The organism is Pseudomonas sp. AB39(2026) (genome assembly GCF_059831485.1).
In genome coordinates, this window is the sequence record NZ_CP195212.1 from 1,999,488 (window position 1) to 2,051,476 (window position 51,989).

66 protein-coding genes and 1 tRNA gene (1 of these 67 only partly in view) are annotated in these 51,989 nt (G+C 59.9%); 26 read left to right on the plus strand and 41 right to left on the minus strand.

The genetic code is table 11. From position 1 onward, the window contains the following. The 11 genes from ACSAMW_RS08970 to ACSAMW_RS09020 all read right to left on the minus strand — a co-directional run. Positions 1 to 91, minus strand: partial view of a phage head closure protein gene (locus ACSAMW_RS08970; RefSeq protein WP_500593613.1) — the beginning only. Its footprint begins 230 nt before the window's first position; only the first 91 of its 321 coding nucleotides appear in the window; the start codon lies at positions 89 to 91; its stop codon lies off the left edge, out of view. Further along, positions 91 to 390, minus strand: a complete 300-nt coding sequence (locus ACSAMW_RS08975) for a head-tail connector protein (protein WP_500593614.1) — start codon at positions 388 to 390, stop codon at positions 91 to 93. Before ACSAMW_RS08975 ends, ACSAMW_RS08970 begins: the two co-directional genes overlap by 1 nt. Continuing rightward, the gene (locus ACSAMW_RS08980) at positions 390 to 665 is read right to left on the minus strand and encodes a hypothetical protein (RefSeq protein ID WP_500593615.1); all 276 of its coding nucleotides are present in this window, start codon (positions 663 to 665) and stop codon (positions 390 to 392) included. Before ACSAMW_RS08980 ends, ACSAMW_RS08975 begins: the two co-directional genes overlap by 1 nt. Before the next feature lie 132 nt (positions 666 to 797). Continuing rightward, positions 798 to 2,015, minus strand: a complete 1,218-nt coding sequence (locus tag ACSAMW_RS08985) for a phage major capsid protein (protein WP_500593616.1) — start codon at positions 2,013 to 2,015, stop codon at positions 798 to 800. After that, positions 2,012 to 2,656, minus strand: a complete 645-nt coding sequence (locus ACSAMW_RS08990; protein WP_500593617.1) for an HK97 family phage prohead protease — start codon at positions 2,654 to 2,656, stop codon at positions 2,012 to 2,014. The genes ACSAMW_RS08985 and ACSAMW_RS08990 overlap by 4 nt, the downstream gene beginning before the upstream one ends. Further along, on the minus strand, positions 2,640 to 3,857 hold the full coding sequence (locus ACSAMW_RS08995; protein ID WP_500593618.1) for a phage portal protein: 1,218 nt from the start codon (positions 3,855 to 3,857) through the stop codon (positions 2,640 to 2,642). Before ACSAMW_RS08995 ends, ACSAMW_RS08990 begins: the two co-directional genes overlap by 17 nt. Positions 3,858 to 3,859: 2 nt before the next feature. Continuing rightward, positions 3,860 to 5,548 carry a terminase large subunit gene (locus ACSAMW_RS09000; RefSeq protein ID WP_500593619.1) on the minus strand — a complete coding sequence of 563 codons (1,689 nt, stop codon included), beginning with the start codon at positions 5,546 to 5,548 and terminating at the stop codon, positions 3,860 to 3,862. Further along, complete coding sequence (locus ACSAMW_RS09005; RefSeq protein ID WP_500593620.1) at positions 5,545 to 6,060, minus strand: terminase small subunit; 516 nt, start codon at positions 6,058 to 6,060, stop codon at positions 5,545 to 5,547. Before ACSAMW_RS09005 ends, ACSAMW_RS09000 begins: the two co-directional genes overlap by 4 nt. 139 nt (positions 6,061 to 6,199) lie before the next feature. Beyond that, positions 6,200 to 6,538: an HNH endonuclease gene (locus tag ACSAMW_RS09010; RefSeq protein WP_500593621.1), complete on the minus strand. Its 339-nt coding sequence runs from the start codon at positions 6,536 to 6,538 to the stop codon at positions 6,200 to 6,202. Positions 6,539 to 6,592: 54 nt separating this feature from the next. Next, complete coding sequence (locus ACSAMW_RS09015) at positions 6,593 to 6,952, minus strand: hypothetical protein (RefSeq protein ID WP_500593622.1); 360 nt, start codon at positions 6,950 to 6,952, stop codon at positions 6,593 to 6,595. Continuing rightward, a complete protein-coding gene (locus ACSAMW_RS09020) occupies positions 6,949 to 7,275 on the minus strand; it encodes an MFS transporter (RefSeq protein WP_500593623.1) in 327 nt (108 codons plus the stop codon). Before ACSAMW_RS09020 ends, ACSAMW_RS09015 begins: the two co-directional genes overlap by 4 nt. A 152-nt stretch (positions 7,276 to 7,427) precedes the next feature. On the opposite strand from ACSAMW_RS09020, the gene ACSAMW_RS09025 reads away from it, so the two are divergent. Continuing rightward, positions 7,428 to 7,883, plus strand: coding sequence for a hypothetical protein (locus tag ACSAMW_RS09025; RefSeq protein WP_500593624.1), 456 nt, complete (start codon positions 7,428 to 7,430; stop codon positions 7,881 to 7,883). A gap of 105 nt (positions 7,884 to 7,988) precedes the next feature. Here the strand turns inward: ACSAMW_RS09025 and ACSAMW_RS09030 are convergent, their stop codons facing one another. From ACSAMW_RS09030 to ACSAMW_RS09070, 9 genes are read right to left on the minus strand one after another with little or no spacing between them, the layout of a single operon-like run. Next, the gene (locus ACSAMW_RS09030) at positions 7,989 to 8,552 is read right to left on the minus strand and encodes a hypothetical protein (protein ID WP_500593625.1); all 564 of its coding nucleotides are present in this window, start codon (positions 8,550 to 8,552) and stop codon (positions 7,989 to 7,991) included. 7 nt (positions 8,553 to 8,559) lie between these two features. Then, complete coding sequence (locus ACSAMW_RS09035) at positions 8,560 to 8,880, minus strand: hypothetical protein (protein ID WP_500593626.1); 321 nt, start codon at positions 8,878 to 8,880, stop codon at positions 8,560 to 8,562. Continuing rightward, positions 8,877 to 10,169 carry a tyrosine-type recombinase/integrase gene (locus ACSAMW_RS09040; protein WP_500593627.1) on the minus strand — a complete coding sequence of 431 codons (1,293 nt, stop codon included), beginning with the start codon at positions 10,167 to 10,169 and terminating at the stop codon, positions 8,877 to 8,879. Before ACSAMW_RS09040 ends, ACSAMW_RS09035 begins: the two co-directional genes overlap by 4 nt. Beyond that, the gene (locus tag ACSAMW_RS09045; protein WP_500593628.1) at positions 10,166 to 10,642 is read right to left on the minus strand and encodes a VRR-NUC domain-containing protein; all 477 of its coding nucleotides are present in this window, start codon (positions 10,640 to 10,642) and stop codon (positions 10,166 to 10,168) included. The genes ACSAMW_RS09040 and ACSAMW_RS09045 overlap by 4 nt, the downstream gene beginning before the upstream one ends. A gap of 12 nt (positions 10,643 to 10,654) precedes the next feature. Beyond that, positions 10,655 to 11,872, minus strand: coding sequence for a polysaccharide lyase family 7 protein (locus tag ACSAMW_RS09050; protein ID WP_500593629.1), 1,218 nt, complete (start codon positions 11,870 to 11,872; stop codon positions 10,655 to 10,657). Between the two features lie 23 nt (positions 11,873 to 11,895). Then, positions 11,896 to 12,201 carry a nuclease domain-containing protein gene (locus ACSAMW_RS09055; protein WP_500593630.1) on the minus strand — a complete coding sequence of 102 codons (306 nt, stop codon included), beginning with the start codon at positions 12,199 to 12,201 and terminating at the stop codon, positions 11,896 to 11,898. After that, the gene (locus ACSAMW_RS09060) at positions 12,192 to 12,470 is read right to left on the minus strand and encodes a hypothetical protein (protein ID WP_500593631.1); all 279 of its coding nucleotides are present in this window, start codon (positions 12,468 to 12,470) and stop codon (positions 12,192 to 12,194) included. The genes ACSAMW_RS09055 and ACSAMW_RS09060 overlap by 10 nt, the downstream gene beginning before the upstream one ends. Then, on the minus strand, positions 12,470 to 13,264 hold the full coding sequence (locus ACSAMW_RS09065; protein ID WP_500593632.1) for an ATP-binding protein: 795 nt from the start codon (positions 13,262 to 13,264) through the stop codon (positions 12,470 to 12,472). The genes ACSAMW_RS09060 and ACSAMW_RS09065 overlap by 1 nt, the downstream gene beginning before the upstream one ends. Then, on the minus strand, positions 13,254 to 14,045 hold the full coding sequence (locus ACSAMW_RS09070; protein WP_500593633.1) for an LvrA C-terminal domain-related protein: 792 nt from the start codon (positions 14,043 to 14,045) through the stop codon (positions 13,254 to 13,256). Before ACSAMW_RS09070 ends, ACSAMW_RS09065 begins: the two co-directional genes overlap by 11 nt. A gap of 200 nt (positions 14,046 to 14,245) precedes the next feature. On the opposite strand from ACSAMW_RS09070, the gene ACSAMW_RS09075 reads away from it, so the two are divergent. After that, entirely contained in the window at positions 14,246 to 14,431 is a 186-nt protein-coding gene (locus ACSAMW_RS09075; RefSeq protein WP_500594010.1) for a BssS family protein, read from the plus strand. Between the two features lie 242 nt (positions 14,432 to 14,673). On the opposite strand, the gene ACSAMW_RS09080 is transcribed toward ACSAMW_RS09075, so the two are convergent. After that, complete coding sequence (locus ACSAMW_RS09080; RefSeq protein WP_500593634.1) at positions 14,674 to 15,087, minus strand: phage regulatory CII family protein; 414 nt, start codon at positions 15,085 to 15,087, stop codon at positions 14,674 to 14,676. A gap of 71 nt (positions 15,088 to 15,158) precedes the next feature. Further along, positions 15,159 to 15,353, minus strand: coding sequence for a helix-turn-helix domain-containing protein (locus ACSAMW_RS09085; RefSeq protein WP_500593635.1), 195 nt, complete (start codon positions 15,351 to 15,353; stop codon positions 15,159 to 15,161). Between the two features lie 99 nt (positions 15,354 to 15,452). On the opposite strand from ACSAMW_RS09085, the gene ACSAMW_RS09090 reads away from it, so the two are divergent. Beyond that, complete coding sequence (locus tag ACSAMW_RS09090; protein ID WP_500593636.1) at positions 15,453 to 16,184, plus strand: S24 family peptidase; 732 nt, start codon at positions 15,453 to 15,455, stop codon at positions 16,182 to 16,184. A 70-nt stretch (positions 16,185 to 16,254) separates the two neighbouring features. Here ACSAMW_RS09090 and ACSAMW_RS09095 read toward each other — a convergent pair whose 3' ends face one another. Further along, positions 16,255 to 17,082 (minus strand): hypothetical protein, encoded by an 828-nt coding sequence (locus tag ACSAMW_RS09095; protein ID WP_500593637.1) that lies wholly within the window; start codon positions 17,080 to 17,082, stop codon positions 16,255 to 16,257. Between the two features lie 430 nt (positions 17,083 to 17,512). On the opposite strand from ACSAMW_RS09095, the gene ACSAMW_RS09100 reads away from it, so the two are divergent. The 5 genes from ACSAMW_RS09100 to ACSAMW_RS09120 all read left to right on the plus strand — a co-directional run bounded on the left by ACSAMW_RS09100 (position 17,513) and on the right by ACSAMW_RS09120 (position 19,429). Beyond that, positions 17,513 to 17,803: a hypothetical protein gene (locus tag ACSAMW_RS09100; RefSeq protein WP_500593638.1), complete on the plus strand. Its 291-nt coding sequence runs from the start codon at positions 17,513 to 17,515 to the stop codon at positions 17,801 to 17,803. A gap of 195 nt (positions 17,804 to 17,998) precedes the next feature. Further along, the gene (locus ACSAMW_RS09105) at positions 17,999 to 18,334 is read left to right on the plus strand and encodes a hypothetical protein (protein WP_500593639.1); all 336 of its coding nucleotides are present in this window, start codon (positions 17,999 to 18,001) and stop codon (positions 18,332 to 18,334) included. Further along, positions 18,331 to 18,852 (plus strand): hypothetical protein, encoded by a 522-nt coding sequence (locus ACSAMW_RS09110; protein WP_500593640.1) that lies wholly within the window; start codon positions 18,331 to 18,333, stop codon positions 18,850 to 18,852. The genes ACSAMW_RS09105 and ACSAMW_RS09110 overlap by 4 nt, the downstream gene beginning before the upstream one ends. A 13-nt stretch (positions 18,853 to 18,865) precedes the next feature. Further along, on the plus strand, positions 18,866 to 19,177 hold the full coding sequence (locus ACSAMW_RS09115) for a hypothetical protein (RefSeq protein WP_500593641.1): 312 nt from the start codon (positions 18,866 to 18,868) through the stop codon (positions 19,175 to 19,177). Positions 19,178 to 19,246: 69 nt separating this feature from the next. After that, positions 19,247 to 19,429, plus strand: coding sequence for a hypothetical protein (locus tag ACSAMW_RS09120; RefSeq protein ID WP_500593642.1), 183 nt, complete (start codon positions 19,247 to 19,249; stop codon positions 19,427 to 19,429). A 71-nt stretch (positions 19,430 to 19,500) separates the two neighbouring features. On the opposite strand, the gene ACSAMW_RS09125 is transcribed toward ACSAMW_RS09120, so the two are convergent. Beyond that, complete coding sequence (locus ACSAMW_RS09125; protein ID WP_500593643.1) at positions 19,501 to 19,797, minus strand: hypothetical protein; 297 nt, start codon at positions 19,795 to 19,797, stop codon at positions 19,501 to 19,503. 95 nt (positions 19,798 to 19,892) lie between these two features. On the opposite strand from ACSAMW_RS09125, the gene ACSAMW_RS09130 reads away from it, so the two are divergent. From ACSAMW_RS09130 to ACSAMW_RS09150, 5 genes are all read left to right on the plus strand, one after another. Then, entirely contained in the window at positions 19,893 to 20,645 is a 753-nt protein-coding gene (locus ACSAMW_RS09130; protein WP_500593644.1) for a phosphoadenosine phosphosulfate reductase domain-containing protein, read from the plus strand. A gap of 159 nt (positions 20,646 to 20,804) precedes the next feature. Further along, positions 20,805 to 21,518 (plus strand): hypothetical protein, encoded by a 714-nt coding sequence (locus ACSAMW_RS09135; RefSeq protein WP_500593645.1) that lies wholly within the window; start codon positions 20,805 to 20,807, stop codon positions 21,516 to 21,518. After that, complete coding sequence (locus tag ACSAMW_RS09140; protein ID WP_500593646.1) at positions 21,515 to 21,745, plus strand: hypothetical protein; 231 nt, start codon at positions 21,515 to 21,517, stop codon at positions 21,743 to 21,745. The genes ACSAMW_RS09135 and ACSAMW_RS09140 overlap by 4 nt, the downstream gene beginning before the upstream one ends. A gap of 248 nt (positions 21,746 to 21,993) precedes the next feature. Then, on the plus strand, positions 21,994 to 22,170 hold the full coding sequence (locus ACSAMW_RS09145; RefSeq protein ID WP_500593647.1) for a hypothetical protein: 177 nt from the start codon (positions 21,994 to 21,996) through the stop codon (positions 22,168 to 22,170). 368 nt (positions 22,171 to 22,538) lie between these two features. Next, entirely contained in the window at positions 22,539 to 22,787 is a 249-nt protein-coding gene (locus ACSAMW_RS09150) for a hypothetical protein (protein ID WP_500593648.1), read from the plus strand. 39 nt (positions 22,788 to 22,826) lie between these two features. On the opposite strand, the gene ACSAMW_RS09155 is transcribed toward ACSAMW_RS09150, so the two are convergent. From ACSAMW_RS09155 to dapA, 8 genes are all read right to left on the minus strand, one after another. Next, positions 22,827 to 22,997, minus strand: a complete 171-nt coding sequence (locus ACSAMW_RS09155; protein WP_500593649.1) for a hypothetical protein — start codon at positions 22,995 to 22,997, stop codon at positions 22,827 to 22,829. Between the two features lie 11 nt (positions 22,998 to 23,008). Beyond that, entirely contained in the window at positions 23,009 to 23,563 is a 555-nt protein-coding gene (locus ACSAMW_RS09160) for a hypothetical protein (protein WP_500593650.1), read from the minus strand. 135 nt (positions 23,564 to 23,698) lie between these two features. Then, entirely contained in the window at positions 23,699 to 24,676 is a 978-nt protein-coding gene (locus tag ACSAMW_RS09165; protein ID WP_500593651.1) for a tyrosine-type recombinase/integrase, read from the minus strand. Between the two features lie 108 nt (positions 24,677 to 24,784). After that, positions 24,785 to 24,874: transfer RNA gene (locus ACSAMW_RS09170), tRNA-Ser, on the minus strand. Positions 24,875 to 25,070: 196 nt separating this feature from the next. Continuing rightward, positions 25,071 to 25,781, minus strand: a complete 711-nt coding sequence (gene purC, locus ACSAMW_RS09175) for a phosphoribosylaminoimidazolesuccinocarboxamide synthase (RefSeq protein WP_500593652.1) — start codon at positions 25,779 to 25,781, stop codon at positions 25,071 to 25,073. Positions 25,782 to 25,807: 26 nt separating this feature from the next. After that, positions 25,808 to 26,566 carry an MBL fold metallo-hydrolase gene (locus ACSAMW_RS09180; RefSeq protein ID WP_168085972.1) on the minus strand — a complete coding sequence of 253 codons (759 nt, stop codon included), beginning with the start codon at positions 26,564 to 26,566 and terminating at the stop codon, positions 25,808 to 25,810. Beyond that, positions 26,567 to 27,679, minus strand: a complete 1,113-nt coding sequence (gene bamC / locus ACSAMW_RS09185; protein WP_500593653.1) for an NlpB/DapX family lipoprotein — start codon at positions 27,677 to 27,679, stop codon at positions 26,567 to 26,569. A gap of 17 nt (positions 27,680 to 27,696) precedes the next feature. Beyond that, positions 27,697 to 28,575 carry a 4-hydroxy-tetrahydrodipicolinate synthase gene (dapA, locus tag ACSAMW_RS09190; RefSeq protein WP_500593654.1) on the minus strand — a complete coding sequence of 293 codons (879 nt, stop codon included), beginning with the start codon at positions 28,573 to 28,575 and terminating at the stop codon, positions 27,697 to 27,699. A 260-nt stretch (positions 28,576 to 28,835) separates the two neighbouring features. Here dapA and ACSAMW_RS09195 point away from each other — a divergent pair, with 260 nt between their 5' ends. Both ACSAMW_RS09195 and ACSAMW_RS09200 read left to right on the plus strand, forming a co-directional pair. Next, entirely contained in the window at positions 28,836 to 29,396 is a 561-nt protein-coding gene (locus tag ACSAMW_RS09195; protein ID WP_168085969.1) for a glycine cleavage system transcriptional repressor, read from the plus strand. Positions 29,397 to 29,406: 10 nt separating this feature from the next. Further along, a complete protein-coding gene (locus tag ACSAMW_RS09200) occupies positions 29,407 to 29,871 on the plus strand; it encodes a peroxiredoxin (RefSeq protein WP_500593655.1) in 465 nt (154 codons plus the stop codon). A gap of 21 nt (positions 29,872 to 29,892) precedes the next feature. On the opposite strand, the gene ACSAMW_RS09205 is transcribed toward ACSAMW_RS09200, so the two are convergent. Both ACSAMW_RS09205 and ACSAMW_RS09210 read right to left on the minus strand, forming a co-directional pair. After that, positions 29,893 to 30,963 carry an AI-2E family transporter gene (locus ACSAMW_RS09205; RefSeq protein WP_500593656.1) on the minus strand — a complete coding sequence of 357 codons (1,071 nt, stop codon included), beginning with the start codon at positions 30,961 to 30,963 and terminating at the stop codon, positions 29,893 to 29,895. 20 nt (positions 30,964 to 30,983) lie between these two features. Continuing rightward, positions 30,984 to 31,223: a sulfurtransferase TusA family protein gene (locus ACSAMW_RS09210; RefSeq protein WP_500593657.1), complete on the minus strand. Its 240-nt coding sequence runs from the start codon at positions 31,221 to 31,223 to the stop codon at positions 30,984 to 30,986. 185 nt (positions 31,224 to 31,408) lie between these two features. On the opposite strand from ACSAMW_RS09210, the gene ACSAMW_RS09215 reads away from it, so the two are divergent. Continuing rightward, positions 31,409 to 32,842, plus strand: a complete 1,434-nt coding sequence (locus ACSAMW_RS09215; RefSeq protein ID WP_500593658.1) for a M48 family metalloprotease — start codon at positions 31,409 to 31,411, stop codon at positions 32,840 to 32,842. Positions 32,843 to 32,973: 131 nt separating this feature from the next. Further along, positions 32,974 to 33,498: a DUF4174 domain-containing protein gene (locus tag ACSAMW_RS09220; protein WP_500593659.1), complete on the plus strand. Its 525-nt coding sequence runs from the start codon at positions 32,974 to 32,976 to the stop codon at positions 33,496 to 33,498. Here the strand turns inward: ACSAMW_RS09220 and ACSAMW_RS09225 are convergent. Next, on the minus strand, positions 33,495 to 34,679 hold the full coding sequence (locus ACSAMW_RS09225; RefSeq protein ID WP_500593660.1) for an aspartate aminotransferase family protein: 1,185 nt from the start codon (positions 34,677 to 34,679) through the stop codon (positions 33,495 to 33,497). The genes ACSAMW_RS09220 and ACSAMW_RS09225 overlap by 4 nt on opposite strands. 96 nt (positions 34,680 to 34,775) lie before the next feature. Between ACSAMW_RS09225 and ACSAMW_RS09230 the strand changes: the two genes are divergently transcribed. The 3 genes from ACSAMW_RS09230 (at position 34,776) to ACSAMW_RS09240 (ending at position 37,101) form a co-directional block, all read left to right on the plus strand. Next, positions 34,776 to 35,687, plus strand: a complete 912-nt coding sequence (locus ACSAMW_RS09230) for a LysR family transcriptional regulator (RefSeq protein WP_500593661.1) — start codon at positions 34,776 to 34,778, stop codon at positions 35,685 to 35,687. A 98-nt stretch (positions 35,688 to 35,785) separates the two neighbouring features. Further along, on the plus strand, positions 35,786 to 36,325 hold the full coding sequence (locus ACSAMW_RS09235) for a PadR family transcriptional regulator (protein ID WP_500593662.1): 540 nt from the start codon (positions 35,786 to 35,788) through the stop codon (positions 36,323 to 36,325). Between the two features lie 2 nt (positions 36,326 to 36,327). After that, the gene (locus ACSAMW_RS09240) at positions 36,328 to 37,101 is read left to right on the plus strand and encodes a siderophore-interacting protein (protein WP_500593663.1); all 774 of its coding nucleotides are present in this window, start codon (positions 36,328 to 36,330) and stop codon (positions 37,099 to 37,101) included. Here ACSAMW_RS09240 and ACSAMW_RS09245 read toward each other — a convergent pair. Then, positions 37,058 to 37,717, minus strand: coding sequence for a Pr6Pr family membrane protein (locus tag ACSAMW_RS09245; RefSeq protein ID WP_500593664.1), 660 nt, complete (start codon positions 37,715 to 37,717; stop codon positions 37,058 to 37,060). The two genes, ACSAMW_RS09240 and ACSAMW_RS09245, sit on opposite strands and share 44 nt — an antisense overlap. A gap of 391 nt (positions 37,718 to 38,108) precedes the next feature. On the opposite strand from ACSAMW_RS09245, the gene ACSAMW_RS09250 reads away from it, so the two are divergent. Beyond that, positions 38,109 to 40,502: a glucose/quinate/shikimate family membrane-bound PQQ-dependent dehydrogenase gene (locus ACSAMW_RS09250; RefSeq protein ID WP_500593665.1), complete on the plus strand. Its 2,394-nt coding sequence runs from the start codon at positions 38,109 to 38,111 to the stop codon at positions 40,500 to 40,502. A 414-nt stretch (positions 40,503 to 40,916) separates the two neighbouring features. Here ACSAMW_RS09250 and ACSAMW_RS09255 read toward each other — a convergent pair whose 3' ends face one another. From ACSAMW_RS09255 to ACSAMW_RS09270, 4 genes are read right to left on the minus strand one after another with little or no spacing between them, the layout of a single operon-like run. Continuing rightward, on the minus strand, positions 40,917 to 41,342 hold the full coding sequence (locus ACSAMW_RS09255) for a group I truncated hemoglobin (protein WP_500593666.1): 426 nt from the start codon (positions 41,340 to 41,342) through the stop codon (positions 40,917 to 40,919). Then, positions 41,342 to 42,214 (minus strand): DUF3034 family protein, encoded by an 873-nt coding sequence (locus tag ACSAMW_RS09260; protein WP_500593667.1) that lies wholly within the window; start codon positions 42,212 to 42,214, stop codon positions 41,342 to 41,344. Before ACSAMW_RS09260 ends, ACSAMW_RS09255 begins: the two co-directional genes overlap by 1 nt. Next, a complete protein-coding gene (locus ACSAMW_RS09265) occupies positions 42,211 to 44,568 on the minus strand; it encodes a putative bifunctional diguanylate cyclase/phosphodiesterase (RefSeq protein WP_500593668.1) in 2,358 nt (785 codons plus the stop codon). The genes ACSAMW_RS09260 and ACSAMW_RS09265 overlap by 4 nt, the downstream gene beginning before the upstream one ends. Beyond that, complete coding sequence (locus tag ACSAMW_RS09270; protein ID WP_500593669.1) at positions 44,552 to 45,232, minus strand: methylamine utilization protein; 681 nt, start codon at positions 45,230 to 45,232, stop codon at positions 44,552 to 44,554. The genes ACSAMW_RS09265 and ACSAMW_RS09270 overlap by 17 nt, the downstream gene beginning before the upstream one ends. A 222-nt stretch (positions 45,233 to 45,454) precedes the next feature. On the opposite strand from ACSAMW_RS09270, the gene lon reads away from it, so the two are divergent. The 5 genes from lon to nadE all read left to right on the plus strand — a co-directional run bounded on the left by lon (position 45,455) and on the right by nadE (position 51,153). Then, positions 45,455 to 47,893 carry an endopeptidase La gene (gene lon / locus ACSAMW_RS09275; protein ID WP_500593670.1) on the plus strand — a complete coding sequence of 813 codons (2,439 nt, stop codon included), beginning with the start codon at positions 45,455 to 45,457 and terminating at the stop codon, positions 47,891 to 47,893. A gap of 64 nt (positions 47,894 to 47,957) precedes the next feature. Next, on the plus strand, positions 47,958 to 48,362 hold the full coding sequence (locus tag ACSAMW_RS09280; RefSeq protein WP_500593671.1) for a protease inhibitor I42 family protein: 405 nt from the start codon (positions 47,958 to 47,960) through the stop codon (positions 48,360 to 48,362). Positions 48,363 to 48,515: 153 nt separating this feature from the next. After that, the gene (gene cmoA, locus ACSAMW_RS09285; protein WP_500593672.1) at positions 48,516 to 49,259 is read left to right on the plus strand and encodes a carboxy-S-adenosyl-L-methionine synthase CmoA; all 744 of its coding nucleotides are present in this window, start codon (positions 48,516 to 48,518) and stop codon (positions 49,257 to 49,259) included. After that, a complete protein-coding gene (cmoB, locus tag ACSAMW_RS09290) occupies positions 49,256 to 50,218 on the plus strand; it encodes a tRNA 5-methoxyuridine(34)/uridine 5-oxyacetic acid(34) synthase CmoB (RefSeq protein ID WP_500593673.1) in 963 nt (320 codons plus the stop codon). Before cmoA ends, cmoB begins: the two co-directional genes overlap by 4 nt. 95 nt (positions 50,219 to 50,313) lie before the next feature. After that, on the plus strand, positions 50,314 to 51,153 hold the full coding sequence (nadE, locus tag ACSAMW_RS09295; protein ID WP_500593674.1) for an NAD(+) synthase: 840 nt from the start codon (positions 50,314 to 50,316) through the stop codon (positions 51,151 to 51,153). A 6-nt stretch (positions 51,154 to 51,159) separates the two neighbouring features. On the opposite strand, the gene pdxJ is transcribed toward nadE, so the two are convergent. Then, entirely contained in the window at positions 51,160 to 51,912 is a 753-nt protein-coding gene (gene pdxJ / locus ACSAMW_RS09300; protein ID WP_500593675.1) for a pyridoxine 5'-phosphate synthase, read from the minus strand. Positions 51,913 to 51,989: the final 77 nt, after the last annotated feature.

Below are 51,989 nucleotides of genomic sequence, written 5' to 3' on the forward strand. Positions count from 1 at the left end.
CGACCCAGGTTTCATCGAAACCCCCGGTGCGATTTTTTACACGCTCTGGCTTGAGCAGCGTTGGGCGGTGACGTAACGGACCAGCTCTCATCAGAAGCGCTTCCTGTACCAAAGCAGCCGGTCAACGGCCAGTGGTACTTCAACCGGGGCGCCGCCAATGACGACCGCCTCCCGATTCGCATACCAATGCCCAACCAGCAGCAGCACTGCCTGTTTCACGTCGCGGGTCAGGCCCATCTCAGCTGGCACGACTGGCTCAGTCTCAACCAGCACCCGGTCGCAGTGTTGCTCCACATGCGCCAACGCTGCGTCGACGTAGCCCTGGATAAGCTGGTCTTCCTCAACACCGTCAACGCGCAGGTGCAGCTTCACCAGGTCGAGGTCGATCATTACTTGGCCTCTTTGGCAGCCTTTTCAGCGGCTTCCTTTTCAGCAGCTGCTTTGTCAGCTGCCTCTTTATCGGCCTGAGCCTTTTCGGCTTCTGCTTTTGCAGCTGCCTCTTTTTCAGTCTGAGCTTTTTCTGCTGCGGCCTTTTCAGCGGCTGCCTTTTTCTCAGCTGCGCTAGTCTGCTTGTTCTCCTTTGGCGCGGCGCCATCGGTGACTTCAACAGCCAGGCCTTTGCCGATAAGAACGTGGGCATACTCGTCGTCAGCGTCCTCGAACACGACCCCGGCGCGTACACGGTCGCTCTCTGCGCCCAGCTTGGCCGCATTACCTTCAAACCCCCACAGGATGCGAATCTTCATGACGTACCTCATAAAAAAGGGGCCGTCAGGCCCCGAGTTGGAAGGGTTCGATTACTTGGCCGCGAAACGGCCTTTCACGAAGGCATACGCTCGGCGAACGGCCAGGCCCAGACGCTCTTCCACCAGCACCACGCGCCGGTTCCGTACGAAGTCGTCATTGATCATCCCCACCTTCACGGTGTAGGCCATGCGGTCATACAGTCGCGCGCCTTGGGAAAACGAACCGACCAGGAACTCACCGCCAGTTGCAGCAGCGTTTCCAGCGGCAGGTGTGCCTTCGTCCATGCTGTCGGATACCACTACAGGGCGGCCCCACAGGATAGGGGTGACCAGACCTTGCAAGTTGGCGAACAGGTAGCGGTTCTCGGCATCCTTCAGCAACTCGATGTTCATCCAGTCCAGGTCAGTCATCACCACGGCGTCAGCCGAGCGCTGGGACTGTTTGCGCACCTGGTAGATGGAACGGCGCACGGTATCAATCGGAGTGTCCCCGGTTTGGCTAAGCGCTGCGTTGAATGCGCTGGCCTGGGTCATGATCCCGTTGAGGTTATTGTCTGTACCATCACCCTTGAGGATCTGGGCCTCTTCCTTGAGTTTCAGGTCGTAGCGAAGCAATTCCTGGATGTAGCTGTACAGCTGAGGGATGTCGTCCAGGGCCTCATCGGTCACCGGCATCCACACAGCGATCTTGCGGACGTTGTCCGTCTTCTGCTCGAAGGTCACGTCGCTGGAAGGCTTGACTGCGCCTTCAGCCACCATGCCTGCCCCGCGAGTGTGCAGTTTCTCCACGAAGTAGCTGTAGCTCTGGCCACTCACCGGCGTGGTCGGGATTAGATCGCGAATCACCAAGTCCTGGCGCGGGCGATCCTGAATCACCGGGTCCCATTGAGTGGGTACTAGGCCGGCACTGGTCAGCTTAGTTTCGGACATGGAAGCCATGTCAGATTTGGTAATTTCGATTTCGGCTTGGTTTTGGTTCTTTTGCTGCAGCGATTTGTAGGCTTCGTTGCCCTTCACCAGGTCGATGAAGCTTTTCCTTTCGCCGCCCTGGTTACGCAGCTGAATGCCTTTTTCCTCGAGCTTCTGAACCTGCTCGATGACGCGCTCCAGTTCGCCTTTCTGATTTTCGATCTTGGACTTCATTTCCAGCGTCACGGTGTTGCCTTTCTGCAGCTCTTCGGTGACGTGGTCGTATTTTTGCTGAAGGCCCTGGAAGCCATCTTTCAGTTGCTTGTCCAGGGAATCGCGCAGCTCTTTCACTTCGCTCATTGCGAGGCTCCAAAATGGTGGGTGAACAGTGTGGAAAGTTCTTTCAGCTCATCCACGATCACCGTGGCCGCTGTGTCACCGTCGCGGTGCACGGCGGAATAGCCGAGCGAAGCGACCGCAGCCGCTTCCTTTTGGGAAAGGCCCATGCGATCGCGCAGCGCCTTCTCGAAAAGTCTGATGTCCGATTTGACGTCGGTAATAGTTGCTTCCGGGTTCATGCCGAAAGGCACAAGCGAGGCTTCCCAGAGTTCGGCCTGCTTGATGATGCGGATCTGTCGGCCCTCGCGCTCTTCGTACGCCGCCAGCAGCGTGTTGAAGCCAATGGACATGCTGTCTAGCGTGCCCTCCTTCATCAGCTCGTAAGCATCACGCGCATAGCTCACACCCAGGTTCACCTTGCCCTTGAGGTACAACCCGTGGGCGTCCTGGGTGAAGTCTGCCGACCCTACCAACCGGGTCAGGTCATGAAACAGCGCCAGCTTCAGGCGGCCAGCGCGGGTGGTCTTCACCTTCGTGAACGCCCCCGGCAGGATCACGTCATCACCCAGGTCAACGTTGTTGAACACTGCGGCGTAGCCTTCGAAGTTGCCGGCGTCGTCGACGGCCTTGACCTCGAACGGCACTTCAATTTTTGTCAGCATTGGGCTGCATCTCCCACCGGGTAACCCGGTTGTATTCCTCACCAACGAGAGGCGTCTGGTTTTCCTTTTCGCGGACTTCGTTCGTGCTCATCCAGCCCGAACCACCCGAGCCACCGAGCGCGGCCTGGTAGTAGGTAGCCCGCGCTGCACTGTCGGCACGCAGCAGGCCCTCGACCACAAACTCGACGAACCGCTCGGTATCGGCATAAAGCTTGTCGTTGAACTCGTCCTCGATCGCATCGAGGTAGGGCTTTAAGCCGAATGTCACGAACCCGCTGGTTTGCTGCTCGAGGTTCGAACCCATGATTGAGGTCTTGCTGGCCCGGTTGGCCAGGTAGAGCGGAACGCCCCAGATCCCGGCCAAGGCCTCTTCCTGGAACTGCTGCGACTCAATGAACTGGCTGTCCTTTTGGGTAAGGCCCGCCGGGACGATCTTCGGGCCGCCCTGCAGGATGGCCATCTTGCCCAGGTCCTCGGTGTCGGCCTTGCGCACGTCGGGAAACTTCGCCATGACCTGAGCTTGCTGCTCAGCGGTCAGGAAGTTGTCGTAGATGACGTAGCCACCGGTGAAGCCGCCTTTGCGCATGAAGCGTGCCGACCAGTCGTGCGCAGCCTTGGCCAGGCCGATGGTCTCGGCCTGATGCTCGACCGGCGACATGCCGTTGATGCCGTCAGTGCTGAACAGTTTGAAGTGCAGCATGTTTTGGGGCGACACCGGCACACGCTTACCGTCCAGATTGACGTAATAGATCAACTGCCCCTCAAGGGTATCCGGCACAACCTCATCGGGTGATACCAGGTTGAAGCCGATCGCTTCGCCCGAGCTGGAACGCTCGATGATGGCGTAGGCATTTCCGCGCAGGGCCATGTTCACGACCACTGCCTTCAAGAAGTTGAGGCGAGTAATAAACGGGTTTGGCTTACGCATGATGCGGCTGGCGCGATCCTTGTAGGGCACCACCACACGTTTGCCATCCTGGTCGTCGTAAAGCTTGAGCGGCAGCCCGGCGACCGATTCGCTGAGAATCTTCACGCAGGCCCAGACGATGCTGATGTTCATGGCCTTGGTCGGGGTGATCCTCACGCCTGCTTTGGTGGCCTTACCGCCTACGGTCATGTCGACTTCGACGTAGTCACCGGTTTTCGGGTCCTCATAGCCGAACATCCGCCAGGACAGCGGGTTGTACCAATGAGATGCCATAGTCAGCCTACAAGTCCGAAGAAACCGTTGTTCAGGTAGTCATCCATCCCGCCTTTGCTTTCGGGGTTGAGCGACATAAGGGATACCGCGTTGAAGGTGGCCATCAGCGGGTCGATCTTGGCCGAGCCTGACGCCTGCTTTGTGATCAAGATCGAGTTGCCGCGTGGCTCGACACGGGCGTTGCCGCAGCACCAAGCCATCATCGGCTGTCCGCCGTGTACCAGGCCGCCCTCGGCCAGCTTGCGTTCGGTGGTCTTGATCGCACCGCCCAGCTTCCAGCCCTGCGAGATGCCGATGATCTTGTCCTGGGGCACGCCAGCGGCTACCAGCGCATCAAGCACGCCGCCTATACCGGCCGGGTCGACGCCGACCTGATCAAGCAAGCCAGCCTTCTCGACCCTTGCAGCAAGGTCTGCCACCTCTTCCAGGTCATCACCGATCACGTCCACCATGGTCAGGTGGCACTGTTTGGCGAAGTCGTGCAGCCGAGGCGCCTCGCCTTTACGGCGCTCTAGCACCGATGGGTGCGCCCAGGCATGCGTCCATAGCAGCCATTCACGCGTGTTCTTGTCTCGGCCTATGGCCGCGAAACCCAGCAAGTCATCCAGGCCGCCACCGTCGATGCCGATATCGATTACCTCGCAGCGCTCGATCAGGTTGTCCAGCGTCAGGCCGGGCAGCTTGGCCTGGACTTCCCAAAATTCGGCACCAGCCCAGCGATCGGAACGCAGCGCCAATCCGATCTCGACGTTGAGGTGCTTGGCCAGGAAGCCACGGAACGACTCTTCGCCATCGATCTGCGCCTGGGTAAAGCCGCGTTCAATGAACGGTTCGTCGACCGAAAGGCCCAGGTTCGGGTTGGTGATGTAGGCGTTAGCCACATCGCGGTGGCCGCCAGCGTCCAGCAGATGCTTGGGAAATTCGTACAGCACCGGCAAGAACGACTTATCGACGATGCCGCCATCACGAACCTGGCGCGCATACAGCAGCTTCTGCCGGAATACGCCAGCTGGTGGCGCATCAGACTGAGTGGTAGCCCAGATGATGAAACCCTCGGGCCGTGATGCCAAGCCACCGGTGGCTTCGCGCAGCATTGCCTCAGCGTTGGCGCGCTTGCCGAATACCCATAGTTCATCGATGAAGACGCCGATGGCTTTCTTGCCCGATACCGTTTCACTGTCGGCCGCGACGACCTTAAGCGTTGCGCCGGTCTCATGGTGGGTAACCGTGCGTAGATGGTCCTGCACCTTGAGCAGTGCGGACAGCTCTTCATCAGCCTTCACCATGTCCCGGATAGGGATATAGGAGTTGTCAGCAATTTCCTTGGTCGGTGCCAGGATGATGAATTCGCCTGAGGTCCGCCAGTTCAGCACCAGGGCCGTCAGCATGATGCCAGCAGCAATGGTGGACTTGCCGTTTTTCTTGCTGATCAACAGCATGAATTCGCTGATCATCCGGCGGCCGGTGTCCGGGTTGTACGCGCCGAAGATGGCGGCCACGAACTCATTCACCCAGGACCGCACCGTCTCGCACATCAGTGGGCTGCCGGTGGCGTCCACCATACGCAGCGCCCCAAATACTTCGAGGGCTTCCGCCGCCTGGTCGGGGAACAGCGGTTCGAAGGGGATCAGGCTTTGGCGAGCGACTATCCGCTTTTCCCAGTCGGGACACGCAGTCGACCACTCCATCATTTCACCGACTGTAGGGGACCCTTACGGGTACCGAACCGACCGGCCGCCACTTGGGCTGCTTTGTCCTTGGCCTGCTCCTTCTTGCCGCTCTCCCCTTTGCGGGGATGAACGAAGGGCATCAATGCCTTGGCAGCATCCACCCGCAGCTTCGCTTCCTGGCCCATGTCGTTCATGACGGCCAAGAGGAAGTCCTTGGGGTCCCGATGGGACAGAGCCTGGCGCAAGTCGAACGGCTGCGCATCCTCCTCCGCTGCAGGTTCAGGCTGCCCCTCGGCGGGCGTCTGTTCGTCCCCGGACGCTTTAACACCTTTAACAGTTTTAACATCCGCCTTGGCAGGATGCAGCGCGTTCAGCTTGTGCAGCTCGGCGATCACATCGGCATCTTTTGCAAGACGCGAACCGGCCGCAGAGGCAGTCTTTTCGGGGCATCCAGCGGCTATGGCTGCCTCTTTATTGGACGCACCTTCCCTCACCGCCTTCACGAAAGCGCGTTTTTTGGGTGTTAAAGCCATTAACAAAAAATCCTGAGCGGAAAAAAATCTGTACGTGCGGTCGAGGGCGGTCTAGTAACCCGAAAAACCCATTTTTTTGACCCCCCCCTCCAAACGGCCAATTTTCGCACCAAAACCGTGCAAATTCGGTCTAAATCGGTCAAAACGCACGACTTTTTGCCTCTTCGCGCTGTTTCACGCGGTCGTGGCAGGGTTTGCAGAGGGACTGCCAGTTGCTGCGGTCCCAGAAAAGGGACTGATCCCCGTTGTGGGCCTCGATGTGGTCGACGACCGATGCGGCGACGACCAGCCCCTGCCGATCGCAGTAGACGCACAGTGGGTTAGCGTTCAGGTGGACCAGCCGAGCCTTCTGCCATGCGTAGTTGTAGCCGCGCTGGTTGGCCGTGGTCTTGCCCGCACGCCAGGTGGCAGGGGGAGCAATGGCAACACGATCACCCTGGGTGCCGATGCGGTTACCCAGTGTCTTGAGTCGTGCCATCTTCAGCTCCAGCGTGCGCGCCACGAAATGGGCGTGTCGAGTTTTGTGGCGCGGTCAGCGCTTAACCGAACGCCGGTCGATCTTGCCAGGCTCAGGGCCGAACCGGGTGTCACGCAAGCACCCTTCGCAGCTAAGCCGGGAGCAGATCCAGCGCTTGACGCGGGGCCAGTAAGTGACCATGAACATATGGCGCAGTCCTGCTAGGGCCAGGGCAACATGAAGCGTTACCCCGGCAGAGTTTGGCGTAAAGAAGAAACGATCCGACCGGGCCAGGATGGCGTAGCCGCTGATGGCGATGACGGCGTACAGGATCTTGCCGATCACACCATCACGTACTCGGCCGCTCAGCACACACCAGGTCGCCCAAAAGGCGATTAAGCCTGCGGCTAATGCATTCAGGTATTCGAGGTTCATGGGCTAGGCCCTCCGAACTTGGACCTGATAAATGACCAAAGATCGGCAGCTTTGATCGCGCGGGTTATCGCGGCCATCATCGAGCCCCCGAATGTGCCCAGCAGAAAGCCAACTCCGGCGACACTGCGAGGCTCCGAGATACCGAAGTAGTCGCTGACCATTCCGGTAAGGTAATGAGCACACGCCATGCCCGTCAGCAGGAAAAGCAGCCATGCCTTACGGTCGGTCAGATCGTCCTTGTGCCATCGCGTCGCTACCAGAGCGCCGAATAGCCCAGCGATTAGCCAGTCGAACTTGTCGAGCAGCCGGTGAAAGAACTCCATGCGCTCAACTCCAGATCGCATTAGGGCAGCTTGAGGCGCCGGTTCATAAGCCGTTAAATTATCGAACGCGGCAGGTCAGCTGTTAAGAATGGGACGGATCAAATACGCTATTGTATTTTGACAATTGCGCGACAGCCAAAAGGGAAGCAGTGATGGATTGGAAGATGTTTGTAGGTATAGCGGCGGTCGTCATCGCTTTTGTTAACTTGCTATTCAACATTGCAAAGTCTTCTTCCCCAGAAAGGAAGAAGGTGTTTCAAGGGCTGAAGGGTTCCGTCATGGCGCTTGTCATACTGTGGCATCTATTTCAGATTTACCTATTCCTGATGGGACCTGGAACTGCTTCACGAATCGAAATCGGTGTCTTCGCGTTGAGTGTGCTGAACACTATCGCGTACTCCGGCTGGCTTGTAGAACTGCTTGTTGAAGCCAGAAAGGCAGAGCGCGCTAAACGAGAAGCGGATGCTCTCGACGCAGCTGAGAAACTTCGAGGGGAGCTAGAAGCTGCGAAAGACCGTCGCGTATCCAGTGAAATGCAACTTTATGTACAGCAAGAGATGTTGAAATTTGCGAAAGAGCTCACAGGACGAGCAAGTTCGAATTTATAAAAAACCCGACTCGATGGCCGGGTTTTGGAAGCTTGGATGCCGTTGCGTACCAACTCACGCAAGATCGACATGATGGCGCTAAATTATGATCATTTCGCCACTGCGTCAAGCTGCGTCGATAAAGATTTGCTCTCGGTCGAAAATCTCAGTTGCATGGATGACCGCCGCTTCTTCGAGACTTTCCAAGCGCTTGGCAATGCCGGTCTTCCAGCGTCGCCGGGTCGACTCTGGTTTGCCTTCGACATCCCAAGTGTTCATGTCGTAGAACTCGGCCGGCAGTACGATCATGTCGGTCGAGCGCTTGGTGGTTTGAACACCCTTGAGCTTAGGAATTGCCCAAGCAGTGAGCGCCTTGTAGATGAAGAGCTGCGGGGCCGGGGACGTGGTGCGCGACACCAGGCGTCCGATGGCAGCGACCTTGTTGGCCTTGTGCGTCGAATACTTCGCGACCAGGACATCCCATTGTGCTGGGTCCAGCTGGCGATGCAGAAGCGCGTACAGGCAGCAGTCGTAGTCGAACTTGTCGCGCACAGAAAGCGTAGCGCCGGTGCCGCCTTGGCGAAGATCGGCATCAATCAGCTTCTGCCATGACTGCTTGGTGCTGTTGTCAATGTTGTCGGCAGCCAGTACGCGGACCAGCGTGCTCATCACGTCTTTATAGATGCTCATGCCTCACTCAATCCCCTGTGTAGTTCGATCCGCCGGCGCCGCGACGGTTGTTCTGGTGGTATTGCTCGGCCGGGCCACGCATAGGCACGGTCCGCTCCAATTCGTTGATCCGGCGCTGGGCCTGCTGTAGCTTCATGTTCAATTGCAGCACCAGGTCTACCAGCGGTAGCGCCTGGCCGGTAGCTGCATCCACCCAGCCCGAGGCGTGGCAATGGGCACAGGGCATGTCATGGAAAATCCCGTGCACAACAGCCTTCCCTTTGCAGACCGGGCAATGGGCCAGGGGCTTTTGGGGCTGGCGGAAAGCGGGGCCATGGCTCTTTTTCATGCTTTTGAAACCTCGCCTATGGTTGATTCTTCGAGTGCTTCGCAAGGCGCGTCGGCCTTGGGCTGTGGCGAATTACCAGAATCTCCCAATCTAAAACCGGTCAATTCATGGATGCGCTTGAAGCCCTTCGCATCTAGGTAATGGCACCACCGATCCAGTGCCTCGCGCTTGCGGCTCATCACATCGGATTGGATGTACACCTTCACGTTGTGGCCCATGGCGTGGTTGATCAGCAGCTCCCCGATGAGGTGGTCAATGCCGATGTCTGCCCAGCCAGTGCGGGCTACCTTGCGCAGGTCGTGGCTGGTCCATTCACCTTTGCCCAGCCGGGTGAACACGGCACTGGCCTGGCCCTCACTCAGGGGCTTGCCATTGCGGCCGGGGAACAGGTATTGCCCGTCATAGCTGCAGGCCCATTGGTGGTCGCGGTACTGGGTGAGCAGTTGGCGCACCTGATCGGTAATAGGGAGGTGGTGCTCTACCCCGGTCTTAGTGTTTTTGGCTGGGATAAACCACTCCCGCTCGGCCAGACTGATATGCGACCACTGCGCCTGGCGGGTCTCTCCGATGCGCGTGCCATGGCAAAGCATCATCAGTGCGAACATGGCGTCTTGTGGCGCAGTCACAGCCGCTTCACAGAGTTGAGCGATCAGGTCCTGCAACTGCGTGACTCGCAAGCGCGACGGCTTCACGCCTACCTTTGCCTTGGAAAAGTCGCTGAACCTGACATCCTTCATTGGGTTGTCGGCGATCAGTCGAAGCTTGAACGCCTGACGGAACGCCAGGGCCAGCAGCTGGAACGCCGAGCGCACATAGTCGATGCCGATCACCTCTTGCGCAGGCCACATGAGCCTGTCGTCAAGTGCGGCCTTATTGATCGAAGCCAGGGGAAGCGAGCCCAGAAGGGGCTTAAGGTGGCACTTGATCAGCGAGGCGCCGGTTTTTTTGCGCTTGGCAGACAGGCTACGGTCACGGGCCATGCGGTCGGCATACCAATCCAGCAACTCGCCTACCAGCAGCCACTTCGAGAGGTTGGAGCCGGCGCCCGCATCAACCCGAAGGCGTATGCCCGGCAATGCTGCAATCACCTGCTTTGCGCTCAGCTCAGGGAACCCCCCGACAAGGTTCCATTTCCCTCTGAGCACCAGATACCAGGAGGCGCGGGCGCGATTTCGGGTAAAGCGAAGGTACAGGCCCCGGTGCTCAGGGTCGCGAAGGTCGCGGACAGCCCCGGACGCCTGCCGCCGTATTTCCGCATCCGTGATCTTTGTGACTAGCGTCTGCGTCATGTAATGGACCTCTGCTCAGGCATCTCACCCTGAAATATCCCTCTGGCCGTTGGCGGCAACCTCAGGTAATTGCGCAGGCATTCCATCGCGTCAAAGTGGCCATAGCAGACGATGGCCAGATAGCCCTGCTCATCCAGCAGGCGCAGATAGGCCCGTTGACTGGGCGATACAGGCGCAGGGTCAACGGTGGCCTTGAATTCGATGTACAGACCGAAGTACCCGCCGCGGGCGATGGGTAGCGACAGGTCAGGCACGCCAGCGCGCACTCCCTGGGCCTTCAACTTGACGGCTACCAACTTGGAGCGGTGGCCACCGTTCGGAATGTGGTGGAGCAGCTCAGCGGCTGCGGGGTACCGCAGGGCGAACTCCTCCAACAAGGCCGCCTGCTCAAGACCTTCGCGGTCAACAGGCTTGGCGCGCTTGGCACGAAGAGCACGCGGCTTGTAAGGGGAAAGGGTTACGCCCTGGGTCATTTTGCTAGGCCTCTACTTCTTCGAACCGTTGATGCGGTCTTTGCAGTCAGTGATCTGGGTGTAGAGCGGCGCGCGATCCTTGTCTGATGGGATCTTGGCCACCTGCTTGGAATAGGCGTTCATGGCCAGCAGTGCGTCATAGGGCGACATCTTCCCGGCTGCCCAGGCCTCGAAGGCGGATGCGATCTGCTCGGCCAGGGTAGGTTCTACGGGTTTGGCTGGGCCTGGCGGGTTCGTACTGCCTGCCTTGATCGTTTCCTTAGCTGCGGTCACCTGCTTGTAGAAAGCGCTGCGCTCGTCGGTCTTGGGAAACTGGGTATCAGCCTCGACCTTTTTGGCCTGGATGAAGTCGAGCGCATCGCTTGATGCCAAACGGCCGGCTTTGACGTCGACCAGTACCTGGCGGACCTCTTCGGAAAGGTCAGCAATGCTGCGCGCTGGGGCATCATCGGGCGGCACAGGCGTGCTTGCCGGCGGCGTGGTCACCGGATCTTCCGGCTGCACCTCGGGCAGGCCATATTTCGGCGCATTCGCCGCGTCGCCGTCGTACACATGCAACGCGAAGTAGCGCACCCAGCCCCTGCCCTGGCCGCCGACTTTCTCCTGGCTGTACACGCCAGCTTTTGGGTACCAGGTGTCCTTGGCATAGGAATTCATGTCGAACTGGAAGCCTTCCTCCAGCAGGACTTTGGTGGTGACCCGTGCGCGATTGATGAATGCCCGGAACAGCCCGGTGCCAGTCAGCTCGAAGCGATAGATGAAGGCCTCGCCCTGCTTCACCCCCTTGGCGATGAGCACCTTGTCTTCGGCGCCGTCCAGCTTGCGGCGAAGCTGCGCATAGATGTTCCAGGTGCCGTCGCTCTGGCGCGTGCCCTGGCCTTTAAAGCCGGGGTGGTTCGTATCGCCGTGCCATTGGGCAAAGATCAGCTTGCCGCTGCGAGGCCCCTCCATAATCGCGCAGCAACCTGCAATGACGTGCAGCGCGGCGCTGGCGATCTTCCAGTTGGCCTGCTTGATTGCACCAGCCAGCGTCGTGAAGCGAAGCTCACAACGCGGGAAGTCGCTGTTGGGCGTGGACTGGGCACCGCGCACATCCGAAGGGGCGATGAAGTCGATGAAATCAGGCGTGGGCTTGAAGTACGGGTCCACATAGCCCTTGTTCAGCTTCGCGGTGGGAATCACCGTTGCGCCGATTGGGATGGTCAGGTTCCAGCAGGAAAGGTCGATCAATGGCAGGTCCTCTTTGGGTCTCATTAGGCGGCCACGCCCTGGACCCGCAATAGGCCCTCGCGCAACCAGGTGGATTGGGTTTCGGCTACGGCGCGGATCACGTCCCGCCAGTCGATTTGGATATTGCGGCGGCCGTCCAGGGCGTCGTGGCAGTCGCTGCAGGCGAAGCAAGCAATCTGGTCAGGGCCTTTCATGCCCATGCCACGTTGCCCACACGGGACGTGAGCCAGGACGGTGGTTTCTGGGTTGCCGTTGCAGATGCCGTAGATGCGAAGGGTGCATTCACGGCCTCGGGCGCTGTTGCGGAGCTTTTGGGAGATCACGCGCATGGCTGTACCTCCCTTGCACGCTGCTGCTCAGGGGCGAAGTCGCCGCGCAGTGGCATGAGCCACTTCTCCCAGACGATTGCCTTGTCCTCGCTGACAACCCAAACCGGCTCGCCACCATCCTTCTCGTAAACACCTGGGTCCATGGGATTGGTGCGATCCACAGGCCCCACAAAGTGCCGGCTGATCAACTCCACGCAGGTGCCTACCACTGGGGCGTAGGTGTGATTTATGACCAGAGCCAGGTCGCCCGGCTTGAATTCATGGTTCATCAAAACCCCTCCTTACCGCGCTGTGATTCCCAGTCGAACGGCAGCACGATCACCCCGCCCTCGCGCAGGCGGTCGGCCGAGCGCTCGCCCATGGCACTGGGCAGTTCCTTAGCGCCCAAGTTGGAAATCACGATGGTGGGCAGCATCCGTTCGTAGCGGCCGTTGATGATCGAAAACAGGCGGCTCAACTCGAAATCGCTGGGCGCTTCCTTGCTTGCGCCAACTTCGTCCAGCACCAGCAACGTGGGGCGTACCAAGCCATCAAGAATGCTGCCTTCGGTCTGGCTGGAGCTGCCGTCGAACGTGGCGCGGATGGCGTGGAGGATTCCCCCAAGAGTGCGATAGGCAGCGGTATGCCCACTGGTGGCCATGACGGACTGAGCAACGGATATGCCTAGGTGGGTTTTGCCAGTGCCTGGGGTGCCAACCATGACCATGCAGCGGCCAGCGGCCAGGTTCTGCTCAAAGTCGGCAGCGTATTTTTGACACCGTGCCTTCGCCTTGATCTGCCCAGGGTTGGTGGCGGTGTAGGTATCGAACGTGCGGTCCTTGAAGCGCTTCGGAATCAGGGCATCGCCCATTTTCCACGCCAGCTCATGGCGTGAACGCTCAACCGCTTCCGCCCTCTCCTTTTCGGCCTGGGCCTGCTTGCACTGTGGGCATGGCGAACGGAACGTACTGCGCAGCACTCGGGTTTCCGTGCTTGAGTAAGGTCCGTGCTTCTCGCACATGGCCATGCTGGTGACTTGAGGGCTCGCCATGTTGGACAGATGCACAACGTTCTCAGAAGCCATAGCTGCCATCCTCCCGAGCGATCAGGCCGTCCGTGTAATCACGGTTAGCAAATCCGCCGTGCCGGGACTGAGGCATCGGGTGAACGTTGCTGTGCATGGTCAGCTCGTCCTCCCAGCGACGGCCATTCAGCCAGGTTGCGGGGTGAGGAACGAACTGCCCGTTGTCCTTGGTCCAGTCCTTGGAAACGCAGTGCTTGCCCAGTGAATCGATGATCTGGCCGTAGAGGGCCGGTGTAACCTTGAGCTTGGCCCAAGCCTTCTCGGCGTCTTTCTTGCTCGCCTTCCTGGGGTACAGCTTCCAAAACTTGGCGAACAGGTCTTCACTCGCCGGCGCCGATGGCGTGGTAGGGGAATCAGGGATCAGGGATCCGGAATCAAGAGAGAGGGAATCAGCCGGAGCGCTTCCGATTTTCTCGGAAGTCGTACCGATTTTATCGGAAGCAGTACAACCCATTGATGGAGCGGGTATTTCTGAATCGGGCTCGTTCTTGTGCGGGTTCTGATGTTTCTCGAAATTGCAGATCTCGATGTAGCGTTTGCCCGCCACTTCGTAACGTTGAATGAAACCCTCAACTGCCAGCCAGGCCAGGATTGCATTGGTATCCAAGCCATCACGGTACGGGAACAGTTCACCCTTGATCCGCAAGGGCCGGTCCTCCAGACGCCCAGCACGATCAGCGAGCAGCCAAAGCCCTTCGAACATGAGCGTGAACAGAGGATCAGCTACGCCAAGCACCTCATTTTTGAACAGTGCTGGCTTGATGTTTCTTGCTCTAGCCATTACATTTCACCTTGTAGAAGTTGTCGAAAAGGCCGGGGCGGAATCCCGGCTTTTTTGTGCCCAAAATTCAGGCGGTATAGGTGTCCGGCGCATCCGTGGTAGCTTTTAGCTTCCACACAAAAAGGCCTCGGAGGCCGGACATGACAGATGAACTTGCGCTAAACCCTGTATCGGGCTGGGATGTACGAACGGTCGAGGCAATGCAACTGGTGCTGCTTGAGCTGGGATTCATTTCAACTCCCTTCCAGCGCGTGGATGAGGCCCAGAAAAGCCCGATTTACGCGCTGACTCTTCCACAGACGAAACAGCTGATTGACGTACTGCAAAGGTCTGTGGATGCGGTAGAGCGTGCTGGGATAACTTCTCCCCCAGGTCAGCGCCATTAACAGAAAAGGGTGTTTGTCCCTTACTCAAGGGATAAGGCGCTGAGGTCGAATCCGCCGGAAGTACATGACCGGGTTCAAGGAAATTGAAGCCGGAGGACTGCTCGGCATCTTTCACATTGCAGATCAGTCCGCTCTTGAGCATCAGGCCGTAAAAGGCTTCCCGGCTCTCCTTATCTGCCTTGAGCCGGGTTGCGTTCTTGCGTCCGCGGCGGAAGCCTTCTCTCGAAGATCGCGCTTTCATCTCAGGCCACCTTCACTGAAGCTTTCAGTTGATCTAAGGCGGCCTGGGCATGCGCGATCTCTTTCAGGATTCGGGCACGCTCCAGCTGGTCGATACGGCCATCCGTCATGGCCACGTGGGTTTCCACAGTCACCTCGGAAATCTCGAGCGAGACCCTTCCCAACGCCTGGTGTACGTCGATGGCAATCGGCGCCGCCTTTGCCACTAGGTCAAAGCCGAATGACTCGGCCCATGCCTTCAGGGGCTGGAAGTCATTGGTGAACTTCATGATTCGGTGCAGCTCCTGGACATTCATCCGGTGGCTGTCGTAATCAGGGTTGGCCTTCTGCAGCAGCAGAGTGCGGGAAGCGAAGTCAGCACCCTCCGCAACCTTGGCCGAGCCGTGGCGCTCCACCACGTCGTGTATTGCTCTCATCAGATCCAGCATGTAACGAACCTCTGATTTTTACGTGGTGGCGAAATGCCTTGGTTGGCAAAATCCAATTCCTAAGCGACGGATTTCTTTGCGGCTTTTACATCGAGGTCCTTGAAAACCTCAGGGCGAGCAACACGCAGGAACATCATCCGTGCCCTTGGGATGCCGTATTTCCTCCAGTCGCTTACCGATGGAGGACGCACCTCGCACAGCTCAGCTACCCGAAAGGTGCCGCCGAGAGCGTCAATAATTTCACTGGGGTTCATGCCTGATCTCTCCGGCTAATCGCATAGGCAGAGATATTAGGCATACCTTTTATTTAGGTCAATAGGAATACCTTCCATGACGGATGATAGGCTCTCCTAATGAGAGCACTTCAAGAACGCTTAAAACTGGCTATGGCAGGTCCGCCGAAGGTCACTCAGGCCGCGCTGGCTCGGGCGTGTGGGATCAGCGCGCCTTCTGTGCATGACTGGATCTCAGGAAAAACGAAGACGATCGAGGGGCAAAATCTCCTGTTGGCAGCCGAATACCTGAAGGTAACGCCAATGTGGTTGGCCACTGGAAAGGGACCCATGCGCAAGGGTGGGGACAATGCGGGGCTACCTGGTCAAAAGGAGAGCAACGTGGTGTTGATCGAATCACGTCGAAAGTCTAAAGATTCTAGCTTCATAACAATCCCTCAACTAGAGGTAGCTGGATCAATGGGACCAGGCAGAGTGCCGCCTGACCATATTGAAGTGATCCGAGATATTACCGTCCACCTCGATTGGCTGAAGACACAGGGGCTGTCATATTCTCAACTTGAGAATCTAGCGATCATCGACGGTGACGGTGATAGCATGGAAGGGACTTTTCGCAATGGCGACGCTTTACTAGTAGATCGCGGAATAACCGAAATCAAGACAGACGCTGTATACGTTTTTACACTAGATGGCGAACTATTCATTAAGCGACTACAGCGTTTGACTGGCGGGGCTTTACGGATGATTTCGGATAATCCTGTATATCCGGCGATCATGATCGACGGCGATACCCTTGCAAGAGTCCACATCCAGGCCCGCGTACTACTCGTATGGAATGCCCGTAAGTTATAACTCGCCCTAGGCCTGGGCGCTACAGGCCCGGCGAGGTACCGGGCCTTATGCTTGCGAAAACTATCTAACCTCAAAGACTGCCATCATAGCGCTGCCACGCCAATAGTATCTCCTTCATTGCTGACTTCTGTGAATCCGGCAGAACGAAGTCATGATAGTACTGATTTCCTTCATAGCGGATCGTAACCTTTTTGGCTGAAATAACCTTCTCTACCATGCCCATGTTTTCTAGGCTTGAGTCTGACCACTCCCAAACAGTTCCGGCAGCGTTGTCTCTTTCAAAATCCAAATCGCCAAGTTCAAATACATCACTATCAGCCTTGATAGTCACACTCTTGATAAAAAGCCAGCCATCTGAATAATAATTGAATTTCAGCCTCAACGGATAAGCTTTCGTAGATCCTTCTTTCACACCAAAATACAACGACATATAGTTAGCTAGAACAGGAACTGATTTATGTGAAATCCATGTCACACCTCTAATTTCGTCTTTCTTTTTAACTAAGTTCGCATCAAGCCGCGCAAGAAGTGTGCGCTTCCCCTCTAGATCCTTTGCTTCCTGGGCCTGTCTAGCCTTTTCGGCCGCTTCGATTTTTAGGTTAGTGGCAGCCAGGAGAGACTTGGCCTCTTGAGCTTGTGCAGATTCAGGAAACCGGGCCACTAGATTCGATAGGGTTTTCTTCGCATCGGCCAAAGACCCTTCAGCGATTTCGTTTTTTGCCGAGGCGAGCGCTCGAGCTGGGCCATTACGCTCTGAGTCCAGCTCTGTACGCAAGGAACTGACTTCACCTTTGAGCCTGTCCACCTCCAGCTGAAGTTTGACATTGCTTTGCTTGTCGGCCTCACCACACCCCGGAAGCAAGACCGCCAACGCAGTCAAAACAGCGGCTTTCTTCATGAATCCATTCCCTGTGTGATTTTCGTCATCCTACCAAATTGACATTGCTATCCACACAGAGCACCTACGAGCACCCTCGAAAAATTAATTAGGCATGCCTATTGACTGATTACAAAGGAATGCCTAATGTTTGCCTTGCCGAGACGCAGGCCGAACCAATCGGCCCAGCAGAACGACCTGCTCTTTAACAACCCACCGCAACACACACACAACAGACCGCATTGCCTCTACCGGCGACCGGCGATCAGACAGGCCCGAAAGCCTGCCCACGACAGGGAGAACCCTGTACGGCTGATCGAGAGCGAAACGCTCTAACCGTGCGAACGACCCAGTATGCAATGCGCCCCGCCCTAGCCTGGCGGTAATGAGGCGATTTCACTGGCTGGCCTTGGCGACAGGGCCAGACGGGAAATCAACGGAGGGCAAGAACATGCAGTGCGAATGTAAAGAGAAGTACCTCGATGCTGTGAAGGAACACGTCGCGGCAGCTGCGCCTCAAGGTAGTGAGTGCTTCGACATTGACTTGGGCGGCTACGGCATGAGCTTCGGCAACGACGGCATGAAATGGCTGTTCAGGATCGATGTTATAGGCGAGTACAAAGCGCCGAAGAAGGCTGGAGGCATGAAGACGGTAAAGGTGAACACCTTCCTGGCTGCCAACTACTGCCCCTTCTGCGGTGTGAAATGCAAGGCGGATAAGCCTGACGCGGAAGCAGCCTGAACCATCCTCCTGCGCATTCACCGAGTGCGCAGCGGGATGCGGAAGTCTTCTGCACCGCGCAACGCGGCCCCCTGCATCACCCTTCTCCTCGACCGTATCGGACAGGCGCCAGGCTGGCTTTTCCCCAGTTTGGTCACTGGGCTTGGCGCCTGCCCCATACGGTCCAGTACGCACATCACACGTTAAGGATTACCAATGTCTACCTATCTTCTCACCGAACAAAAGCGTGAAGTGTACGAAGCCATGCGTGAGCGCACGGCCATTGCCAGCGCCGAAGCGCTGAAGAAGTGCCGCTTCCGTGTGGAACCCCATGATGGCGGCTGGGCCGTCGTCAGCGTCACCTCGCAGCGCCTGCATGGCCAGTGCAAAGAACACAAGGAAGCCGTTCAGTACGCTGAGCAGCTGGAGCGTGCCGTGGACAAGCGTGAAGCCACTACCTCAGTGGTGAAAGGCTTCGCCGACCGCATGTTTCGTTGGGCCTTGATCATCAGCGTGGCCATGATCGGACTAGCGCTCTGGGGGATGAGATGATCAGTCTCGACCTAAGCCTGGTTCGTGTTAAAGATGCCGATCGTGCCTGGCTGGGCCAGGCCATGGCCGAATTCGAGCAGCGCCAGGGTGTGATGGAGGTTGTGCCGCCCACCACGCGTTGCCCGGACATTGAGACCGCTTTCAACAACCGCACACAGAAAGGCCGGCGCGGTGAGGTGAATAAGCCACGGGAAGTAAGGATCGCCGAGCTGGCGCCGGGGCTCACCAAGTACGAAGCTGCGAGGAAGTTTCACCTTTCGCAGGAAGACCTGCAGATGATGGCCGACACCATGGGCTTTGCCTTCAAGCGCGGCCACTTGACCGATCAGGCCTTCAAGGATGGTGACGCGGCGCTGGTAGAGCAAATCACCAGCATGCGCGATAACGGTCTGAACCGGTCCCAGGTCCAGAAGCATATCGGTATGAGCTATCAGAAATTCCATCGCCTGCTCAGCGAGTACAACATCGACTTCCCTAAAGCCACCAATGGTGGGTCGCTCAAGAGGGTCAGGGCATGAACGGAGGTGGTCCATGGCGATAAGCCCAGCCGAGCGTTCCGCGAAGACCGCAGCAAAGCGCAAGGCGATGCAGGAAGAGGAGCTACGGCTGCGGGTACGCCAAGGCACGAAGCAAGCGCTCGCTGAGCTGATGCAGTGGGCAGGCTTGGAGGAACAGGGCGAGGCGATGACGCTGATGATTCATCGCCTGCATGAGCTGGGGCCTGAACGGGCTGTGCCACTGCTGACGCCGCCGCGCCACGAAATCACTATCTCGCCATCCGTGGAGCGGAAATTGAAGCTCGCTTACCAACGCGAAGCCCTGCGCATCTGCCGCGACGAATAACCCCACCATTTACCAACTTGCCACCACGCCGCCCCGGCACCGGAGGATGAGGCGTGTCTGGAGGAAAGCATGAGCAAGGTCAGGCTTCTGATAAACATCGATTTTATGGGTGATGGCCAGGAACGCGAATCTTTGTGCGTGATCCTGTCGCTCGACAAGGACAACCCCTCGGACGACCACATCGCTCAGTCGATCTACGACGAGGTGACCGAACATCTTTACGACAATCCTCGCTTCGAAACTGATAACTGACCTCACCCATCGCCACCACGCCTAGGCAGGCCCCAAGACCGCATGGCAGAGCTTTAAGTACGACAGCTGTATTAATCATCTCGGCCTGTGCGATCACGGATATGAACCGGCAGGCGCGGGTCATCTGGGTCATACAGATAGCGACCTGTTCCCTTCTGGAAATCAGAAAGGTCTTTGATGACATCCATCATCGAATGTAGCTGCGCTTCGATTTCTTCAATGCGCTCATCACGCTGCTTTGAAAAATAAAGTCGATCAACCTGAAGCGCTTCCATTCGATTAGATGAAGTCTTCAATCGCCACAAGATATCGAGAGCTATAAAAAACGTGCCTATCGCAGCCATATAACCAAACGTAGCAAGTTCCATTTCCATTCCTCTCAAATAGTCGTGCTCGAATCAAACACGATCTCCCTACATAACGCCACCACGCCTAGGCAGGCGGGCGGCTGCCTGGAGTACCAATGAATATCCCACCGGACGTTGAGGCTCTAGCAGCCTCGGGCGCGCTGTTTGTTGCCAACCATTCAGGTGGCAAAGACTCACAGGCCCAGCTCATCAAGCTGCTTGAAGTGATACCTGCCAGCCAGATCGTTGTGGTTCACGCCTCGCTGGGCGCTATGGAATGGCCAGGGGCAATGGAGCTTGCCCGCGATCAGGCGGCAGCGGCTGGCCTGCCCTTCATTGTGGCCAAGGCCGCAAAGACACTGCTGGAGATGGTTGAGCGGCGGTTCGAGTCGCGACCCGAGGTGCCGAGCTGGCCATCAGCATCGCACCGCCAGTGCACTAGTGATCTCAAACGGGGACCGATCCAGCGTGAGGTACGGCGTTATGCCAAAGCCAATGGCTTCAAGGTCATAGTGAACTGCCTGGGCCTCCGGGCGCAGGAGTCGCCAGGGCGTGCCAAGCGCAAGTTCTTCAGCCGTATGGCTATCAGCAACTCAGTACTCACTTGGTACGAGTGGCTGCCAGTTCATGAGATGAGCACGCCAGCAGTGTTTGAAACCATCCAGGCTGCGGGCCAAGCGCCCCACTACGCATACGCGCTGGGCAATGAGCGCCTGAGCTGCGTGTTTTGCATCATGGCCAGCCGTACCGACCTGGCCAACGGTGGACGAGAAGCGCCCGCGCTGCTGGCCGAGTACGACGCCCTTGAAAAGCGCACCGGCTACACGATGCACATGAGCCGAATCCCCTTGGTCGAGCTGGCCGCATAGATCCGGAGCATCCATGACCAATCCCAACCGCCCCACCCCGGCGCGGCGCTCCATGCCCGCGCTTTGCGTTAAGCCCATCTGCGAGTACTGCGGCATCCACCGCGCCCAGGGCAACCACACCAAATGCAGCAAGCGGCGCCAGGCCGACAGGAGAACCCTATGAATGCAGTGAAGGAACGGCCGATCCTGTTTTCGGCGCCGATGGTGCGCGCCATTCTGGAGGGGCGTAAGACGGTGACGCGGCGTGTCGTGAGGGACTGGCAAGTGCCAACGGAGGATGTAACCGAGCAGGACCCCGACCTGCGCTGGTCTGCCATAGCTCAGTCCCATCCCCGCTGGGGGTTCATCGCTGCAGGGTCCACGGCGCAGGAATGTGCGGACGATCTGGCATCGTGCGGCGTATGCCCATATGGCCAGCGAGGCGAGCGGCTGTGGGTGCGCGAGGCCTGGGCGGCAGATGCCCAGCTCGATTCAATAGCGCCCCGTGATCTCAGCCAGGGCGAGCCAATTTGGTATCCGGCAGATGGCACTACCCGCCAAACCGGCTGCGCCATGATCTCAAAAGGTAGAGGCCGCCCTTCCATCCACATGCCGCGCTGGGCCAGCCGCATCCTGCTGGAGATCACCGACGTGCGCGTCGAGCGGCTGCAGGACATCACCGACGAACAGTGCGTGGATGAAGGAACCGCCCTCACCAAACAGGCAGTGGGCGTGAAACTGACCGTGCCCCAAGGCAAGTCACTGCCGAAGGCCATGTTCGAAGACCTGTGGACATCAATCAACGGTGCCGAGTCTTGGGACGCGAACCCCTGGGTGTGGTGCGTTAGCTTTAAGAGGATTGATGCAGGACTGGCCCAACAGGTGACCAAATGAGAAACAACTTTTGCCGCCTTCATGAAGGCGAACTGAAAAAGCTGGACGGCGCCGATGTGCCCCCTGACCTAATGGGCATGCTCTGGAGCGCGTTCCACCTGAACGAGAGAAACGGATACATCTTGGTGCCAGTGGACTCGTTCCAGCAGATCACTGACTTTTTAACTGACCATGCTGAGCACCTAGCATCGCTGAAGACGGCCCAGCAGGTGACCAAAGATGCGTAAATGCAAACTCGGCTCCAAGCACAAATGGGCTTTCCAGCACAACGTCCAGATCACTCGTATCAGCGGTAACCATGGCTCTATCAGCTTGCGAGGTGTTTACCTTTGCGCCTGCGGTGAACAAAAGCAAGGTGCGCCAGGAGTGAAGCCATGACCCTGTGCGAATTCCTCGGGCTCTGGCTCGCCGTCTCCTTCCCGGCCGGCATGCTCGTTGGGCAGTTCATCAAGGGCGCCCAGGTGGAGGCCCGGCCGTGAACGATGACCTTCCTCTGATGGCTGGCCTGAATACCCAGATGCTCCAAGAGCTGCAGCAGGCCCAGGCGCGTATCGATGCGGCGCTGGCGCTGCTGAGGCCTGAACAATCCATTGCCTTCCAGACCCTTCCCCAGCTGCGCAAAGCGCTGGTTGATGCCCTGACCCAAGCCTAACCCCCTTCCCTATTTGAGCCTGCCGGTGAACGGTGGGTAGGAGATGCTATGGCCTGCTATTCGATGTACGACAAAGATCGGAGGCCAATTGGGCACCTATGCGGTGACCTCGGGCCACACTGCGCCGAGTGTGGCGATGTCGGCACCCAGCTTTGCGACTACCCGGTCGGCGATGGGAAAACATGCGACCGCCCTATTTGTGAATACCACGCCGCCGAAGTTGCACCCAACGTCGACTACTGCTCCGCGCATCATGCTGAGTGGAAGGCGTTTCGCGACTCAGGGGGCGTCACTAGAGAGCTTGAAAACGTCGTCCCATTTAAGGGCGCCTAACCCCGACCGCCGCCCTGGGCGGCCTGGAGCATCACGTGTCAGATGACGCAGAAGTAGTAAAAGTGGAAGGCCTGGCAAAAATGCTGGGCAGGACAGAAGCATCAATCAGAGAGGGGATTCGCCGCGGAGTCGTGTGGCTGCCCAAAAGCTTCAAAATGGGCGGTAAGCACTGCTGGCTTAAGGAGGACGTCCGGAAATTTCTTAGGGAGTTCCGTGATGGCGAGCATGAAAAGCCCAGAGTAGGAAGGAAAAGGAAAACCGCTCCATCTTTGAAAATTGCATAGAAAACCCCGCATCAGCGGGGTTTCATGACCTGACTGCAATCAATTGCAGATTGCTTTGACACTTGGCACAGGCTTGCCTTCACGTCGGCATTCAGCACGCAGTCGCTCATCCAAACGAATGTATTCATGAAGCAAAGCACTTAGTTCGTTGGTCGACTTCGAGCGCTTGATTTTGCTCACGTCCAGATTGTTCAGGGCCACGGTGGTCATAGCTATTCCCTTCAGAAAGTCAGGATGCAATCCCGATTTTGGTAGTAGGCCATCCTCATGTGACTGAGATTGTGCCGGTACTGCGTACCTTCGTACGTTAGGAATTCCATCTCATCTGAGTAACCTAACGCTTGAATAAGTTCATCAAAAAGCGCATCAAAAACCTGCACACCTACCGCTAGCTGCTCCCGCAGAGGATGACCTTCTTCAAGCTCATCGCGGAATAGGTAGTGAGCTGATGACTCCATGCAGATTTGCCGAGGGCGGTGATACATCAGCACTGATGGTTCCACTGGCCTTAAGGCAATCACATTGTCTTGCTTACGGATAGCGAACCACACCCAAATGAAGGCCGCAGCGCTCATGATGTGGCGGTCCATCAGTATCTCGACCTTAGCCTCAGTCGATTGAATCGCAAGAATCAACGCAAATGCTGCACCGATCTGGCCTCCATTATTGTGCTTCAGTATCACCCTTACCGTACGTTCATCATCTGCTTCGTTCAAGGCCGCAATTATCGGGCCAACGGTTTCGGTAGAAATTTCAGAAACTATTTCGAAATCCATAAGCTTCCAGCAGGACGGATCCGTTCGCCTAAACGGCGAAAAAGTCGCGGCATTCTATAGAGGACAGTACGTTGTTGAAAGCATCTGCATGTGGAAATTTCCATTTCCATCATATCGGCCGACAGGCGTCGCGCTTTAGCCTAGTTTTTCGGCAAGGTCCTGCGGGCTTAAATGGGTGTACCGCTTGAGCATCGCAAGCGTCTTGTGGCCTGTAATGCTGGCCACTTCCATCATGGTGAAGCCGCGCTCGAACAGGCGGCTGGTGGCTTCGTGTCTCAGGTCATGGAGGCGAAGCCCTTGGATATTTGCTCTCTCGCAAGCAAGCGGGAAGTAATTGCTGACCGTATCGGGCTTAAGCCGAAACAGCGGGCCGCCTGTGATGGGTGCCGGCAAACCATCTATGAGCTCACGCGCCCTGGACGAAAGGGGCACGGATCGACGCTCACCGTTCTTCGTATCCTCAAGGAACGCAACCTTTCCTCGAATTTGATCCTTGCGCAGCGTGACCAGCTCAGACCGGCGCATTGCGGTTTCAACAGCAAGCTCGATAATTATGGGTAGTTCCGGGCTTATTTCGGCCGCCGCCTTGTACAGCGCCTTAAGCTCGTCAGCCGTTGGCCGTCGCTCGCGCTGCTTGCTGCCCTTGGGCATACGCAGTGCACGGCAAGGGTTGGTAAGCCCTTCGATGCCCCAGTCCTTGGTGGCCACGGTATACAAGTGGCTGATGACAGCCAGGTCAAGGCGCACGGTGGCAGTAGAGCGCCCCGCCTTGATCTGTTCGTCGCGGTACGAAGCCATGTCGCTCGACCGAAGGGCGGCCAACGACTTACCAGCGTAAGCAGACTCAAGCCATTTTTTGATGCGGACCCGCTCTTGCTTGGCGCCCTTCTTCCCCTCGGTGATCTCCGACTCGTAGCGCTCGAGCGCCTTGGCGAGGGTGGTGGCTTCGGCCTCACGGATATCCACGAACCGCGCACGCGACATATCGCCTTCGATCTCGGCGGCCCAGCGCTGAGCTTCGGCCTTCGTATCAAAGGTGGCGCTAAGGGTAGGATATCCTTTGCGTCGAATCTGGGCACGCCAGGCTTCGCCGCGTTTTTCGTAGTAGGCCATGGGGGAATCATAGCGGAGTGGTTGGGGGAAATCACGTTCCCTCATTCCCCCAAAATTCCCCCAAATGAAAAAGGCCCCGAGGGCTTTAAGCGCTCGGGGCCTTATATATGGCGGAGAGATAGGGATTTGAACCCTAGGTACTGTTGCCAGTACAACGGATTTCGAATCCGTCCCGTTCGGCCACTCCGGCATCTCTCCAGTGGCGCGCATGATAGCAGCAGTTTCCCCCAAGGCGAAGCCCTTGGGGTGAAAAAAACTCTCCTGCTTTCAGGCGTTTGCGTGGCCGCTTCGGTGCAGGCGCTTATTGAGCGTACATTCAGCGGCCAGGTTCGCCCGCTGCGCTAGCGCTTCGCAGGCTCCTACACACCTTTGCGCAAACAAAGAGAACAACAGGTTACAGCGGCACGCCCAGGCGCTTGGCCACTTCTTCGTAGGCTTCGATCACATCGCCCAAGCCTTGGCGGAAGCGGTCCTTGTCCATTTTCTTGCGGGTGTCCTTGTCCCACAGGCGGCAGCCGTCGGGGCTGAATTCGTCACCCAGCACGATCTGGCCATGGAACACGCCGAACTCCAGCTTGAAGTCCACCAGCAGCAGGCCAGCGTCATCGAACAGCTTGGCGAGCACGTCGTTGACCTTCAAGGACAGCTGCTTCATGGTCGCCAGCTGCTCGGCGGTACCCCAGCCGAACGCAACCACGTGGGATTCGTTGATGAAGGGGTCGCCCATGGCGTCGTTCTTCAGGAACAGCTCGAAGGTGGACGGCACCAGCTGCTTGCCCTCTTCGATGCCCAGGCGCTTGACCAGGCTGCCCGCGGCATAGTTGCGCACTACGCATTCCACCGGGATCATGTCGAGCTTTTTCACCAGGCATTCATTGTCGCCCAGCAGGCGATCGAACTGGGTCGGCACGCCGGCTTCTTCCAGCTTCTGCATGATGAAGGCGTTGAACTTGTTGTTCACCATGCCTTTGCGGTCCAGCTGCTCGATGCGCTTGCCGTCGAATGCCGAGGTGTCGTTACGGAACAGCAGGATCAGCCGGTCGGCGTCGTCGGTCTTGTATACCGACTTGGCTTTGCCGCGGTACAGTTCTTCGCGTTTTTCCATGGTGGGCTCCGCTAACAGTGGTTGGGCTAGGCGATGTGTCGCCAGTCGAGCCCTGAGGCCTGGTCCGCCAGTTGCAGCCAGGCAGGGTCGCACCCGAGGGTATCGACGAAGCACTGCCTGGCGCGTTCCGGCAAGTTGTTCTTCTGGCTGATATGGGCAAGCACCAAATGTTGCAAGCCTTGCCATCCCAGCTCTGCCACCAGGTTCGCGGCCTGGTGGTTGTTCAAATGCCCCCGATCACCGCCTACCCGTTGCTTGAGATAGTACGGGTACGGCCCATAGGCCAGCAGCTCACGGCAGTGGTTGGCTTCGACCATCAAGGCATCGAGGCCACTGTAATGGTTCATCACCTTCGGGCACCACGAGCCCAGATCGGTGAGCAGCCCGAAACGCCGAGCGCCATCGCTGAATACGTACTGGGTGGGTTCGCGCGCGTCGTGGGCAACACCCACCACGCGCACATGCAGGTCGCCGATATCGAAGGCATCACCGCAATGCACGCTGCGCGCAGCGACCACCGGCTTGCGCAACCCCGTGCGTGTACCTTCGCTGAGGTACACCGGTACGTTGTAGCGCCGTGACAGCAGCTCCACCCCATGCACATGGTCGGCATGCTCGTGGGTGACCAGCACGCCCTTCAGTTGCGCCGGGTGCACCCCCAGCAGCGCCATGCGGCGCTCGGTTTCACGCAGGGAGAACCCGCAATCGACCAGCACCAGCGTGTTGCCACTGGAGACGAGCGTGCCATTCCCTTGGCTTCCGCTTCCGAGAACGGCGAAGCGCACTTAACCCAGGTTGTCCTGAATGGCGCTCAACACACGGTGAGCTACATCGGCCGGGGCCACGGTATTGATGTTCTTCTCCACCGTGACCTGAACCGCATCACCTACCTTGCTCAGGCGCACCTGATAACGGTCGGCACGGGCTTCCAACTCTTCCTTGGTAGGTTCGTGCCCGAACAGGCGACCGAAGAAGCCAGGCTTGCTGTCTTCCGGCTTGCCGCCTTTTTCTGCCAGGTTGATGTAATACAGGCCCAGGCTGCGGTTGATGTCCTCCACACGCCACTGGCCACCCTGCTCCAAGGCACGGCCAACGCTGGACCAGGCGCGGTCCAGGTCGGAGCCCACGGTGAGCACCGGGTTGCCGCTGCCGTCCTCGGTCATGGCCACCTGGCCAGGTGCGTCGAAGTCGCGAGCGGCCAGCAAGGACACCGTGCCACCTTTCTCGCTGCCGCGGGTGAGGCTGGAGAGCATTTCGTCCACGAGCGTCGTGTCTACGCCGCTGGTGGCACTGGCCGGGAAGCCGACGTTTTCAGTGCTGCCCGCCGGGCGCTGGGCACTGACTACGTAGATTTCACTGGTATTGCGCTGAACACCGGGCTCTACCCGCACCTGCAGGCGGATATCGCCGTTGGCATCCGTGGCACGCAGGCGTTGGGCCAGGTCACTGCTCAGGCTGCTGAAGGGTTGCCAGGCCGTGGTGAACTCGCCGGTCTGCATGCTTTCGTGGTCGATACGGAAGCCGTTGTCCTCGAAGAACTGGCGCGCCATCGGCCAGGCTTCGGCAGGCGGCCGCTGGGCCAGGACCCACCGGCTTGCAGCGCTTTTCTGGAGGGTGAAGTCACCACTCTCGGCAGCCACCGACAGGGGCTGCGGGCGCGGCACGTCATAGTCGTTCAAGGCCGTGTCGTCTGCCACGTTGCGCGGAATCGGCAACAGCGGATCCAGGCGCTTGGTGGTGGTCACGTCCTGGGGCAGGTTCATCGGCTCGGTGCGACGCGCTTCCAGGTAATCGTTGCCACGGTCACGGAAGTAGCCGTGCTCACCCCAGAGCCAACCACAGCCACTGGTACTCGAAATAATCACAGCAAGGGCAGAAAGACCAGCCAAGCGCTTCATGCGTTGTACTTCCTCACTCAAACCAGAACGCCGGACTGGCGCAAGGCCTGCCGCAGCGGCTCTTGACAGGTATCGCTCAACCAGGTGAGCGGCAGGCGAATGCCTTCGGGCATCAGGCCCATTTCGTGTAGCGCGAACTTCACCGGGATCGGGTTGGCTTCGAGGAACAGGTTCTTGTGCAGCGGCATCAGCTTTTCGTTCAAAGCACGTGCCGTAGCGGCATCCCCCTTGAGGGCTGCAGCGCACAGGTCGGCCATGTCACGTGGCGCCACGTTGGCGGTGACCGAGATGTTGCCTTTGCCGCCCATCAGGATGAGTTCAACAGCCGTAGGGTCGTCGCCGGAGAGCAGTACGAAGTCCTGGCTCATGCGGTCCAGGATCTGCTGGGCACGCTGCAGGTCGCCCGTGGCTTCCTTGATGCCCACGATGTTGCCGACTTTCGACAGGCGGGCCACGGTATCGGCCTGCATGTCGCACGCCGTGCGGCCGGGCACGTTGTAAAGGATCTGTGGAATAGCCACGGCCTCGGCAATGTGCTTGAAGTGCTGGTACAGGCCTTCTTGCGTAGGCTTGTTGTAGTAAGGGGTAACCAGCAAGCACGCATCGGCACCGGCATTCCTGGCGTTGGTGGTCAGTTCCACCGCTTCGCGTGTGGAATTGGCACCTGTACCGGCGATGACAGGAATGCGTTTGTTGACCTGGGCCACAACGCGGCGGATGACCTCGATGTGCTCCTGTACGTCCAGGGTAGCCGACTCACCGGTGGTGCCCACAGCGACGATGGCATCGGTGCCGTTTTCGAGGTGGAAATCCACCAGCTTGCTCAGGGCGTCCCAGTCGAGACCGCCTTTGGCATCCATCGGGGTGGCCAACGCCACCATGCTGCCCGCGTACATGCAACCGCTCCTGCCGGAAAAAGAGAGCGGTAATGGTACTGGCGCCACCGACCTTGCACAAGCGACGCCTCCGTTTCCAGCATTCCCACAGGCGGCGCTTTTCGCTACCCTTGGCCCTTTGATCGATACAGGCGGGCGCTATTGCTGCGCCAACCCCTGCAGGCCGACCGCACCAGGCCCTGTGGGCAGCCCCGGCGGCCCATGTGGCACCCGCGCTGGCACCTGCGTGTATCGACCGCTCATCGCTTTAGGAAGGCTGCATGTCCACCCCACCCGTTCGCGAACAATTCCTCGTCCTCAGCGCCATGGGCCGCAACCCCATGGAGCTGACCAATGTGCTTTGCCGGGCCAGCCACGACAGCCGCTGCTCGGTGGTTACGTCCCGCCTGACCCGCCACGGCGAATACAGTGCACTGGTGCTTCAGGTTGCCGGCAACTGGGATGCCCTTGCACGCTTCGAAGGCTTGCTGCCTGGCCTGGCCAAACGCCACGACCTGCACGTGGACGTGGTACGCAGCTCCACACTGGAAAGCCGCCCACAGGCTCTGCCCTACGTAGCCTACGTCAGCTCGGTGTACCGTTCGGACATCATCAACGAGCTGTGCCAGTTCTTCATCGACAACAACGTGGAACTGGAAAACCTGACCTGCGACACCTACCAGGCGCCCCAGACCGGCGGCATGATGCTCAACGCCACCTTTACCGTGACGCTGCCAGCGGGCGTACAGATCAGTTGGCTGCGCGACCAGTTCCTGGATTTTGCCGATGCCTTGAACCTGGATGCGCTGATCGAACCCTGGCGCCCGCAAAACCCTGTCTGAGGAGCCGTACATGGCCGTAATGCTGGATCAACCGGTACCGGATTTCACCGCCCAGGCCACGTCCGGGGAAACGGTGTCCCTGGCGCAGCTGCGTGGGCGCAAGGTAGTGCTGTATTTCTACCCCAAGGACAGCACCCCTGGCTGCACGACCCAGGGCCAGGGGTTCCGGGACATGCAGGCACAGTTCCAGGCCGCTGGTACGGTCGTGTTCGGGGTTTCACGGGATGGGCTCAAGTCCCACGAAAACTTCAAGGCCAAGCAAGGTTTTACCTTTGAGCTGATCAGCGACAAGGATGAAACGCTCTGCCAGCTGTTCGACGTTATCAAACCCAAGAAGCTGTACGGCAAGGAGTACCTGGGTGTGGATCGCAGCACCTTCCTGATTGATGAGCAGGGTGTGCTGCGGCGGGAGTGGCGCGGGGTGAAGGTGCCAGGGCATGTGGCCGAGGTGCTGGAAGCGGCACAGGGCCTGTAGGCGGCCCTGTTAAGGTACAAGCTACAGCAAGGGGGCGACGGTAACCTGGTTCCGTGGCCAGGCTTCCAGCACCGCTTTCACCAGCGTGGCCAGTGGGATGGCAAAGAAAATCCCCCAGAAGCCCCATAACCCACCAAACAGCAGCACAGCACAGATGATTGCCACCGGGTGCAGGTTCACGGCCTCGGCAAACAGCAGCGGGACCAGGACATTGCCGTCCAGAGCTTGAATGATGCCGTACACCACCATCAGGTAGATGAACTGGTCGCCCCAGCCCCACTGGAACAACGCAATCAACGCCACAGGCACCGTTACTACCACGGCGCCCACATAAGGCACTACCACGGATACGCCCACCAACAGGGCCAGCAAGGCCGCGTAGTTCAGGCCCAGGGTTACGAACCCGATATACGTGGCCACGCCACAGATAACGATCTCAATCACCTTGCCCCGAATGTAGTTGGCGATCTGCCGGTTCATTTCGTGGGTCACACGGGTCAGCAGGGCGCGTTCCCTGGGCAGATAGCCATTGATCCAGCGGCCTATCAGCTCGCGGTCCTTGAGGAAAAAGAACACCAGGATGGGCACTAGCACACAGTAGATCATGAGGTTGACCAGCAATGGCAGGCTGGACAACGACAAGGTCAGCGCCCATTGGCCGAACTTGCCGATCTGGCCACGGGCCGCTTCGATGGCCGCCAGCACCTGCTCGTCACTCACCACTTGCGGATAGCGTTCGGGCAACAGCAGCAGTAAGGACTGCCACTTGCCCAGCATGCCCGGCAGCTCATTGAACAGCGTGATGATCTGGTGCCACAGCAAAGGCACCAGCACCAGCACAATCACGGCCAACAGCCCCATGAACAGCGTGAACACCAGCCCAACAGCCATGGCCGGCGGCATGCGCCAGCGCTCCAGTTGGGCAACCAGGCCATGCATCAGAAATGAAAGCACCATGGCTGCCAGCACAGGCGCCAGCATGCCGCCTACGGTCAGCACTACGGTGAAGGCCAGCACCAGCAGCAACACCAGCACCACGGCTTCTTCGTCTGAGAAGTAGCGCTGGGTCCAGTCCCTGAACAGCTTGTACATTCAAAATCCTTGATGGAGAGTCAGCGTTTGCGCAGCCAATAGGTATAGGTGCCCGCCTGGGCCGTTTCACTGAACAGATCATTACCGGACAATTTGGCGAATGTCCGAAAGTCCCGCTGGGAGCCCGCGTCGGTCGCGATCACCTTGAGCACCGCACCCGCGTCCAACCCATTGAGCGCCAGCTTGGCCTTGAGCAAGGGCAGCGGACAAGTCAGACCGCTGGCATCCACCTCCGCGTCACACTTTATTTCGTCGACCATTACACCCCTCGTCTCATTCGCGTCGTTCCCAGCATTACGGCTTGCCACAAGGCACTTTGGCACAAGGGTACAGAAGTGTGAGCAAATCTTCAGGCAACACATTGAGCACACTACCCTTCACCCTGCGCTTGTGGCTGACCCCTTGCCATGGCTACAGTACCCTTTTGCCGCCCAGAGTCTCGTGCATGACCCTTCTGCGCCCTACGCTGTTGGCCCTGGCCTGCCTGCTTGCCCTGCCTGCCCATGGCGATGACCTTCCCTCACTGGGCGATGCCAGCTCGGCGATCGTTTCACCCGAACAGGAACACGACCTGGGCCGCGCCTGGCTCGCCATGTTGCGCTCGCAGGTCAAGCAATTGCCCGACGCGCAACTCAAGGACTTCGTGGAAACCAGCGTGTATCGCCTGGCCGAAACTAGCCAGGTGCAGGACCGCCGCCTGGAATTCGTGATCATCGATAGCAAGGAGCTCAATGCGTTTGCAGCGCCGGGGGGCATTGTGGGGGTAAACGGCGGGCTGTTCCTGGGGGCCCAGACCGAAGGTGAATATGCTGGTGTACTGGCGCACGAACTGGCCCACTTGTCCCAGCGCCACTTTGCCCGTGGGCTGGAAGCGCAGCAGCGCATGCAATTGCCGCTGATGGCGGCGCTGTTGGCGGGCGTGGTGATGGCTGCTGCCGGGGCCGGCGATGCGGGCATGGCCACCATTTTTGGCAGCCAGGCTGCTGCCATTCAGAACCAACGCGGTTTTTCCCGGCAGAACGAAGCCGAAGCGGACCGCATCGGTATTCTCAACCTGGAAAAAGCCGGCTACGACCCTCGCAACATGCCCAATATGTTTGAGCGCCTGGCGCGGCAATACCAGTTCGACGGCAAGCCGCCGGAGTTTCTGCTGACTCACCCCGTGACCGAGTCCCGTATTGCCGACACCCGTAACCGCGCCGAACAGTCCCCCAAAGGCGGCAAGGAGGACAGCACGCTCTACCAACTGATGCGTGCACGGGTGCAGCTGATGTACGAGGAAACCCCGGGGCTTGCCGCCAAGCGCTTTCGGGCGCAACTGGATGAGAACCCTGGTAACGATGTAGCCCGCTATGGCCTGGCTATCGCCCAGACAAAAACCGGGCAGCTCAACGAAGCGCGGGAAAACCTCAAGCCGCTGTTGGTCAAGGCGCCCAACGACCTGACCTACAACCTGGCCGAAGTGGACCTGGACATCACCAACAACCGGTTGCCAGATGCACAACAACGGGTGGATCGCCTGCTGACGCTGTACCCCGACAGCTACCCGCTCAACCAGGCCCGCATTGACCTGCTGCTCAAGCAGGGCCGCACCGCGGACGCCGAAAAAGGCCTGGACGCCTTGCTCAAGTCCCGGCCGGAAGACCCGGACGTGTGGTACATGGTGGCCGAAACCCGCGGCCAGAACGGCAATATCATTGGCCTGCACCAGGCCCGCGCCGAATATTTCGCCCTGGTGGGCGATTTCCAGCAGGCTCAGCAACAGCTGGACTTCGCCAAACGCCGTGCTGGTGACAACTTCCCCCTGGCCTCGCGCATAGACGCGCGCCAGAAGGAACTGATGGAGCAGGAGCGGCGCGTGAAAGAAATGATGCGTTAAAGGCCTGGCGCCTTGTACCGAACCCTCGGCCCTCTCAGGTGACCAACAAGGGCCGCTGCGTTTTATTTGCCCGCCGGGCTGGCCGTTTTGCCAGTTTGAGCGATGATTAAAGGATCTAGAAGGAGACCTGCATGCTTATCCGCACCCTCGCGCTTACCGCCCTGTTCGCCGCCAGCCCGCTGTATGCGGCAGACGGTGACTCGCCGCTGGCCCAGGACCGCGGCAAGGCCAGGCCCTTGCTGATCTACTCCAAAAGCAGCGGCGACCAGGCATTGGTCAACGAAGGCGCCGCGGTGCAGGACCCCGGCCTGAAGCAGCGGGACGTTGTGGTGTACAAGGTGGTTGGCCTGAGCGGCGAGCGCAACGGCAAACCGTTGGATACCCAGGCTACCATGGCTTTGATACGCGAGCTGAACCCAAACGCCGGCACCAAAACCAAAGTGGTACTGGTGGGCAAGGACGGTGAGCGCAAGCTGGAAAGCACCGACCCGTTACCACTGGAACAGGTGTTCTCGACCATCGACCAAATGCCCATGGCCGAGAAAGAAGCCGCGGCGGCAGCAGCGCCTGCCGAGCCTGCTCCGGAGGCCGCCAAGGCCAAGGGCAAGCCCGCCAAAGGTGCTGCGGCCAAGCCTGCGTCGGACCTGGACGACTAAGCCACCGCGTTTGTCGGGGCCAATAGCGCCACCAAATGTTCCACCACTTGGGACGCTTCGTCTTCTGTCAGCGTCAAGGCTGGCAGCAGCCGTATCACGGTGCCCCGGGTCACGTTCAGCAATAGCCCCCGCTCGGCGGCACGCTGGGCCAGGCCACCGGCGGCGTGATTCAATTCGATACCGATCATCAGCCCCTGCCCCCGTACTTCGCGCACCGCCGGGTTTGTGGCAAGGCGTGATTGCAGTGTTGCCAGCAGCCAGGCACCCAGTTGCCGCGCATGGCTGACAAGGTGCTGGCGCTGGATGATATCCAGCACCTCACACGCTACGCGACAGGCCAACGGGTTGCCACCAAAGGTACTGCCATGGCTGCCGGGGGTCAGCAGCTGTGCCGTACGTGACCGCGCCAGGCAGGCACCAATGGGCACACCGTTGGCCAAGCCTTTGGCCAGCGTCAGCACGTCGGGCACGATGCCTGCCTGGGCATAGGCAAACCAGTGCCCTGTGCGCCCCAGCCCGGTTTGCACCTCGTCCAGCATCATCAACCAGCACTGGCGATCACACAGCGCCCGCACAGCACGCAGGTAGCCAGCCGGGGCGGGGCGGACACCACTTTCCCCCTGAACCGGCTCCATCAGCACAGCTACCACCTGTGCACCATAGCGCTGGGCAATAGCGTTCAGCGCATTGATATCGCCGAAGGGCACCCGTAGGAAGTCATCTGCGTGCGCACCAAAGCCAAGGCGCACGCCCGAACAATCGCTGGCCGCCAGCGTGGCCAAGGTGCGGCCATGGAAGGCGCCCTCCATCACCACGATGCGCGGCTGCTCGATACCCCGGTGCCACGCCGTCAGGCGCGCCAACTTGAGGGCCGTTTCGTTAGCCTCGGCGCCTGAGTTGTTGAAAAAGGCGGCGTCCAGGCCACTGAGGGCGGCAAGCTTGCCAGCCAGTTGCCGCTGCCAGTCGATGTCGTAGTGGTTGGACGTGTGCAGGACCAGGCCCGCCTGGTCGCGTATGGCTTCAACCACCTGCGGGTGGCAATGGCCGACACAGGTCACGGCCACGCCGCCCATGGCATCCAGGTAGCGCTTGCCCGCGGCATCCCACAGGGAAGCGCCCTCACCGCGTACGAAACTCATTGGCAAAGGGGTGTACGTATTCATCAGGTTCGCGGCGGTCATGTCTGGGCTCCTTTCCTTGAAGGCTTCCAGTATCGTTAACCACTTGAGCTGGATAAACATCCGCTTTGTTTAATCATTGGCAAGCTGAGGTTGATAATGGATGTGTTGCTGGCCATGTCGGTATATGTACGGGTGGTGGAGGAAGGCAGCATGACGGCTGCCGCACAGGCGTGCGGGATGTCAACGACCATGGTGGGCAATCACATTCGGGCCCTTGAACAGCGCCTGGGCGTCAGCCTGTTGCAACGTACCACCCGGCGCCAGCGCCTGACCGAATTCGGCACCCAGTACTACCAGCGCTGTGTGGAGGTGCTGGGGCTGGTAGATGCTGCCGAACAGTTGGCTGAACAGGCCCAGGCCGAACCTGCGGGCCGACTGCGTATTACGGCGCCGCTGACGTTTGGCGTGGAACGGCTGTCCCCTGCCCTGGCCGACTACCATCGGCAGTACCCTAAGGTCCGGCTTGATGTGGTCCTGAGCAACCAGCGGCTGGACCTGCTGGACAACGGCTTCGATATTGCCATACGCCTGGGCAACCCTGACCCGGCCAACGGAGTCATTGCGCGCCGCTTGGAAGACTACACCCTTACCATCTGTGCAGCGCCCGCGTACCTGCATGCCCATGGTGTGCCCCAGGCGCCGATGGACTTATGCGCCCACAACTGCCTTGCCTTCGATTACCCCGCTGGGGATGACTGGCAATGGGTGGAGAAGCAATGGCGGCTGGAGGGTGCTGAGGGGGAGGTACTGGTACCGGTCAGCGGGTCGATCATCATGAACAGCTCGTCTGGGCTGCACCAGGCCGCCTTGGCCGGCATGGGCATCGTGATGATGCCGGACCCTCTTGTGGCCGATGACCTGGCGACCGGCCGGTTGGTGCCGTTGCTGCAAGCCTATCGCCTACCCCGCCGCCCCATGAACCTGATGTATGCCAGCGACCGCTACCGCTTGCCTAAAATCCGCACGTTCGTGGACTTCGCGCTCGACCATTGGGCAAAGCCCGGCTGAGAAACTATGGATACCCTGGCGACGAACGGAAAGATACATCTATAGACTGTTCTTAAGATATATCTTAATGTGAGCCCACACCCCATAGGAGTATCACCATGAAACACCATCATCCTCACCATGACGGCCTTGACCATGGCCCCCGCGGCCGTGAACGCGGCCCGCGCGGTGGCAAGGTCTTTGCCCCCGGCGATCTCAAACTGCTGCTGTTGTCACTAATCGCCGAGCAGCCCTGCCATGGCTACGACCTGATCCGCCGTATCGAAGGCTTGTTCGATGACACCTACAGCCCAAGCCCTGGCGTGATCTACCCTACCCTTACGTTTCTGGAAGAAAGCGACCTGATTGTCAGTGCGGCCGACGGCAACAAGAAGCTGTACAGCGTCACTGACGCCGGGCAGGCCTCGTTAGGCGAGCAGGCCATTGCGCTGGACGGCATTCGAACCCGCATTGACGTTAGCAAGCGGGCCTTGCGCGGCCCTGAGCGGCCACCGGCCATCCATGAGGCGGTGAACAACCTGCGCCATGCGTTGCATGTTCATCACGGCCGTTGGACCGAAGAGGAAATCACGCGGGTTCGCGACCTGCTCAACCAGACAGCTCATGCCATCGTCGGCAGCACTGCCTCTGAGGAGTAACCATGACTCAACGCCCTGAATCGGCCACACGCCGCGTGATGCATGAAATCAAACGCCGCCAGCTGGAAGTGTTGCGGGTAACCGACCTAACGCCGCGCATGCGCCGTATCACCCTGGGCGGCCCGCAATTGGCGGGCTTTCTAAGCCTGGCCCCGGATGACCACATCAAACTGATGTTCCCACGTACCCCCGAGGAAGCTGCGGCGCTGCCCACGCTGGTGCTAGGCCAGGGCGATGAAGGGCCCAAGCCCGCTATGCGCGATTACACCCCAAGGCGTATCGACCTGGCGGCTGGCGAGCTGGACATCGACTTCGTGATCCACGGTGACGGCCCCGCGTCGACGTGGGCTGAGCAGGCTCAACCTGGAGATACGCTATACATCGGCGGCCCCCGTGGCTCGCTGATTGTGGAGGACGTGTTCAACAGTTACCTGTTGATTGGCGACGAAACCGCCCTCCCCGCCATCGCCCGGCGGCTGGAAGAATTGCCTGCCAACCGCCAGGTGCTGGCGGTGATCGAAATAGAAGACGATCAGGAGCGCCAACCCCTGCCAGGGCGGCCTGGCCTGGAAGTGATCTGGGTGCTGCGCCATCCGCAACGCCTTGAGGACACTGTCGCCGGGCTGACCCTGCCCGCCGGCAGGCTCTATGGCTGGATTGCCACTGAAGCGTCGTTGTCACGCCGGCTGCGACGCATTCTGCTGGACCACTTCCAGCTAAGCGAAGACCACGTCAAGGCTGCTGGCTATTGGCGCCGTGAAGGCGACGACGCCTAGCCAAGCCAGCGTCCGCGCTTACCGTTATCAGCCCGCCCAGGCAAAACGCAACCAACAGGCCCAGTGCGTTGACGAACGCACGGGCAAAACCCAACTCGGTAGCGTCCATGAAGGGGTATGGCCATACACCGATGGACCAGCCGCGCATTAGCGTAAAGCCGTACCAGCTCAAGGGGTACAGTGCCCAAAGCGCCACATGGTGGCGGCGCAACTGCCCCTTGGGAACGCACACCCACCAGAACGCCAGCATCGCTGGCGGCATCAGGTCATGCAGCACCTCATTGACCACCCATTGCACTCCCTGAGGGTGCCAGAACTGGCGCAGTAGCAGGTTGTAGGCAATACCCACCAGCAGCATGCTGAGCACTGCGCAACTGGCTACCGGCGGCAAGCGCAAGAAACGTGACGGGCGTGTGCCCCGAGGCCAAGCGTGCGCACTCAATACCGCGGCAGCAAAGGTGTTGCTCAGTACCGTGAAATAACTCAATACGTGGATCAACCCGCCCACAAGGCTCGCCCCTATTGCCCAACGCGACTGCAGTACCAGGTAAACCTGCGTCACAATGGCGGCCCAGGCAATCAAGGCCAGTAGCTTTACTGCAGTGAGCCCCCGCATCAGTCGCCGCTCCGCATTGTTACGAAGTGAACAAGACTGTCTTTTTGCAGCGGCGCTTTGCCGCAGCGGCAGATGGCTATATTCTCCCCGCGCTTCTGGCTGAACCCGTTCAGCCTATTACATAAAACCATTAGAAAGACTGCCTTCAATGCCTGCCCCTATTCCCCGCCTACATGGCGGCGTTGTGCGTTACGTGGCCACTGCCACGGCGTACGCCGTGCCTACCCTACCTATCCTTCCCGTTTCATGCACAGGCCTGTTCGACGCAGGCCCAGCCTGGACGTTCGATGGTGGGAAATGGGCCCGTGAGGTGCGGACGTAGGCAGGCACCCCCCCACTGGCGCCCCTGCATAAAGGGCCCAGCATTTTCACACTTTGGAGATTCGTACGTATGAGCACTGACAGTGCCAAGAGCGGTCGGCGCCTGTTGCCTACCCTGCTCGGCCTGCTCTTCCTGCTGATGGGCCTGGCCTTGCTGGTGGGCGGTATCAAGCTGGTGGCGGCCCATGGGTCGCTGTATTACCTGGTAGCCGGTGTCGGCATCCTGCTGACTGGCGTACTCCTGGTCGCCCACAAGCGCGCCGCCCTAGCGGTATATGCGCTGGTCCTGTTCGGCAGTACCCTGTGGGCGTTGTGGGAAGTGGGCCTGGACTGGTGGCAGCTGGTGCCACGCTTGGCACTGTGGTTCGCCCTGGGCGTGGTCATGCTGCTGCCTTGGCTGCGCCTGCCCCTTACCCGTGGTGCGCGCTACCCGCTGGGCACCAATGGCCTGAGCGTAGCCGTGGTGCTGGCCGGCCTGTGTGCCCTGGCCAGCCAGTTTACCCACCCTGGTGAAATCAAAGGCGAGCTGGGCCGCGACACGGCAGGCACTGCCAGCGCCGCCCCTGCCATGGCGGAGGGCGACTGGGGTTCCTATGGGCGCACCGCTTTTGGTGACCGCTACTCGCCGCTTACGCAAATCACCCCCGGCAACGTCGCCAAGCTGGAACCGGCCTGGAGCTTCCGTACGGGTGATATTCCGGGCGCTGGCGACCCAGGCGAGACCACGGCGGAAAACACGCCGCTGAAGGTCAACGGCTTGCTGTACGTGTGTACCCCGCACAGCCAGGTCATTGCTCTGGACCCGGATACTGGTAAGGAAATCTGGCGCTTCGACCCGAAAATCAGCTCCCAGGGCGCTGACAGTTTCAAGGGCTGGGCCCATATGACCTGCCGCGGTGTGTCGTACCACGATGACGCCGCCTATGCGGCTGATACCCAAGCCAGCCCAGCGGTGGCGACTTCGTGCCCGAAGCGTATCTTCGTGCCTACAGCCGATACCCGCTTGATCGCACTCAATGCCGATACCGGCAAGATGTGTGAAGACTTCGGCAACAAAGGCGCCATCGACCTGAGCGCTAACATTGGCACCTTTGCGCCGGGCGGCTACTACTCCACGTCGCCACCCGCAGTGACCAAAGACCTGGTGATCATTGGTGGCCACGTGACCGACAACGTGTCGGTGGACGAGCCTTCAGGGGTGATCCGTGCCTTCGACGTGCATGACGGCCACCTGGTCTGGAACTGGGACAGTGGCAACCCGGAACACACCACCCCGATCGCGCCGGGCGAGCACTACACCCGTAACTCGCCCAACATGTGGTCGCTGATCTCTGTAGACGAGAAACTGGGCCTGCTGTACCTGCCCATGGGCAACCAGATGCCCGACCAGTGGGGCGGCGACCGTACCCCGGAAAGCGAGCGGTACAGTGCTGGCGTGACGGCCCTGGACATCGCCAGCGGCCAGGTACGCTGGACCTTCCAGTTCACTCACCACGACCTGTGGGACATGGACGTGGGCGGCCAGCCCAGCCTGATCGACATCAAGACCGCTGACGGCCTCAAGCCGGCCGTGATGGCGTCGACGAAGCAGGGCAGCATCTACGTGCTGGACCGTACCAACGGCCAACCGATCGTGCCGGTCAACGAAACCCCGGTGCCACAGGGCGCTGTGGAAGGTGACCATACCTCGCCGACCCAGCCCATGTCCGAACTGAACTTCATGCCGCCGACCCTGCGCGAGCAGGATATGTGGGGCGTGACGCCGTTCGACCAGATGCTGTGCCGTATGGACTTCCGCTCCATGCGCTATGAAGGCATCTACACGCCACCGTCCTTGCAAGGCTCTCTCGTGTACCCCGGCAACTTCGGGGTGTTCGATTGGGGTGGGATTTCGGTCGATCCGGTTCGCCAGATCGCCTTCGTGAACCCGGACTACATGGCGTTCAAGTCGCGCCTGGTGCCCCGCGCCGATGTAGAAAGCGGCCCCGCGCGCAAGAGCGAGACCGAAGGCGTGCAACCCAACAAGGGCGCACCCTATGGCGTGGTACTGGAAGCCTTCCTGTCCAAGGCCGGCCTGCCGTGCCAGGCACCAGCCTGGGGTTACGTGGCAGCCGTGGACCTGACCACTCACAAGACCCTGTGGAAGCATAAGAACGGCACCGTACGCGACAGCGCCCCGGTACCGATGCCGCTGACCATGGGTGTGCCCAGCCTGGGCGGCACCTTCGTGACTGCCAGCGGCCTTGGCTTCCTGAGCGGTACCCTGGACCAGTACCTGCGTGCCTACGACATGAACAACGGCAAGCAGCTCTGGGAAGCCCGCCTGCCAGCCGGTGCGCAAACCACGCCGATGACCTACACCGGCAAGGACGGCCGCCAGTACGTACTGGTGGTCGCCGGGGGTCATGGTTCGCTGGGCACTAAGCAAGGTGACTACGTGATGGCGTATGCACTGCCCAAGTGATGCACTAACGATGTAACGAAAACGGCGCCCTTCAAGGCGCCGTTTTCGTATGCCATACGCTGCCCGCTGTGGGACTGGCCGGAGCCGTAGGCGCAGGCCGGGAACCTGCCGGGCGCTGCGTGCACGGCCAGTTCGCCCGCTCCGCAGGCTCCCACAGGCGAGGTTTCTGTAGGTGGGTTGCACACTGTGGGACGGGTCGGAGCCGAAGGCGCAGGCCAGGAATCTGCCGGGCGCTACGTGCACGGCCAGTTCGCCCGCTACGCAGGCTCCCACAGGCGAGGTTTCTGTAGGTGCGTTGCCCTCTGTGGGACCGGTCGGCGCCGTAGGCGCAGGCCGGGAACCCGGCAAGCGCTGCGGCCCGGCCAGTTCGCCCGCTACGCAGGCTCCCACAGGGTTTGCAGAACAGGGCCTGCATCACTTGCGAATCACCTCACCCCGCTCGGCCGCCAACCGGGCCAGCAGCCGGTTCTGCACAGGCGTAGGCACGCCTTGGCTGTCCATTGAGGCCATCAGGTTTTCCACCAACGCATTGAACTCCGCAGGGCTGATCTGCTGGCCCTTGTGAGCTTCAGCCATGGTGTCACCGGTATAGGTACACGGGCCGCCTGCTTCAACGCAGAACTTTTCAACCAGCTTGCTTCTCAACCGCTCCGGGTCCACGTTGCGAAAGTGCTGCACAATACGCGGGTCTCGGGCAACGTTAAGCAACATGCCTTCCACGATACGTGTAATGCCAGGTCGGCCACCCAAGGCCTGGTACAAGCTGTCATCCGCAACAGGCGCCTGGGTACACGCCGACAGCAGTGCCACCAATCCCGCAACCAGCACCGCACGCCGCATCAGAAGCCCCCCTGAATAGACAGGTAGGTACCGTTCTGGTTATCCAGGGTGGCGATTTCGCCCAGCCGGGCATAGGCCAGCACCACGGATACATGCTTGGTCGGGAACCAGCCGATAAAGAGATCAGCCCAGTCGCTTTCACCCGCAAATGACAGGTTATCCGGCTTTTCCCGGTACTCCAGCCCCACCGCCCAGCGTGGGTTGAGCAGCACGGCCACGGCCCCCTCCTTGAGCAAGCTACGGCTGGTGCGACGGTCGCCGCCAAAGCCTAGCAGGCCCAGCTCGTTGGCGCGGCTGTAACGCAGGCCAGCGTTCACCAGCAGGTTGTAGCCAAAGGCGCCGCCCATGAACAACCGGCTGGCCGCCAGGTACCCCTCCACGTCTTCATCGCGACGCGCCCCAACTAGGCTGGGAATCAGAAAGTCCCTTTGGTGCTTGTATTCCAGCCCCAGGGATACCTGAGGCAGGCGGTCATAGATCAGGTCGCCGAACAGCCGCACCTTGGCGCCAAGCACGTCCTGGCTCAAGGTATTCTCCGGCAGGCTCAGCGTGTGTACCAGGCTGCCCAGGTCAAAGCGATTGCGTGCCACAGACAGCTCGACCCGGTTCCCATAGCCCACTGCCGCCCCCGCCACGTCCAGCCGGTAGTCCGGCAGTTGCACACGGGTGGCGAACACAGTGGCACCCACTTGGCCCTCGTCCCCATAGCCAGCGATCATCGCCCAGGGCGTAAGGCCACCGCCCGCCGCACCATCAATGCTGCTTGCGCCACCGGTGGCCAGCAGGCGGCCCTGGCGGCCAGCTTCATCGGCGAAGGCAGGCACGCTTAGCGTTAATGCCACGCCTAGCAGCACATTGGCAAACCGCTTCATCCCACCACCGTCTTAGCCGGTAAGTACACTGTTTTGCGTACCCAGGCTTCAAAGTGTTCAGCCGTCAAGGGGCGGCTGATGAGGTAGCCCTGGGCGGTGTCGCAGTTCCAGCGTTCAAGCAGGCGCAGGCTGCGCTCATACTCCACGCCTTCAGCCACTACCCTGAGCCCCAGGTTATGGCTCATTTCGATGGTGGAACGCACGATCACGGCGTCTTCGCTGGTTTCGTCTAGGTCCCGCACGAAGGACTGGTCGATCTTGAGTTCCTGCACAGGCAAGCGCTTGAGGTGGGCCAGGGAGGAATAACCGGTACCGAAATCATCCACCGACAGGCTTATGCCGCAGTTGCGCAACTGGTGCAGCACGTGAAGGGCGGCCTCCGGTTCGCGCATGATGGCGCTCTCGGTGATTTCGAACGTCAGTTGCTGGGCAGGGACGCCATGGCTGCTCAGTAGGCGCGGCACCCGATCGGCCAGGTCCGTGCCCAGCAAGTCCTCAGCAGAGACGTTGACAGACAGTTCCACTTGCAAGCCCCGGCTGTTCCATTCAGCCAGTTGGCGAATGCTTTCGGCGATCACCCAGCGCGTCAGCGCCTGGATGCTGCCGGTGCGCTCAGCCAAAGCGATGAATTCTCCAGGGGAGACCTGGCCGAACTGCGGGTGATTCCAACGCAGCAGGGCTTCGGCCTGGCGCACTTTGCCCAAGCGCAGGTCCAGCTTGGGCTGGTAGTGCAACAGCAGTTCACCGTTCTCGGCAGCGTTGCGCAGGTCGCGGATCAGGCTGACCTCGCGCAGGTGCACCAGGTCTCTGCCATGCTGGTACAACTGCAACCGGCCCGGCAACGCCTGGGCATCGGTGCGGGCAATGGCCGCACGCGAGGCCAGCACGTCTGCACTGCTGCCGTCATCGGGGAATACCGCAATGCCGATACTGGCATCCAGGCTGAAGTCGTGGCCGTCCAACCGCCGTGCCTTGAGCAGCGCTTGCTGCAACCGGTCTGCCACGGCCACGGCGCGTTGCGCGTCTACGGCTTCAAGTACCAGCAGGTATTCACCCCCGATGAGGTGGGCCAGGGTGTCGCCGGGCCGAAGCACCGGTTCCAGCGTCGGCCCTACGCTGCGCAACAGGTTCTCGGCAAAACCTGTTCCCCCGTTGGTGGTCAGCGCTGCCAGGTTGTCCAGGGTGAGGCTCAGCACCGCCGCTGGTCGCTCGGCCGCGATGGCGCTGCCCAGGCGCTCCATGGCCAGCGCTCGGTTGGGTAAGCCTGTCAGGTGGTCATGGAGCGCATTATGGGCCAGGCGATGCTCACGCTCGGCGATACCGGCCTGCATCATGTTGATGGCACTGGCCAGGGTGCCGAATTCATCGCTGCGGCGCAGTTGTACCCGTACGTGATAGTCGCCTTGGCCGATACGCTCTGCAGCATCGGCCAAAACACGCACGGGGCTTGAAATTGTGCGCGCAAGCAACAGCGCGCCAATCAAAGAGGCCACCAGTGCGGCCAGCGCAATAATCAGGATGTCGTGGTCCAGCGGCGCAAAGGCCTGCATGGCATCGTCTAACGGGCTTTGCAGCAAGGCGATGACACGCTCATCCGTACCGGGTGCCCCTGCCAGTTCCAGGCGCTGTTCAAGGAAACGTTGCCCACCATGTTCGCCCAGTGTGACCAGTGCAGGTGGGTGCTCGTTGAGCAGCCACTGAAGCAGCCCGGCGCGCAGGCCTTGGGGTTGGGTCGTGATCAAGGCGCCAGGCTGGTCGCCGTTCACCGCCAGGAAAGAGACCTGTAGGTTGCTCAACGCGTGCAGTTCCTGGGCAAAGGCATCGTCCATGGTGAACCCCATCACCACACGGGCGATGGGGAGCGGCGCCAGTACTACCGCATCCACCAGCAATACCGGCATGCCGCCCCACGCCACGATCAGCATGTTCTGGTTGCGTTTGCGTGCCTCCCGCAGAGCCTGGTCGTAAGGGAACAGTGCCCCTTCGGCGAAGGTGGCGTGGGTGCTGGCCATGACCTTGCCGTCCATGCCCAGCAGCACGGCGTCACTGGCACCGATACGGCCACCGTGGTTGAGCAGGGCCGAGCGAATGGTTGCAGCGTCGGCGCTGGTGATAGCGTCTCGCAGGCCAAAGTCGGCGGCCAGCAGCTGCACGCCATCACGCAGGCGCCGGCCTCGCATGTCCAGCAGGCGCTCGAAGACGCGCCCGCCCACCTCCAGCTGTTGGTGAGCCTGTGCCTGCACGGCGTCACTGGTCGCCAGCTTGACCGCGACGGTCAAGGCCACAATCACCACCAGTAGCAACAGCACCAGTACCGTGCTGATGCGCCATTGAACGCTATTCTTTGTTTTCACGCAGTGCCTTGCCGAACGCATCGCCGAATGGGCTGGTGGGCGGTACAGGTGCGTCGCTGGCCAGTGGCTGCACGGCCAGGGTGAACACTTTGCTCACGGGGGCTTGTGTGATCACTAGATTACCGCCGGCCTGGGGCTGCAGGTCTGCACGCTGGGGGTGCCACAGGGTCAGGCTGTAGCTGCCAGTGGGTAGATTGGCAAAGGTTACCTGGCCTTTGCTGTCCGTCACGCCGTACCAAGGGTCCTGAGTCACGTAAATATAGCCCAGCATCCAGTCATGGATATTGCAACCGAGCACCACAACGCCGGGCTGGTCGAACAGCACGGGGGCCGCTGGAATGCCTTCGTACAGGCGCAATTCGAAGCGCTTGCTGGGAGAGAAGGAGTACACCTGGTGGCGAATGTCATCGCTGTTGGGAAAGGTCACCGCCGTACCGGCATGTATAGCCAGCACGTGGGGGTAGAACACCTTGTCCCGCTGATCCATGTCGGCCTTCAACGGGCCAGGCGCAGCGCCGGGGGGGCCGGCCAGCGTGACCACCGCGTCCGCCAATGGCACACCCTGTGGGTCGATAAGGCCGACTTGCAACATCCCGGCACACACTGAGGTTGCCACCGAGCTGGCCAGTAACCACACCGCAATACGGCAGAAGAAAACACGCATCGCACACACTCACGTCAAATCTGGGAGGCCCCACTCAAGGGCTCTACACCGGCCGGGGTAACACTGCAGCATAGTGCAGCCAACGGGGTAGCGAGGCTCGATGTGGCACAGGGGCGCTGTACTTGGGTTATCGGCCGTAATGCCCAATCCTTCAGCCCTCCCATTGAAACCCGCGACGCTGTGCCCCATCTAAGCGTTCATAGCCATTTTCGCAGGTGCCCCATGAGCGACCAGGATTCCGTTGTGGACCACTCCAATGCTTCCGACGAAGCGTCCGCTGAATCGGAGCAGGTAGAGCATTCCACCACTTCCAGCACCGAGCTGGTATTGCCGGGCCAGAACCTGCCGGACAAAGTGTATGTGATCCCGATTCACAACCGGCCCTTCTTCCCCGCGCAGGTGCTGCCGGTCATTGTCAACGAGGAGCCTTGGGCAGAAACCCTGGACCTGGTCGCTAAAACGCCGCACCACTCCCTGGCACTGTTCTACATGGAAACCCCTGCCGAGGACCCGCGCCACCTGGACACGGACACGCTGCCTCTATACGGCACCCTCGTGAAGATCCATCACGCCAGCCGCGAAGACGGCAAACTGCAATTCGTGGCCCAAGGCCTGTCGCGGGTACGCATCCGCACGTGGCTCAAGCACCATCGCCCCCCCTACCTGGTGGAGGTGGAATACCCGCTGCAGCCGGTGGAGCCTACCGATGAGATCAAGGCCTACGGTATGGCGCTGATCAATGCCATCAAGGAGTTGCTGCCGCTTAACCCGCTATACAGCGAAGAGCTGAAAAACTACCTCAACCGCTTCAGCCCTAACGACCCCTCGCCCCTGACTGACTTCGCCGCAGCGCTTACGTCCGCCACAGGTGCCGAGCTGCAGCAGGTGCTGGACTGCGTGCCCATGCTGCGCCGGATGGAGCGGGTGCTCCCGATGCTGCGCAAAGAAGTGGAAGTGGCCCGTTTGCAGAAAGAAATTTCTGCCGAGGTGAACAAACAGATCGGCGAGCACCAGCGCCAGTTCTTCCTCAAGGAACAGCTTAAAGTCATCCAGCAGGAACTGGGCCTGACCAAAGACGACCGCAGTGCTGACATCGAACAGTTCGAGCAGCGGCTGGAAGGCAAGACATTGCCGGCACCCGCCCGCAAGCGCATCGACGAGGAAATGGGCAAGCTGGCCATTCTGGAAACCGGCTCGCCTGAATACGCCGTAACGCGCAATTACCTGGATTGGGCCACGGCCCTGCCCTGGGGTGTGTATGGCAAGGACAAGCTGGAGCTCAAGCACGCCCGCAAGGTACTGGATGCACACCATGCCGGCCTGGGTGATATCAAGAACCGCATTCTGGAGTTCCTGGCTGTAGGCGCTTACAAGGGTGAGATCAGCGGCTCTATCGTACTGCTGGTGGGCCCGCCCGGCGTGGGCAAGACCAGTATCGGCAAATCCATCGCCGAATCCCTAGGCCGACCGTTCTATCGTTTCAGCGTGGGCGGCATGCGCGATGAGGCCGAGATCAAGGGCCACCGCCGTACCTACATTGGCGCCCAGCCCGGCAAGCTGGTGCAGGCGCTCAAGGACGTGGAGGTGATGAACCCGGTGATTATGCTCGACGAAATCGACAAGATGGGCCAGAGCTACCAGGGCGACCCGGCCTCTGCCTTGCTTGAAACGCTGGACCCGGAACAGAACGTGGATTTCCTTGACCACTACCTTGACCTGCGGCTGGACTTGTCCAAGGTACTGTTCGTGTGTACCGCCAACACCCTGGATTCCATTCCAGGCCCTTTGCTGGATCGAATGGAAGTGATTCGCCTGTCTGGCTATATCACCGAGGAAAAGCTCGCCATCGCCAAGAAGCATCTGTGGCCCAAGCAGCTGGAAAAGGCTGGGGTGTCGAAAAACAACCTCACTATCAGTGACAGCGCCTTGCGCCTGGTGATCGAAGGCTATGCCCGCGAAGCTGGTGTACGCCAGCTGGAAAAACAACTGGGCAAGGTGGTGCGCAAATCCGTGGTCAAACTGCTGGACAACCCGGACGCGGTGATCAAGGTGGGGCCCAAGGAGCTTGAAGCCTACTTGGGCATGCCTGTGTTCCGTAGCGAGCAGGTGCTGTCGGGCGTTGGCGTGATCACCGGGCTGGCCTGGACCAGCATGGGGGGTGCCACCCTGCCTATCGAAGCCACACGCATCCATAGCCTTACCCGGGGGTTCAAGCTCACGGGGCAACTGGGGGAGGTGATGAAAGAGTCGGCGGAAATCGCCTACAGCTATATCACGGCCAACCTCAAGCAGTTCGGTGGCGAGGCTACCTATTTCAACGAAGCTTTCGTTCACCTGCATGTTCCTGAAGGGGCTACCCCCAAGGACGGCCCTAGCGCAGGCGTGACCATGGCCAGTGCCTTGCTGTCCCTGGCCCGCAACCAGCCACCGAAGAAAGGCGTTGCCATGACGGGCGAGCTGACCCTGACGGGGCATGTACTGCCCATTGGCGGGGTGCGCGAGAAAGTGATCGCAGCGCGCCGGCAGAAGCTTAACGAGCTGATTCTTCCGGAAGCCAACCGGGGCAACTTCCAGGAACTGCCGGACTACCTGAAGGAAGGGATTACCGTACACTTTGCGAAACGCTTCGCCGATGTGGCCAAGGTGCTATTCCAAGGTTAACGGTTCCGGGCGTCGCTTGCCTGCGCTATGCTCGCAAGCGTCGCCCCCGCCTGGATGCCCGTCGATGCTTCTTTTGCGTAGCCTTTTCCTTGCCAGCCTGGCCCTGCTTGCCGCTTGCGCCGGCCGCCACACGCCTGATGCCTCGGTGGCGTTCGACTTGAGCCGGCAGCAGCAATGCCCTGTGGTATTGGCCAAGGGCCAATTGCTTATTGTGACGCTCCCTAGCAACCCCACCACCGGCTACCGCTGGCTGGTGCAGAACCCTGCACCCGCTGCGCTGCGCAGCCTCGGGCCTGAGGTGTACACCAATGCCGAAGACGCTGGGATCGTAGGCGTGGCGGGCCAGTCAGTATGGCGGTATCGCGCTCAAGGTCCCGCCACTGGCCAGCTGCTGATGGTGCTGCAACAACCCTGGGCACCTGAAGTAAAGCCCGTGCAGACCTTCGCGTGTGATATTGAGGTGCAGTAAGCCGCGCCAAGGCGCAAGCTTCAAGCTTCAAGCTTCAAGCTTCAAGCAAGGGCATCGCAGGCCGCCATTACGCGATCCGCCTTTACTTGTAGCTTGTAGCTTGTAGCTTGCAGCTCTAAAATTCTCCGCCCCCGCCCTACCCGCAGACTTCCCGTGACTGAACGCCCCGATCGTCTTTTCGCCCAACCTTTAGCCAAGGTGCCGGACTTCGTCTTCAACGATGACGTGGTGCGGGTGTTTCCCGACATGATCAAGCGGTCGGTGCCGGGCTACCCCGCTATCGTGGAAAACCTGGGCGTGCTGGCAGCACGTTTTGCCCAACCCCATACGCACCTGTATGACCTGGGCGCTTCATTGGGCGCGGTGACTCAGGCGCTGCGCCGGCATGTTCGCCAGGACGGTTGCCAAGTCATAGCCCTGGACAATTCGCCCGCCATGGTGCAGCGCTGCCAGGAGTACCTCAAGGCGCAGGACGCCATGTACCAGGAACTGCTGCCTGTGCAGGTTCTGGAAGCCGACATTCTGGAGGTTGCGTTCAAACCGACCTCAGTGGTGGCACTGAACTTCACACTGCAGTTCATCGCGCCGGAGCACCGCCTGGCCTTACTGGCCCGCCTTCACCAGGCACTGGTACCGGGCGGCGCGTTGCTGCTGTCTGAAAAACTGCGCTTTGAAGACCCCCACGCTCATCACCTGCTCACTGAGCTACACGTGGATTTCAAGCGCGCTAATGGCTACAGCGAGCTGGAAATTGCCCAGAAGCGCAGCGCCATCGAACATGTGATGAAGCCTGATACCTTCGAAACACACCGTGACCGTTTGTTGGCTGCTGGCTTCAGCAAGGTCATCCCCTGGTTTCAATGCCTCAACTTCGCCTCGATGATCGCCCTACCATGATTGACCTTGCTCCTCTCGTCCGCCGCCTGGCCGGCTCTCCCCTCGCCGATTGGGCCAATGGCCTGCAAGCTGACCTGAACAACCGGCTGGAAAAAGGCCACGGCGATCTTCAACGCTGGCAGGCTGCACTCAATGCCCTGCCGGTGTTAACGGCGAGTGAGGTGGACCTGGTCCACGGCCTGGCCCTGGAGGGTGACTGCGACGACAGCACCCGACACCGACTGCACGACGCCCTGATGAGGCTATCCCCTTGGCGCAAAGGCCCTTTCAACCTGTTCGGTGTGCACGTGGACACCGAATGGCGTTCGGACTGGAAATGGGCCCGCGTGGTGCCCCATCTGAACCTGCGTGGCAAACGCGTGCTGGACGTAGGTTGCGGCAACGGTTACTACCAGTGGCGCATGCTGGGGGCTGGCGCCGAAAGTGTGATCGGCATTGACCCAAACTGGCTATTCTTCTGCCAGTTCCAGGCGTTGAGCCACTACCTTCCAGCCCTGCCTGCCTGGCACCTGCCATTCGCCCTTGAAGACCTGCCGCCAAACCTTCAGGGGTTCGACACGGTGTTCTCAATGGGTGTGCTCTATCACCGCCGCTCACCTATCGACCATCTGTTCGCCTTGAAGGATTGCCTTGTCAAAGGTGGCGAGTTGGTGCTGGAAACCCTTGTGATACCGGGTGATGAGCGCCAGGTACTGATGCCAGAGGACCGCTACGCGCAAATGCGCAACGTCTGGTTCCTGCCGTCGGTACCTGCGCTGGAACTGTGGGTACGGCGCGCCGGTTTTACCAATGTGAAATGCGTGGACGTCAGCCATACCACAACCGACGAACAACGCAGTACGGCATGGATGCGCTACCAGTCCCTGGAGCACTTCCTGGCCCCAGGGGATCACACTAAAACCGTGGAAGGGCTGCCTGCGCCGATGCGGGCGGTGATTACGGCGCGCAAGCCGGCGTAACCTGTTGCTCAGCGAACCTGAACGGATCAAGTTAAGCTTTACGCCTGTCTACAGCCCTTTGCCAGCCTTGATGGTACTTACCGGAGGTCATCCTTATGAGCAATCGCCAGGCCGAAATCGCCGCAGCGCTGAACGTTATTCCCCCCTTTGCCGATGAAGCCGCACTGGTAGCAGAAGTGAACCGTCGAAAGACATTCATCCAACAAACGCTACGCAATGCCGGCCTCAAAGTGCTGGTGCTGGGCATCAGTGGCGGTGTGGACTCCAGCACAGCTGGCCGCTTGGCGCAGCTAGCGGTTGAAGGGCTTAGGGAAGAAACAGGTGATAATGCCTATCGTTTTATTGCGGTACGCCTGCCTTATGCCCAGCAGCATGACGAAGACGATGCCGCCGCCGCCATGAGGTTTGTGAAGGCAGACGAGGAAGTGACGGTGAATATCGCAGGTGGTGTACAGGGGCTGGATGCTCAACTGGACGCACTCACCGTGGCCAAACCCTTGACCGACGCACGCCGTGATTTCGTGCGGGGCAATACCAAGGCGCGTATGCGCATGGTGGCGCAATATGCCATTGCCAATGCCAACGATGGGCTGGTGGTTGGTACGGACCATGCCGCTGAAGCCGTGATGGGGTTCTTTACCAAGTTCGGTGATGGGGCCTGCGACCTTACGCCCCTGGAGGGGCTGGTGAAAGGCCAGGTACGCGCCATTGCTCAGTACCTGGGTGCACCCGAGAAGCTGTTCGCGAAAACGCCAACCGCCGACCTTGAAGAACTGACCCCAGGCAAGCCAGACGAAGAGGCCCATGGGGTGACCTACCAGGAGATCGACGCCTTCCTCCACGGGCAGCCCGTGCGCCAGGAAGCCTATGACACCATCGTGCGTACCTACGACAAGACGGCGCATAAACGCCGCCAGCCGTATGCGCCGGAGTAGTTTTATCTAGCGGTGGGCTCGATCTGCAGCGGCCACGATCAGTGCTTTCATCTCGGCCACCGCGGCTGGGAAGCCAACGAACAGGGCATGGGCCACTAAAGCGTGGCCAATGTTCAGTTCGTTGATGCCTGGGATGGCAGCTACAGGCTCCACATTGTGGTAGTGCAAGCCATGGCCCGCGTTAACGATCAGCCCCAGGCTCAGGCCCAGCGCTACGCCTTCGGCAATGCGCTGCAATTCAAGCGCTGCTTCTTCAGCGGTATGAGCATCTGCGTAACGCCCGGTGTGCAACTCAATGGCCGGAGCACCCGTGCGGGCCGATGCCTGGATCTGTGCCGGATCAGCGTCGATGAACAGTGAAACCTCACTGCCCACGGCGCTCAGCCGCTCTACGGCGTCACGGATCCGCGCTTCCTGGCCCGCCACATCCAGTCCGCCTTCCGTGGTGAGCTCCTGCCGTGTTTCAGGCACCAGGCAAACATGCTCTGCCCGCAGGCGCTCGGCGAACTCAAGCATCGTATCCGTGACGCCCATTTCAAAATTCATGCGGGTTTGCATCACTTGCTTGAGCAGCAGCACATCCCGCTCCTGGATATGCCGGCGGTCTTCCCGCAGGTGAACGGTGATACCGTCGGCGCCAGCCTGCTCAGCATCCAAGGCGGCCTTCACCGGGTCTGGGTAGCGCGTACCGCGGGCCTGACGCAAGGTAGCAACGTGGTCGATATTAACGCCCAACAGAATACGGGTGCGGGTGGTCACGGAAAAACTCCCTGGCTCTAGATGACTTCAGGATACGTGGGATAGGCCTGGTACGCACCCATGGTGATGTAGTCGCA

What these genes read in the sequence shown, in the direction of transcription:
- purC (WP_500593652.1), bottom strand. Translation starts at nt 25,781, where the DNA reads ATGGAAAAACGCGAAGAACTGTACCGCGGCAAAGCCAAGTCGGTATAC.
- ACSAMW_RS09015 (WP_500593622.1), bottom strand. Translation starts at nt 6,952, where the DNA reads ATGAACCTCGAATACCTGAATGCATTAGCCGCAGGCTTAATCGCCTTT.
- ACSAMW_RS09085 (WP_500593635.1), bottom strand. Translation starts at nt 15,353, where the DNA reads ATGAACCCCAGTGAAATTATTGACGCTCTCGGCGGCACCTTTCGGGTA.
- cmoB (WP_500593673.1), top strand. Translation starts at nt 49,256, where the DNA reads ATGATTGACCTTGCTCCTCTCGTCCGCCGCCTGGCCGGCTCTCCCCTC.
- ACSAMW_RS09055 (WP_500593630.1), bottom strand. Translation starts at nt 12,201, where the DNA reads ATGCGCGTGATCTCCCAAAAGCTCCGCAACAGCGCCCGAGGCCGTGAA.
- ACSAMW_RS09000 (WP_500593619.1), bottom strand. Translation starts at nt 5,548, where the DNA reads ATGATGGAGTGGTCGACTGCGTGTCCCGACTGGGAAAAGCGGATAGTC.
- ACSAMW_RS08990 (WP_500593617.1), bottom strand. Translation starts at nt 2,656, where the DNA reads ATGCTGACAAAAATTGAAGTGCCGTTCGAGGTCAAGGCCGTCGACGAC.
- ACSAMW_RS09245 (WP_500593664.1), bottom strand. Translation starts at nt 37,717, where the DNA reads ATGCGGGGGCTCACTGCAGTAAAGCTACTGGCCTTGATTGCCTGGGCC.
- ACSAMW_RS09225 (WP_500593660.1), bottom strand. Translation starts at nt 34,679, where the DNA reads ATGACCGCCGCGAACCTGATGAATACGTACACCCCTTTGCCAATGAGT.
- ACSAMW_RS09070 (WP_500593633.1), bottom strand. Translation starts at nt 14,045, where the DNA reads ATGGCTAGAGCAAGAAACATCAAGCCAGCACTGTTCAAAAATGAGGTG.
- ACSAMW_RS09230 (WP_500593661.1), top strand. Translation starts at nt 34,776, where the DNA reads ATGGATGTGTTGCTGGCCATGTCGGTATATGTACGGGTGGTGGAGGAA.
- ACSAMW_RS09135 (WP_500593645.1), top strand. Translation starts at nt 20,805, where the DNA reads ATGAATGCAGTGAAGGAACGGCCGATCCTGTTTTCGGCGCCGATGGTG.
- ACSAMW_RS08975 (WP_500593614.1), bottom strand. Translation starts at nt 390, where the DNA reads ATGATCGACCTCGACCTGGTGAAGCTGCACCTGCGCGTTGACGGTGTT.
- ACSAMW_RS09165 (WP_500593651.1), bottom strand. Translation starts at nt 24,676, where the DNA reads ATGGCCTACTACGAAAAACGCGGCGAAGCCTGGCGTGCCCAGATTCGA.
- ACSAMW_RS09005 (WP_500593620.1), bottom strand. Translation starts at nt 6,060, where the DNA reads ATGGCTTTAACACCCAAAAAACGCGCTTTCGTGAAGGCGGTGAGGGAA.
- ACSAMW_RS09235 (WP_500593662.1), top strand. Translation starts at nt 35,786, where the DNA reads ATGAAACACCATCATCCTCACCATGACGGCCTTGACCATGGCCCCCGC.
- ACSAMW_RS09040 (WP_500593627.1), bottom strand. Translation starts at nt 10,169, where the DNA reads ATGACGCAGACGCTAGTCACAAAGATCACGGATGCGGAAATACGGCGG.
- ACSAMW_RS09065 (WP_500593632.1), bottom strand. Translation starts at nt 13,264, where the DNA reads ATGGCTTCTGAGAACGTTGTGCATCTGTCCAACATGGCGAGCCCTCAA.
- ACSAMW_RS09160 (WP_500593650.1), bottom strand. Translation starts at nt 23,563, where the DNA reads ATGGATTTCGAAATAGTTTCTGAAATTTCTACCGAAACCGTTGGCCCG.
- ACSAMW_RS09280 (WP_500593671.1), top strand. Translation starts at nt 47,958, where the DNA reads ATGCTTCTTTTGCGTAGCCTTTTCCTTGCCAGCCTGGCCCTGCTTGCC.
- ACSAMW_RS09090 (WP_500593636.1), top strand. Translation starts at nt 15,453, where the DNA reads ATGAGAGCACTTCAAGAACGCTTAAAACTGGCTATGGCAGGTCCGCCG.
- ACSAMW_RS09200 (WP_500593655.1), top strand. Translation starts at nt 29,407, where the DNA reads ATGGCCGTAATGCTGGATCAACCGGTACCGGATTTCACCGCCCAGGCC.
- ACSAMW_RS09025 (WP_500593624.1), top strand. Translation starts at nt 7,428, where the DNA reads ATGGATTGGAAGATGTTTGTAGGTATAGCGGCGGTCGTCATCGCTTTT.
- ACSAMW_RS08995 (WP_500593618.1), bottom strand. Translation starts at nt 3,857, where the DNA reads ATGGCATCTCATTGGTACAACCCGCTGTCCTGGCGGATGTTCGGCTAT.
- ACSAMW_RS09010 (WP_500593621.1), bottom strand. Translation starts at nt 6,538, where the DNA reads ATGGCACGACTCAAGACACTGGGTAACCGCATCGGCACCCAGGGTGAT.
- ACSAMW_RS09215 (WP_500593658.1), top strand. Translation starts at nt 31,409, where the DNA reads ATGACCCTTCTGCGCCCTACGCTGTTGGCCCTGGCCTGCCTGCTTGCC.
- ACSAMW_RS09080 (WP_500593634.1), bottom strand. Translation starts at nt 15,087, where the DNA reads ATGAGAGCAATACACGACGTGGTGGAGCGCCACGGCTCGGCCAAGGTT.
- ACSAMW_RS08985 (WP_500593616.1), bottom strand. Translation starts at nt 2,015, where the DNA reads ATGAGCGAAGTGAAAGAGCTGCGCGATTCCCTGGACAAGCAACTGAAA.
- ACSAMW_RS09260 (WP_500593667.1), bottom strand. Translation starts at nt 42,214, where the DNA reads ATGAAGCGGTTTGCCAATGTGCTGCTAGGCGTGGCATTAACGCTAAGC.
- ACSAMW_RS09240 (WP_500593663.1), top strand. Translation starts at nt 36,328, where the DNA reads ATGACTCAACGCCCTGAATCGGCCACACGCCGCGTGATGCATGAAATC.
- ACSAMW_RS09020 (WP_500593623.1), bottom strand. Translation starts at nt 7,275, where the DNA reads ATGGAGTTCTTTCACCGGCTGCTCGACAAGTTCGACTGGCTAATCGCT.
- ACSAMW_RS09210 (WP_500593657.1), bottom strand. Translation starts at nt 31,223, where the DNA reads ATGGTCGACGAAATAAAGTGTGACGCGGAGGTGGATGCCAGCGGTCTG.
- dapA (WP_500593654.1), bottom strand. Translation starts at nt 28,575, where the DNA reads ATGTACGCGGGCAGCATGGTGGCGTTGGCCACCCCGATGGATGCCAAA.
- ACSAMW_RS09115 (WP_500593641.1), top strand. Translation starts at nt 18,866, where the DNA reads ATGGCGATAAGCCCAGCCGAGCGTTCCGCGAAGACCGCAGCAAAGCGC.
- ACSAMW_RS09130 (WP_500593644.1), top strand. Translation starts at nt 19,893, where the DNA reads ATGAATATCCCACCGGACGTTGAGGCTCTAGCAGCCTCGGGCGCGCTG.
- ACSAMW_RS09035 (WP_500593626.1), bottom strand. Translation starts at nt 8,880, where the DNA reads ATGAAAAAGAGCCATGGCCCCGCTTTCCGCCAGCCCCAAAAGCCCCTG.
- ACSAMW_RS09060 (WP_500593631.1), bottom strand. Translation starts at nt 12,470, where the DNA reads ATGAACCATGAATTCAAGCCGGGCGACCTGGCTCTGGTCATAAATCAC.
- ACSAMW_RS09125 (WP_500593643.1), bottom strand. Translation starts at nt 19,797, where the DNA reads ATGGAACTTGCTACGTTTGGTTATATGGCTGCGATAGGCACGTTTTTT.
- ACSAMW_RS09075 (WP_500594010.1), top strand. Translation starts at nt 14,246, where the DNA reads ATGCAACTGGTGCTGCTTGAGCTGGGATTCATTTCAACTCCCTTCCAG.
- ACSAMW_RS09220 (WP_500593659.1), top strand. Translation starts at nt 32,974, where the DNA reads ATGCTTATCCGCACCCTCGCGCTTACCGCCCTGTTCGCCGCCAGCCCG.
- ACSAMW_RS09255 (WP_500593666.1), bottom strand. Translation starts at nt 41,342, where the DNA reads ATGCGGCGTGCGGTGCTGGTTGCGGGATTGGTGGCACTGCTGTCGGCG.
- nadE (WP_500593674.1), top strand. Translation starts at nt 50,314, where the DNA reads ATGAGCAATCGCCAGGCCGAAATCGCCGCAGCGCTGAACGTTATTCCC.
- ACSAMW_RS09270 (WP_500593669.1), bottom strand. Translation starts at nt 45,232, where the DNA reads ATGCGTGTTTTCTTCTGCCGTATTGCGGTGTGGTTACTGGCCAGCTCG.
- ACSAMW_RS09110 (WP_500593640.1), top strand. Translation starts at nt 18,331, where the DNA reads ATGATCAGTCTCGACCTAAGCCTGGTTCGTGTTAAAGATGCCGATCGT.
- ACSAMW_RS09140 (WP_500593646.1), top strand. Translation starts at nt 21,515, where the DNA reads ATGAGAAACAACTTTTGCCGCCTTCATGAAGGCGAACTGAAAAAGCTG.
- ACSAMW_RS09100 (WP_500593638.1), top strand. Translation starts at nt 17,513, where the DNA reads ATGCAGTGCGAATGTAAAGAGAAGTACCTCGATGCTGTGAAGGAACAC.
- ACSAMW_RS09155 (WP_500593649.1), bottom strand. Translation starts at nt 22,997, where the DNA reads ATGACCACCGTGGCCCTGAACAATCTGGACGTGAGCAAAATCAAGCGC.
- lon (WP_500593670.1), top strand. Translation starts at nt 45,455, where the DNA reads ATGAGCGACCAGGATTCCGTTGTGGACCACTCCAATGCTTCCGACGAA.
- bamC (WP_500593653.1), bottom strand. Translation starts at nt 27,679, where the DNA reads ATGAAGCGCTTGGCTGGTCTTTCTGCCCTTGCTGTGATTATTTCGAGT.
- ACSAMW_RS09095 (WP_500593637.1), bottom strand. Translation starts at nt 17,082, where the DNA reads ATGAAGAAAGCCGCTGTTTTGACTGCGTTGGCGGTCTTGCTTCCGGGG.
- ACSAMW_RS09030 (WP_500593625.1), bottom strand. Translation starts at nt 8,552, where the DNA reads ATGAGCATCTATAAAGACGTGATGAGCACGCTGGTCCGCGTACTGGCT.
- ACSAMW_RS09105 (WP_500593639.1), top strand. Translation starts at nt 17,999, where the DNA reads ATGTCTACCTATCTTCTCACCGAACAAAAGCGTGAAGTGTACGAAGCC.
- ACSAMW_RS09045 (WP_500593628.1), bottom strand. Translation starts at nt 10,642, where the DNA reads ATGACCCAGGGCGTAACCCTTTCCCCTTACAAGCCGCGTGCTCTTCGT.
- ACSAMW_RS09250 (WP_500593665.1), top strand. Translation starts at nt 38,109, where the DNA reads ATGAGCACTGACAGTGCCAAGAGCGGTCGGCGCCTGTTGCCTACCCTG.
- ACSAMW_RS09120 (WP_500593642.1), top strand. Translation starts at nt 19,247, where the DNA reads ATGAGCAAGGTCAGGCTTCTGATAAACATCGATTTTATGGGTGATGGC.
- ACSAMW_RS09205 (WP_500593656.1), bottom strand. Translation starts at nt 30,963, where the DNA reads ATGTACAAGCTGTTCAGGGACTGGACCCAGCGCTACTTCTCAGACGAA.
- ACSAMW_RS09195 (WP_168085969.1), top strand. Translation starts at nt 28,836, where the DNA reads ATGTCCACCCCACCCGTTCGCGAACAATTCCTCGTCCTCAGCGCCATG.